At 73.7% G+C, this 57,105-nt stretch carries 37 protein-coding genes and 2 pseudogenes (1 of these 39 running past the window's edge); 26 read left to right on the forward strand and 13 right to left on the reverse strand.

Going from position 1 to position 57,105, the window contains the following annotated elements; translation table 11 throughout:
* Positions 1-212 carry the 3' portion of a winged helix-turn-helix transcriptional regulator gene (locus tag ACZ3IL_RS15745; RefSeq protein WP_467390634.1) on the forward strand. Its footprint begins 160 nt before the window's first position, so the window shows 212 of its 372 coding nt (coding positions 161-372); the start codon falls outside the window, past its left edge; the stop codon is at positions 210-212.
* Positions 213-261: 49 nt separating this feature from the next.
* On the opposite strand, the gene ACZ3IL_RS15750 is transcribed toward ACZ3IL_RS15745, so the two are convergent.
* Positions 262-930, reverse strand: coding sequence for a class I SAM-dependent methyltransferase (locus ACZ3IL_RS15750; RefSeq protein ID WP_467390636.1), 669 nt, complete (start codon positions 928-930; stop codon positions 262-264).
* Between the two features lie 231 nt (positions 931-1,161).
* Here ACZ3IL_RS15750 and ACZ3IL_RS15755 point away from each other — a divergent pair, with 231 nt between their 5' ends.
* The 3 genes from ACZ3IL_RS15755 to ACZ3IL_RS15765 all read left to right on the forward strand — a co-directional run bounded on the left by ACZ3IL_RS15755 (position 1,162) and on the right by ACZ3IL_RS15765 (position 6,465).
* Positions 1,162-1,842 (forward strand): HEAT repeat domain-containing protein, encoded by a 681-nt coding sequence (locus tag ACZ3IL_RS15755; protein WP_467390638.1) that lies wholly within the window; start codon positions 1,162-1,164, stop codon positions 1,840-1,842.
* A 6-nt stretch (positions 1,843-1,848) separates the two neighbouring features.
* Positions 1,849-2,853: a HEAT repeat domain-containing protein gene (locus ACZ3IL_RS15760; protein WP_467390641.1), complete on the forward strand. Its 1,005-nt coding sequence runs from the start codon at positions 1,849-1,851 to the stop codon at positions 2,851-2,853.
* 525 nt (positions 2,854-3,378) lie between these two features.
* Positions 3,379-6,465, forward strand: coding sequence for a glycoside hydrolase family 3 protein (locus ACZ3IL_RS15765; RefSeq protein WP_467390643.1), 3,087 nt, complete (start codon positions 3,379-3,381; stop codon positions 6,463-6,465).
* A gap of 327 nt (positions 6,466-6,792) precedes the next feature.
* Here the strand turns inward: ACZ3IL_RS15765 and ACZ3IL_RS15770 are convergent, their stop codons facing one another.
* Positions 6,793-6,996, reverse strand: a complete 204-nt coding sequence (locus tag ACZ3IL_RS15770) for a cold-shock protein (protein WP_467390645.1) — start codon at positions 6,994-6,996, stop codon at positions 6,793-6,795.
* Between the two features lie 236 nt (positions 6,997-7,232).
* Entirely contained in the window at positions 7,233-7,577 is a 345-nt protein-coding gene (locus tag ACZ3IL_RS15775) for a helix-turn-helix domain-containing protein (protein ID WP_467390647.1), read from the reverse strand.
* Positions 7,578-8,371: 794 nt separating this feature from the next.
* On the opposite strand from ACZ3IL_RS15775, the gene ACZ3IL_RS15780 reads away from it, so the two are divergent.
* Together ACZ3IL_RS15780 and ACZ3IL_RS15785 are read left to right on the forward strand one after the other, a co-directional pair.
* Positions 8,372-9,568 (forward strand): PP2C family protein-serine/threonine phosphatase, encoded by a 1,197-nt coding sequence (locus ACZ3IL_RS15780; protein WP_467390649.1) that lies wholly within the window; start codon positions 8,372-8,374, stop codon positions 9,566-9,568.
* A 244-nt stretch (positions 9,569-9,812) separates the two neighbouring features.
* Positions 9,813-11,123 (forward strand): phytase, encoded by a 1,311-nt coding sequence (locus tag ACZ3IL_RS15785; protein ID WP_467390651.1) that lies wholly within the window; start codon positions 9,813-9,815, stop codon positions 11,121-11,123.
* Positions 11,124-11,177: 54 nt separating this feature from the next.
* On the opposite strand, the gene ACZ3IL_RS15790 is transcribed toward ACZ3IL_RS15785, so the two are convergent.
* Positions 11,178-11,867, reverse strand: coding sequence for a CatB-related O-acetyltransferase (locus tag ACZ3IL_RS15790; protein ID WP_467390653.1), 690 nt, complete (start codon positions 11,865-11,867; stop codon positions 11,178-11,180).
* 245 nt (positions 11,868-12,112) lie between these two features.
* Between ACZ3IL_RS15790 and ACZ3IL_RS15795 the strand changes: the two genes are divergently transcribed.
* The 4 genes from ACZ3IL_RS15795 (at position 12,113) to ACZ3IL_RS15810 (ending at position 17,799) form a co-directional block, all read left to right on the forward strand.
* Complete coding sequence (locus ACZ3IL_RS15795) at positions 12,113-14,173, forward strand: carbohydrate-binding module family 20 domain-containing protein (protein ID WP_467390655.1); 2,061 nt, start codon at positions 12,113-12,115, stop codon at positions 14,171-14,173.
* A gap of 203 nt (positions 14,174-14,376) precedes the next feature.
* Positions 14,377-15,303, forward strand: coding sequence for an adenosine kinase (locus ACZ3IL_RS15800; RefSeq protein ID WP_467390658.1), 927 nt, complete (start codon positions 14,377-14,379; stop codon positions 15,301-15,303).
* Positions 15,300-16,799: a GMC family oxidoreductase gene (locus tag ACZ3IL_RS15805; protein WP_467390660.1), complete on the forward strand. Its 1,500-nt coding sequence runs from the start codon at positions 15,300-15,302 to the stop codon at positions 16,797-16,799. Before ACZ3IL_RS15800 ends, ACZ3IL_RS15805 begins: the two co-directional genes overlap by 4 nt.
* Before the next feature lie 55 nt (positions 16,800-16,854).
* Complete coding sequence (locus tag ACZ3IL_RS15810) at positions 16,855-17,799, forward strand: aldo/keto reductase (protein ID WP_467390662.1); 945 nt, start codon at positions 16,855-16,857, stop codon at positions 17,797-17,799.
* Positions 17,800-17,893: 94 nt separating this feature from the next.
* Here ACZ3IL_RS15810 and ACZ3IL_RS15815 read toward each other — a convergent pair.
* The 4 genes and pseudogenes from ACZ3IL_RS15815 to ACZ3IL_RS15830 form a co-directional block, all read right to left on the reverse strand.
* Positions 17,894-21,034: pseudogene (locus ACZ3IL_RS15815) on the reverse strand (alpha-amylase family glycosyl hydrolase); the annotation flags it as partial.
* A 43-nt stretch (positions 21,035-21,077) separates the two neighbouring features.
* Positions 21,078-24,131: pseudogene (locus tag ACZ3IL_RS15820) on the reverse strand (alpha-amylase family glycosyl hydrolase); the annotation flags it as partial.
* A gap of 158 nt (positions 24,132-24,289) precedes the next feature.
* Positions 24,290-25,264: a dTDP-glucose 4,6-dehydratase gene (gene rfbB / locus ACZ3IL_RS15825; protein WP_467390664.1), complete on the reverse strand. Its 975-nt coding sequence runs from the start codon at positions 25,262-25,264 to the stop codon at positions 24,290-24,292.
* Complete coding sequence (locus ACZ3IL_RS15830; protein WP_467390667.1) at positions 25,261-26,325, reverse strand: glucose-1-phosphate thymidylyltransferase; 1,065 nt, start codon at positions 26,323-26,325, stop codon at positions 25,261-25,263. Before ACZ3IL_RS15830 ends, rfbB begins: the two co-directional genes overlap by 4 nt.
* A 237-nt stretch (positions 26,326-26,562) precedes the next feature.
* On the opposite strand from ACZ3IL_RS15830, the gene ACZ3IL_RS15835 reads away from it, so the two are divergent.
* From ACZ3IL_RS15835 to ACZ3IL_RS15895, 13 genes are read left to right on the forward strand one after another with little or no spacing between them, the layout of a single operon-like run.
* On the forward strand, positions 26,563-27,864 hold the full coding sequence (locus tag ACZ3IL_RS15835; RefSeq protein WP_467390669.1) for an aspartate aminotransferase family protein: 1,302 nt from the start codon (positions 26,563-26,565) through the stop codon (positions 27,862-27,864).
* The gene (locus ACZ3IL_RS15840) at positions 27,861-28,883 is read left to right on the forward strand and encodes an ABC transporter ATP-binding protein (RefSeq protein ID WP_467390671.1); all 1,023 of its coding nucleotides are present in this window, start codon (positions 27,861-27,863) and stop codon (positions 28,881-28,883) included. The genes ACZ3IL_RS15835 and ACZ3IL_RS15840 overlap by 4 nt, the downstream gene beginning before the upstream one ends.
* Positions 28,880-29,695, forward strand: coding sequence for an ABC transporter permease (locus tag ACZ3IL_RS15845; protein WP_467390673.1), 816 nt, complete (start codon positions 28,880-28,882; stop codon positions 29,693-29,695). The genes ACZ3IL_RS15840 and ACZ3IL_RS15845 overlap by 4 nt, the downstream gene beginning before the upstream one ends.
* Positions 29,692-30,492 carry an ABC transporter permease gene (locus ACZ3IL_RS15850; RefSeq protein WP_467390675.1) on the forward strand — a complete coding sequence of 267 codons (801 nt, stop codon included), beginning with the start codon at positions 29,692-29,694 and terminating at the stop codon, positions 30,490-30,492. Before ACZ3IL_RS15845 ends, ACZ3IL_RS15850 begins: the two co-directional genes overlap by 4 nt.
* Positions 30,489-32,039, forward strand: coding sequence for a hypothetical protein (locus ACZ3IL_RS15855; protein WP_467390677.1), 1,551 nt, complete (start codon positions 30,489-30,491; stop codon positions 32,037-32,039). Before ACZ3IL_RS15850 ends, ACZ3IL_RS15855 begins: the two co-directional genes overlap by 4 nt.
* A gap of 1 nt (position 32,040) precedes the next feature.
* Positions 32,041-34,164, forward strand: coding sequence for a glycosyltransferase (locus tag ACZ3IL_RS15860; RefSeq protein WP_467390679.1), 2,124 nt, complete (start codon positions 32,041-32,043; stop codon positions 34,162-34,164).
* Positions 34,157-35,275 (forward strand): sugar phosphate nucleotidyltransferase, encoded by a 1,119-nt coding sequence (locus ACZ3IL_RS15865; RefSeq protein ID WP_467390680.1) that lies wholly within the window; start codon positions 34,157-34,159, stop codon positions 35,273-35,275. Before ACZ3IL_RS15860 ends, ACZ3IL_RS15865 begins: the two co-directional genes overlap by 8 nt.
* Before the next feature lie 12 nt (positions 35,276-35,287).
* Positions 35,288-38,383, forward strand: a complete 3,096-nt coding sequence (locus ACZ3IL_RS15870) for an HAD hydrolase family protein (RefSeq protein ID WP_467390682.1) — start codon at positions 35,288-35,290, stop codon at positions 38,381-38,383.
* The gene (gene malQ / locus ACZ3IL_RS15875; protein WP_467390684.1) at positions 38,380-40,455 is read left to right on the forward strand and encodes a 4-alpha-glucanotransferase; all 2,076 of its coding nucleotides are present in this window, start codon (positions 38,380-38,382) and stop codon (positions 40,453-40,455) included. Before ACZ3IL_RS15870 ends, malQ begins: the two co-directional genes overlap by 4 nt.
* On the forward strand, positions 40,433-41,635 hold the full coding sequence (locus tag ACZ3IL_RS15880; protein WP_467390686.1) for a sedoheptulose 7-phosphate cyclase: 1,203 nt from the start codon (positions 40,433-40,435) through the stop codon (positions 41,633-41,635). The genes malQ and ACZ3IL_RS15880 overlap by 23 nt, the downstream gene beginning before the upstream one ends.
* Positions 41,632-42,021, forward strand: coding sequence for a cupin domain-containing protein (locus tag ACZ3IL_RS15885; RefSeq protein WP_467390688.1), 390 nt, complete (start codon positions 41,632-41,634; stop codon positions 42,019-42,021). Before ACZ3IL_RS15880 ends, ACZ3IL_RS15885 begins: the two co-directional genes overlap by 4 nt.
* Positions 42,002-43,162, forward strand: coding sequence for an ROK family protein (locus tag ACZ3IL_RS15890; RefSeq protein ID WP_467390690.1), 1,161 nt, complete (start codon positions 42,002-42,004; stop codon positions 43,160-43,162). The genes ACZ3IL_RS15885 and ACZ3IL_RS15890 overlap by 20 nt, the downstream gene beginning before the upstream one ends.
* Entirely contained in the window at positions 43,159-44,112 is a 954-nt protein-coding gene (locus ACZ3IL_RS15895) for an SDR family oxidoreductase (RefSeq protein WP_467390692.1), read from the forward strand. The genes ACZ3IL_RS15890 and ACZ3IL_RS15895 overlap by 4 nt, the downstream gene beginning before the upstream one ends.
* Before the next feature lie 121 nt (positions 44,113-44,233).
* Here ACZ3IL_RS15895 and ACZ3IL_RS15900 read toward each other — a convergent pair whose 3' ends face one another.
* The 5 genes from ACZ3IL_RS15900 to ACZ3IL_RS15920 form a co-directional block, all read right to left on the reverse strand.
* Positions 44,234-46,786: an alpha-L-arabinofuranosidase C-terminal domain-containing protein gene (locus ACZ3IL_RS15900; RefSeq protein ID WP_467390694.1), complete on the reverse strand. Its 2,553-nt coding sequence runs from the start codon at positions 46,784-46,786 to the stop codon at positions 44,234-44,236.
* 175 nt (positions 46,787-46,961) lie between these two features.
* Entirely contained in the window at positions 46,962-47,675 is a 714-nt protein-coding gene (gene araD, locus ACZ3IL_RS15905) for an L-ribulose-5-phosphate 4-epimerase AraD (protein WP_467390696.1), read from the reverse strand.
* Positions 47,676-47,748: 73 nt separating this feature from the next.
* Entirely contained in the window at positions 47,749-49,257 is a 1,509-nt protein-coding gene (gene araA / locus ACZ3IL_RS15910; protein ID WP_467390698.1) for an L-arabinose isomerase, read from the reverse strand.
* A gap of 69 nt (positions 49,258-49,326) precedes the next feature.
* Positions 49,327-51,033 (reverse strand): ribulokinase, encoded by a 1,707-nt coding sequence (gene araB, locus ACZ3IL_RS15915; protein ID WP_467390700.1) that lies wholly within the window; start codon positions 51,031-51,033, stop codon positions 49,327-49,329.
* 676 nt (positions 51,034-51,709) lie between these two features.
* Positions 51,710-52,756 (reverse strand): LacI family DNA-binding transcriptional regulator, encoded by a 1,047-nt coding sequence (locus ACZ3IL_RS15920; protein ID WP_467390702.1) that lies wholly within the window; start codon positions 52,754-52,756, stop codon positions 51,710-51,712.
* A 222-nt stretch (positions 52,757-52,978) separates the two neighbouring features.
* On the opposite strand from ACZ3IL_RS15920, the gene chvE reads away from it, so the two are divergent.
* The 3 genes from chvE to mmsB are packed head-to-tail and all read left to right on the forward strand — an operon-like array spanning position 52,979 to position 56,954.
* Positions 52,979-54,088 (forward strand): multiple monosaccharide ABC transporter substrate-binding protein, encoded by a 1,110-nt coding sequence (chvE, locus tag ACZ3IL_RS15925; protein WP_467390704.1) that lies wholly within the window; start codon positions 52,979-52,981, stop codon positions 54,086-54,088.
* A 56-nt stretch (positions 54,089-54,144) separates the two neighbouring features.
* Complete coding sequence (gene mmsA, locus ACZ3IL_RS15930) at positions 54,145-55,716, forward strand: multiple monosaccharide ABC transporter ATP-binding protein (protein ID WP_467391334.1); 1,572 nt, start codon at positions 54,145-54,147, stop codon at positions 55,714-55,716.
* Positions 55,713-56,954, forward strand: coding sequence for a multiple monosaccharide ABC transporter permease (mmsB, locus tag ACZ3IL_RS15935; protein ID WP_467390706.1), 1,242 nt, complete (start codon positions 55,713-55,715; stop codon positions 56,952-56,954). Before mmsA ends, mmsB begins: the two co-directional genes overlap by 4 nt.
* The last annotated feature ends 151 nt before the right edge of the window (positions 56,955-57,105 follow it).

The following is a 57,105-nucleotide window of genomic DNA, read 5'->3' on the forward strand; positions in this document are numbered from 1 at the left end:
TCACCCAGAAGTCGCTGACCGCCACCCTGCGCAGACTGGAGCGCAACGGCATCGTCGAGCGCGAGGTCGTGAACGACCGTCCCGTCGCGGTGGAGTACCGGATCACCCCCCTGGGGAAGACCATGCGACCGCCCGTCGACGTCCTCCTGGAGTGGGCGCGAACGCACATGCCCCGGATCGAACGGGCCCGGGAGGCCTTCGACGCGAGGTGAGGTGCCGTGCCCGCCTCCGCACGTCGCGGTGAAGGGTGCCTTCCGCGCCTCAGGCGGGGCGCTCGGCCATGACGACCACGCCCGGCCCGGTGTGCTCGTCCGCGGGGAGCCGGAGTTCGGCGACCGGGCGCAGTCCGGCCCGCTCGATCAGGTCCACGAGCTGCTCCGGCCGCCATTTATGCGTCGTCCAGCGGACGGGCACGCCCCCGTACGCCTCGGTGCGCACCACGTCCTCGTCGCCGACGTGGGTCGCGGTGATGAAGTGCCCGCCCGGCTTCAGGGCGCGCGCGAACACCGCGAGGACCTGGGGAAGGACGTCACGGGGAAGGTTGAACAGGGACCACCACCCGAGCACGCCCCCGAGGGACGCCTCGTCGAGATCCAGGTCGGTGGCCGAGGCGACGTCGAAACGGCATCCCGGGTGGAGACGGCGCGCGTTCTCGATCATGCGGGGGGAGAGATCGACCCCGGACACGTCGAGTCCGCGTCCGGCGAGGTAGGCGGTCACCGTTCCGGGGCCGCAGCCGACGTCGAGGACGGGACCGAGGCCGTCCACGGTGTCGGCGAAGGCGTCGATCGACGCCTTGAGCCACGGGTGGCGACGGATGTCGCCGATCCCCGTGGACAGCACCATGTGGACGTAGTTGTCGGCCACCCGGTCGTAGGAGTCACGGACCACGTCGAGATCGGCGGGGCGGTCGGTACGGTGTGCGCGCATCGGGCAACGATAGGGCGGTGGTCGCGGCGGCGGTAGTACGGCTGCCGGACCGGTGGAGGCCCGCCGCCCCGCGCGACACGACCGGGCCCCCTCCTCCGGCCCCACGCGACGCGGCCGGACCGCGCCTCCTCCGGCCCCGCTCGGCGCCGGGGCCCGTCCGGCGGCCGGTACGGCTCCGCTTGACCTTGACACGGTGACAAGGTCTTCACTGCGGTCCAGGAGGTGGTCCCGATGACCAGGGCGGAAGAGATGGCGGAAGAGGACGCGAACACGGCGCGCGGCCCCCGGGGGCTGGAGAGCACCAGCGCGTCGGTCCGGCTGCGGGCGGCGCTGGCGGCCGGCGCGGCCCCGGACCCGGAACACGTCGGCGGGCTCGTCGAGCGGTGCGCGACCGAACCCGACTTCCACGTGCGGGAGACGCTGACGTGGGCGCTCACGCGCCACGCGGCGTCGGTGACGGTTCCGGTGCTCCTCGGCGAGGTCCGCTCGGGAAACGCGCGGGCGCGGAGCCAGGCGCTGCACACGCTGTCCAAGATCGGGGACCGGCGTGCGTGGGCGGCGATCACACCGGCCCTGCTGTCCGACGCCGACGACGAGGTGGCCCGGAGCGCCTGGCGGGCGGCGGTCGTCCTGGTACCCGAGGGCGAGGAGCACGCGCTGGCCGTAGTGTTGGCGACGCGACTCGGGCGCGGCGGGCTCGAGACGCGGCTGAGTCTCAGCCGGGCGCTGATCGCGCTCGGCGCGGCGGCCTCGCCGGTGCTGGACGCCGCCGCCGGGGACCCCGACCCCCGCGTACGCACGCACGCGATCGCCACGGAACGGCTGCGGCAGGACCCGGACGCCGGGTTCGCGTACGCGGTCGAGGAGGCGAAACGCGTCGTGGCCCTCGGCGGGTCCGGCCGGGAGGAGTGACGGAACGTGCTGATCGGCGAGGTCGCGCGACGGTCCGGGGTGAGCGCCCGCATGCTCCGGCACTACGAGTCGCTCGGCCTGCTGAGGCCGACGGGCCGCACCGGCTCCGGCTACCGGGAGTACTCCGACGAGGACATCCGGCGCGTCTTCCACATCGAGAGCCTGCGGTCACTGGGGCTGTCGCTGCGGGACGCCGGGCGGGCGCTCGACGATCCCGGCTTCGCGCCCTCGGAACTCGTCGACGACCTCGTCCGCCGGACGCGGGACCGCATCGCCGCGGAGACGGAACTGCTCACGCGGCTCCGCCGGATCGGCGCGGCGGAACCCGCCGGCTGGGAGGACGTCCTCCAGACCGTCGCGCTCCTCCGGTCCCTCGGCTCCGAGGACGCGGGGACACGGCAGCGCGCGGCCCTGGCGGCGGTCGAAGAGGTTCCCACGCCGGTGGAGGCCCTGGTCGAGGCCGTGCTGAACGAGCCGGACCCGAACGTCGCCGGGGCCCTCCGCTGGGCGCTGGCGCGGTCGGGCGGGGACGGGCCGGCACTCCTGGCGGAGGGTCTCCGCTCCCCCTCGGCCGGGGTGCGGGAACGCGCCGTCCGGTCCCTCGCCGAGCTTCCGGGCGCCGGGGCGGCCGCGCTGCTGCGGGAGGCCCTCGCGCACTCCGACGCGGTGGTGCGCGGATGCGCGGCCCTGTCGCTCGGGGCGCGGGGCGTGGCCGACGCGGTCCCGACGCTCCTCGACATGGTCGTCGAGGGGAGGAACGACGTCGACGCCGCCGACGCGCTGGGCACGGCGGCGGCCGATCCCGCGTCGGCGGACCGGGTCGTCACCGGGCTCCTCGACCGCCTCGCCCGCCGGTCCCTCGGACCGTCCGCGCGCCGGCGGCTGACCCAGGCGCTCGCGGACGTCCCGGGGGAACGGGCCTCGCGCGCCCTCGTGGAGCTGTCCCACGACGAGGACCGCGCCGTGGCGCTCACCGCGGCGTACCTCCTCGGACTGCGCGGCGAACGGTGACGCGGGGCGGGGCCGGACCCGGGGGCGGGCGGACCGCGAGGACGGCGCGGCACCCGGAGCCCGTCGCGGCCTCTCGTTCAGAGGGTGAACGCGGGGAGGGCGGCGGATCGGCCGGGCGGCAGGAGCGGTACGGGTTTTGGCCGTTGTCGGTGTGAACTCTTGACGGCATGCCGGCCTGGCGGTTGACTCGCCGCACCGCGCCGGAAGCCGTCCCGACAACGTTGTTCCGCCCCTCGCCGCCGAGGCTCCCCGATGCGTGTCGCGACCGTCGGCACCGCACGGGGAACGAGAGCGGCCGGGTCCGTCCCGACCGGGGCCGGGTCCGGGGCGGGGTGCCGGGTCCGGGCGGGTTCCACCGCCGCCCGTGTTCACGAAGTGATCGGTCGCGGGACGCGTGTCCGGCCGGGGCGGCCGCCCCGGTGTACACCGTTCGCACCGCCCGTACCATCCGCACCGCCCGTGCCGCCCCGGGTCTCCCGGAACCCCCGAATCCGTGTCGCGCGACAGCAGGCAGAAGGAGCCGCCATGCCCTCCGCAGAACACCGAACCGCCGGACGCCGGAGCAGAACCGTGGCGGCGCTGGTCGCCGCCACCGCCGTGCTCGGCGGGCTGCTCGCCGGAGCCCTGCCGAGCGCCGCCGCCGACGACCCGGTGCCGGTGGCCGTCGACCGTTTCGAGGGGGAGGTCCCCTTCGCCGCTCCCCCGGCGGAGGGCATCTTCACCTGGGGCGGCGACGCCGACGACCATCCGGCGCTGCGGATCGCCGAACGCGCCGACGCCCCCGAGGGGAGCCGGGTCCTGGAGGGCTCGTACGACATCAGCGGCTGGGGCGGGTTCACCCACGACTTCGCCTTCGACCGGCCGGCCCACGACTGGACCGCGTTCAGGGGCGTCCGTTTCTGGTGGTACGGCCAGAACACCGCTCCCCTGCCGCCCGGTTCGGGCAGGAGGATCAACTTCGAGCTCAAGGACGGCGGCGCGAACGGCGAGGCGTCCGAGCTGTGGACCACGTCCTTCACCGACGACTGGGAGGGCTGGCACCTCGTCGAGATCCCGTTCTCCGAGTTCCGGTACCGGGCCGACTACCAGCCCGTCGGCGGCATCGACCAGGTCCTCGGCCTCGACGAGGTGTGGGGCTACGCCCTGACCCTGCCGCCCGGCTCCCCCGGCACGTTCGCCCTCGACGGCGTGGAGCTGTACGGCAGGGCGGAGCCCGCCCTGAAGGCCGCGGTCGTCACCGACGCCGCCGTGTATCCGGTGGCCGAGGGCGGCAGCGCGCGGGTGAGGGTGACGGTGGCCACCACCGGTTCGGCTCCCGTCGGCGAGCCCGTCACCGTCGCGTACACGACCGGGAGGGGGACCGCCGAGCCCGGCCAGGACTACACCCCGGTCAGTGGGGTCCTCACCTTCCCGGCCGGCACGCCGTCCGGTACCTCGCGCACCGTCACCGTGGTGACGGGGAAGGACGGTTCCGCCGAGGAGGCGGAAACGATTCCGCTCACCCTTGAGGTGACCGGCGCCAGGGCCCCCGCCGAGACGCCCCAGGTCGTCGTGGACGCGCACGGGTTCCCGTACCTGAACGAGCGGCTGCCGGTGAAGAAGCGCGTCGCGGACCTCCTCGGGCGGATGTCCCTGGAGGAGAAGGTCGGGCAGATGACGCAGGCCGAGCGCAACGCGCTGCGGTCGCAGGGCGACATCGCCGCCTACCGGATCGGCTCGCTGCTCTCCGGCGGCGGCTCGGTGCCGACGCCCAACACGCCCGGGGCGTGGGCGAGGATGGTCGACGCCTACCAGCTCCGGACGCGGGCCACCCGCTTGCAGATCCCGCTGATCTACGGCGTGGACGCGGTGCACGGGCACAACAACGTGATCGGCGCGACGATCATGCCGCACAACATCGGCATCGGTGCCGGGCGCGACCCGGAACTCGCGGAACGGACCGGGGCGGTGACCGCCAGGGAGGTCCGGGCCACCGGCGTCCCGTGGGACTTCGCCCCCTGTCTGTGCGTCACACGGGACGAGCGCTGGGGCCGTTCGTACGAGGCGTTCGGCGAGGACCCGGCCCTGGTGAAGGCGATGGAGACGGTCATCACCGGCATGCAGGGCGCGAGCAGCGGCGCGGATCTGCACCGCGACGACAAGGTGCTCACCAGCGCCAAGCACTTCGTGGGCGACGGCGGTACGGCGTTCGGGTCGTCCACGACCGGTTCGTACACGATCGACCAGGGCGTCACCGAGGTGACCCGGCAGGAGCTGGAGGCGGTGCACCTGGCGCCGTTCGCCGAGGCGGTGAGGCGCGGGGCGGGCACGGTCATGCCGTCGTACTCCTCGCTCGACGTCCTCGGGGACGGCAAGGGCCCGGTGAAGATGCACGCCAACGCCGAGATGATCAACGGCGTCCTCAAGGGCCGCATGGGCTTCGAGGGGTTCGTGATCAGCGACTGGCAGGCGATCGACCAGATTCCCGGTGACTACGCGAGCGACGTGCGGACCTCGGTCAACGCCGGTCTCGACATGATCATGGTGCCGACCGACTACCAGGGCTTCACCCGTGTCCTGACGGAGGAGGTCTCGGCCGGACGGGTCGGCCGGGCGCGGGTGGACGACGCGGTCGCACGCGTCCTGACCCAGAAGTTCCGGCTCGGCCTGTTCGAGAAGCCGTACGCCGACACCACCCACCTCGACGAGGTCGGCTCGGCCGCGCACCGCGCGGTGGCGCGGGAGGCGGTCGCCAGGTCGCAGGTGCTGCTGAAGAACGACGGCGGCGTACTGCCGCTGAAGAGGACCCAGAAGGTGTACGTCGCCGGCTCCAACGCCGACGACCTGGGCAACCAGGCGGGCGGCTGGACCGTCAGCTGGCAGGGCTCGTCCGGCCGGAACACGACCGGCACGACGATCCTCGAAGGCATGCGCAGGGCGGCCCCGGACGCGAGGATCGACTACTCGAAGGACGCCTCGGCCGCGACCGGGGGGTACGACGTCGGGGTCGTGGTGGTCGGCGAGACGCCGTACGCCGAGGGCGTCGGCGACGTGGGCAACGGCCACGACCTGGAGCTGACGCCGGCCGACAAGGCGGCGGTGGACACGGTGTGCGCGGCGATGCCGTGCGCGGTCCTCGTCGTCTCGGGGCGGCCGCAGCTGATCGGGGACCGGCTCGGGGCGATCGACGCCCTGGTGGCGTCCTGGCTGCCCGGTACCGAGGGCGACGGCGTGGCGGACGTCCTGTACGGGACCCGGCCGTTCACCGGCCAGCTCCCGGTCACCTGGCCCAGGTCCGAGGCGCAGCTGCCGATCAACGTCGGTGACGCCTCGTACGATCCGCAGTTCCCGTTCGGCTGGGGGCTGACGACGCGGCCGGTCCCCCGGGCCGGGGGCGAACTGACGCTGAAGGCGATCGGGGTCGCGGCCGAGGTGCTGCGGGCGACCGGTCGCGGGACGTCGCCGGAGGGCCGGGAGCTGCTGTCCCGGGCGAGGGACGTCGTCCAGAAGAGGATCGGCCGGAACATCACCCCGGCGACGGCCAAGCCGTTCGCGGAGGCGGACCGGCTGCTGCTGTCGGGGGACCTGCCGGGCGCGGTCGCGCGGCTGACGGCGGCGTACCGGGCGGCCTGAGCCGCCCGCGGAGAGGGGACGGCGGGCGGGGCGGGGAGGCCGGGAGGGCTCTTTCCGCCCCGTTCCCGTGCCGTTCCCCGGTGCGGAGTTCCTTCGTCCGGTGGATCGACGGCGGCGACGTCGTCACCTCCGCCGGGACCGGCGCGGGGCCGCACACCGTGGGCCGGTTCTCCGGCGGGGAGCCCGCCCGTCGCACCACCCTCCCGGGGGAGTGCGCGGGGCGGATGGAGTACGGGACCCCACTCGTCCCGCGGCGGCCGGCGGGTCCGGCAGGGCCGACGGCCCCGGCCGATGGGATGGCCGGGGCCGTCGGGACCCTTCGCGGGGTCAGGCGACGCTGATGTTCTCCGCCTGCGGGCCCTTCTGGCCCTGGGTGACGTCGAACGTCACGGTCTGGCCCTCCTGGAGCTCACGGAAGCCCGAGGAGTTGATCGCGGAGTAGTGCGCGAAGACGTCCGGACCGCCGCCGTCCTGGGCGATGAAGCCGAAGCCCTTCTCCGCGTTGAACCACTTCACAGTTCCCGTAGCCATGTCACATGCCTTCCAGTCGATGAACGTCTTCCGCACCATGCGGAAAACGGAGGTGATCGCCCTGGTCCCTGCGGCACAGCACAGCAAAACACCCACACCGGAGGCATGGGCAGAGGGAACTTCCGAACCACGACAGCTAACGGGAACGCTACACGCCCGCACACTCCGTGACCACAGGAAACGACCCGCGCGTTCTCCGGATGTGCGCGCGGGGCCCGCCGGCCCCGGCGTCGTCCTCAGTCCGCGAGGGGCGGATTCACCGTTTCGGCGGCACGGCGGTACTCGGCATTGATGCGCTGGGCCTCCTCCAGTTGGTCCTCCAGGATGACGATGCGGCAGGCGGCTTCGATGGGGGTGCCCTGGTCGACGAGTTCGCGGGCGCGGGCCGCGATGCGCAGCTGGTAGCGGGAGTAGCGGCGGTGGCCGCCCTCGGAGCGCAGGGGGGTGATCAGCCGGTGTTCGCCCAGGGCGCGCAGGAACGCGGGGGTGGTGCCGAGCATGTCGGCGGCCCGGCCCATGGTGTAGGCCGGGTAGTCGTTGTCGTCGAGTATGTCGACGGGACGGGTACCGCGAGGGGGCATAGACCTCTTCTTCCGGGACTTTTCGGGGACTTTTTCGGGGCTTCTTCCGGGCTCGGCCGGGGTGGGGGTCGGGGGCGCGTCGAGGGGCCCGGACGCCGTCACCGGCGCCCGGGCCCCGAGCCTTCACCATCATCTGCCGGCCGAACCGCACCGGCCTTCTTCTTCCACTCCCCTGAGCCCACCGGGGCCGGAAAGCGGGGATCGCGGCTGTGTGACCGGGGACCACCCTCCCATCCGGGGTCTGCGGTACCCGGGCGTTCCCGCCCGGGCGATCCTGATGGCGTCCGCTCCTTACCCTGCTCTTCTTTCCTGCCTTCACCTACCGGTACTGCTGCGCGGCCCCTGGGACCGCCCGGCCCGGCGGCCGACGGAGGAACCCACCACTTCCGGCTCCACCGCCCCGCCGCCGTTCCGCACCCGCTGGACTTGCTGAACCTGCTCGCGCGGCAACACGTCCCTGCCGCGCCCTTCGGACTTCCTTGGCTACGAACAAAACACTAACCCCACCACCCGCCAATGTCTACCTTCGCCACAACAGATTTTCTGCACCGAAGTGAGGCGGGAAAGCAGCCCACCAGAGGAACGGGCCCGTCGCGCACGCCGGCGGGAGCGGTGTTTCCAGGGCGGCTCCCCCCTCCCCCCACCGAACGGCTCCCGGCACGGCGCCCGCCCCCGCCGCTCCGGACGGCGGCCGGCGTACGGGGCGGGTCGATGCCGCCCGGGGCGCGTTCGCTCGGGCATGATGCTCGCCACGGGCTTCGCACCGGGAGCCGAGCGGGAAGGAAGTGGCAGGCGTGGGCACGGGACGGTCCGCTCTGGAGCACCGGCGGCAGGCCGAGGAACACCCGTGGCCGCCCCGGTGGATACGCTGGCTGCCGCCCGCCCTGATCGTGGCGTCGATCGCGCTCGACCAGATGACACCGCCGTCCTACTTCTTCGGCTCGCTGCTCACGGCGTCGGTGGCGCTGGCCATCTTCGCCTACTCGCCGCTCGGCGTCGCCGTCACCGGTGCGGCCGGATGCGGCTTGCTGGCCGTCACCGAGCAGGTCGAGGACGACATCGGTCCGCAGACCGTCACGACGTTGATCGTGCTGGGCACGGTCACCGTGCTCTCCATCGCGCTGTGTGCGGTGCGCTTCCGCACCGAGAAACGTTTCCGCCATGTGCAGGCGGTCGCCGAAGCGGTGCAACTGGCCCTGCTGCGGCCGCTTCCCGCCCGGGTGGACGAGGTGCGACTGGCCGGTTTCTACCGGGCCGCCGACGACGAGGCGCTCATCGGCGGGGACTTCTACAGCGTCCGCCGGACCCCCTTCGGGGTCCGGGTGATCGTCGGGGACGTCAAGGGCAAGGGCATGGACACCACCCAGACCGTGGCCACGGTCCTCTCGTCCTTCCGGGAGGCGGCCCTGCTCCAGCCGACGCTCCCCCAGCTCGCCGACCGGATCGACACGGCGCTGCAGCTCGACCGCGCCGGTGCCGAACCGCTCCCGGACGTCATCGGCACGCTGCCCGGGTCCGCGCCGCCGGAGGGTCCCGAAGAGCCGGTGGCGCTGGCGGACGAACTCTTCGCCACGGCGGTCCTGCTCGAGTTCTCCCCGGACACGAACGAGGTGCGGACCCTGGACCGCGGCCACCAGCCCCTGCTGCTCGTCAGCTCCCGCGACACGAGCGTCATGAGGACCGAACACAGCCTGCCCCTCGGCATGGGGGACCTTCTGGTCGAGCAACCGCGCACCGCCACCCGCCGGCTGGAACCCGGCGACATCCTGCTCGCCTACTCCGACGGCGTCACCGAGGCACGCGACCGCTCCGGCGCCTTCTACCCCCTCGCCGAACGGCTGCGCGCCCACTGCGGCAGCAGTGCCCGGCAGCCCTCCCCCGACGACGTCATCGACTTCCTCAAGCGCGATCTCGCCCTGTGGGCCCCCGCACTCACCGATGACGTCGTCGCCATCGCCCTCCAGCCCGTCCCGCCGGTCCGGGAGGGATGACCGCCACCGGCCCGCCGGACCCCGGGCCCGTCACGGCCCCTCCCCCAACGCGCGCCCCGCCGGAGGAGGTTGCCGGGCGGGCCCGGCGAACGGCGCGGGAGCCGGGGGGCCGTTCGGCACGCCGCGCGATCGTTCACCTTCTGTACACCCGGGCCCGGGGTTACCGGTCGCCCGGCGGCCGCCGTGCCGACACGCGGGAGAACGATGCTCGCGCAGCACCGCCCCCGTCACAGAGGAGACCCTCGTGCCACGCTCCACGACCATCCGTCCGGCGATACTCGCCCTGACCACGGCCCTCGCGACAGCGGCGCTGGCCGTGCCGGCGCACGCCGGCCACCGCGTCTCCGGCAGCAGCCTGCCGACCGTCACCCCGCGCGCCGAGACCCCGGCGCTGCACGACGACGACGCGGGCGGCAACGCCGACGCGGACGACCCGGCCATCTGGCGCAACGACGCCGCCCCCGGCCGGAGCCTGGTCATCGCGACCGCCAAGGAGGGTGGTCTGCGCGTCTACGACCTGGACGCGAAGCCCGTGCAGTCGATCGCCGCGCCCCCCGCCGCGGGTGAGGACGACGCCCCGGGCCGCTTCAACAACGTGGACCTCGTCCACGGCCTGCGCCTCTCCTCGGGGAAGGCCGATCTGGCCGTCACCAGTGACCGCGGCCACGACCGGCTGCGTTTCTACCGCGTGGACCGCGACCGCGTCGGCGGCCCGCTGACCGACGTCACCGACCCCGCCGCGCCGCCCGTGTTCTCCAGGGACCAGGCCGAGATCAACGACCAGCAGACCGCCTACGGCCTGGCGACCTGGACCGACCCCGCGACCGGGAAGGCCTACGCCCTGGTCAGCCGCCGCGAGCGCACCAGCATCGCCCTCCTGGAGCTGCTGCCGGCCGCGGACGGCAAGGTCACCTACCGCAAGGTCCGCACCCTGGACCTGCCCTCCTCCTTCCGCCTCCCCAACGGCACGTCGTGGTCGCCCTGCGGCGAGCCCGGCGAACTGCCCCAGGTCGAGGGCATGGTGGTCGACCCCGCGAACGGCACCCTGTACGCCGGTCAGGAGGACGTCGGCATCTGGCGCCTGAACGCCGACCTCACCGGCACCCCGAAGCTGATCGACAAGGTCCGCGAGTACGGCGTCCCCGGCGTCTACGACGAGGAGACGGAGGAGTGCGCGCCGGGCGCCGACCCCGGCTACGGCGGCACCCGGATCACGGCCGACGTGGAGGGCCTGACCCTGGTCGAGGAGGAGGACGGCGACGGCTACCTCCTCGCCTCCAGCCAGGGCGACAACACCTTCGCCGCCTACGACCGGGAGCTGGAGGACGACAACGAGTACGAGGGCGGTTTCCGGGTCGCCCCCGCGAGCGGCACCCTGGACGGGTCGGAGGAGTGCGACGGCGCCGCCGCCCTCAACGCCCCCCTCGGCTCCAAGTACCCCCACGGCCTCCTCGTCGTCCAGGACGGCCACGACGCCCCCGGTGACGGCGACCGCCCGTCGACCAACTTCAAGTTCGTCGACCTCGGCACCGTGATGGACGCCCTCGACGACTGACACCGACGAGGTGCGCGGTGACGCCGGCCGGCGGGTTCTTCCCGCCGGCCGGCGTCATGTCCGCGGAAGGTCGGGGGCGGCGGCCTCGAGTGCGGTGACGGTGCCCGACATGATCGTCCGCACGTGCGCGGTGATGTGCTCCGCGGGCCAGTCCCACCAGGCCACCGCCAGCAGCCGGGCGACGTCCCGGTCGTCGTAGCGGGTGCGGACGAGGCGGGCCGGGTTGCCGCCGACGACGCCGTAGTCGGGTACGTCGCGGGTGACCACCGCGCCGGCGGCGACGATCGCGCCGTGGCCGATCCGTACGCCCGGCATCACCGTGGCGCCGTACCCGAACCAGACGTCGTTGCCGACGACGGTGTCGCCCCGGCCCGGCAGGTCCGTGAGCAGGTCGAAGTGCCCGGCCCAGGAACCGCCCATGGTGGGGAAGGGGAACGTGGACGGGCCGTCCATCCGGTGGTTGGCGCCGTTCATGAGGAACCGCGTCCCCGTGCCCAGCGCGCAGAACCTGCCGATGACGAGCTTCTCCGGCCCGTAGTGGTACAGCACGTTGCGCGTCTCGAACGCGGTCGCGTGGTCCGGATCGTCGTAGTACGAGTACTCCCCCACCTCGATCAGCGGGGACGTCACCAGGGGTTTGAGCAGCACGACCCGGGGCTGTCCGGGCATCGGGTGGAGGACCGTCGGATCGGCGGGCACGGGCACGGGGCGCTCCTCGCGGGTGGGGGCCGGGGCGCGGCCCATGATCGCAGCACGGTGCCGCCGGGAGCACCCGCGCGTCCGGCGCGTCACCCGGCGAGGACGCGGAACGGTCGTGTCCGATGTCTTGACCCCCCCGGGGACCGGCCCCTACCTTGCTCAAGGCCTTGCGGAAAATTTCCGAAAAACTTTGCAACCCCCCGCGCCCACCGGCCCGTTCCACCGGTGCCGTGTGCCCGCGCACACCCGCCGCAGGTTCCTTCCCCACCCACCCCCACGAGGAGATCCCCATGAGGTTCCGCCTCAGAAAAGCCTCCCTCCGGGCCGGCGCCGCGCTCGCCGCCACCGGCCTGACGCTCGGACTCACCACGTCCCTCGCCCTGCCCGCGCAGCAGGCGGCGGCCGTGCCGACCGTCAACGGGGCAAAGAAGGTCACCGCCGTCCTGTTCGAGTGGAACTTCGACTCGATCGCCCGCGAGTGCACCCGGACGCTCGGCCCCAAGGGCTACGGATACGTCCAGGTCTCGCCCCCGCAGGAACGCATCCAGGGCAGCGCCTGGTGGACCGCCTACCAGCCCGTCAGCTACCGGATACAGGGCCCGCTCGGCGACCGCGCGGCCTTCAAGAACATGGTCGACACCTGCCACGGCGCCGGGGTCAAGGTCATCACCGACACGGTCCTCAACCACATGACGTCCGGGTCGGGCACCGGCACCGCGGGGACGCGGTACACCAAGTACGACTACCCGGGCACCTACTCCGACGCCGACTTCCACGGCTGCCGCCGCCCGATCGGGAGCAACTACTCCGACCGCCGCAACATCCAGGAGTGCGAACTCGGGGACACGGGCCAGCCCTCGCTGTCCGACCTGGACACCGGCAGCACCTACGTGCGGGACCGGATCGCGGGATACCTCAATGACCTCCTGTCCCTGGGCGCCGACGGCTTCCGCGTGGACGCCGTCAAGCACATACCCGCGAGCGACCTCACCGCCGTCCGCGCCAGGCTCAGCAACCCGGACGCCTACTGGATACAGGAGGCCATCTTCGGCGGCGGAGAGGCGGTCTCGCCCTCCGAGTACCTCGGCAGCGGCGACGTCCAGGAGTTCCGCTACACGACCGACCTCAAGCGGATCTTCACCAACGAGAAGCTCTCCTACCTCAAGAACTTCGGCGAGGCGTGGGGCTACATGCCGTCCGGCCTGAGCGGCAGCATGGTGGCCAACCACGACACCGAGCGCAACGGCAACAGCCTGAACTACCGCGACGGCGCGCGCTACACCCTCGCCCACGTCTTCATGCTCGCCCACCCGTACGGCAGCCCGTCGGTCCACTCCGGTTACGAGTTCGCCGGCCGGGACGACGGCGCGCCGGGCGGCCACGACGTGCGCGCCTGTTACAGCGACGGCTGGTCCTGTCAGCACGCCTGGCGCCAGATAGCCAACATGGTCGCCTTCCGCAACGCCGCCGAGGGCACCGCCATCACCGACTGGTGGGACAACGGCGGCAACGCCATCGCCTTCGGCCGGGGCGACAAGGGCTTCGTCGTCGTCAACCGCGAGAGCGGCCCGGTCACCCGGACCTTCCAGACCTCCCTGCCGGCCGGCACCTACTGCGACGTCCAGCACGGCGACCCGGTCACCGGGGGCGGCTGCACCGGGACCTCGTACACCGTCGGCTCCGACGGCAGGTTCACCGCCACCGTGGCCGGTGACGACGCGGTCGCCCTGCACGTCGGCGCCCGGGGCGGGGAGGCCCGCGACCACACGGCCACCGTGTACTACGGCACCGACGGGAACTGGCCCGCCTACAACCTCCACTACGCCCCGGGCGGCGGCGCCTGGACCGCGGTCCCCGGCGTCGCCATGGAACCGGCCTGCGCCGGCTGGGTGCGGAAGACCGTCGCCCTGGGCTCCGCCACGACCTTCAGGGCCGCCTTCAACAACGGCGCCGGCACCTGGGACAACAACGGCTCCGCCAACTACTCGCTCGGCACGGGCGACGTCACCGTCAGGGGCGGGACCGTGGGCACGGGCAACCCCTGCGAGGGGCAGAAGGAGACCGGCGCCTCGTTCGCCGTCACCGCCACCACCGTGCCGGGCCAGAGCATCCACGTCGTCGGCGACATCGCCGCCCTGGGCTCCTGGTCGCCCGCGGCCGCCCTCCGGCTGGACCCCGCCGGCTACCCGGTCTGGAAGCTGGACCTGAAGCTGCCCCCCGGCACCTCCTTCGCGTACAAGTACGTCCGCAAGGACACCTCCGGCGCCGTGACCTGGGAGAGCGGCGCCAACCGCACCGCGACGGTCCCGGCCTCCGGCACCGTCACCCTCACGGGCACCTGGCGCGACTGACGCCGCACGCCCGGACCGCGGGCGGGCCGGCCCCGCGCCGGCCCGTCCGCTCCGCGTGCCCGGCCCGCTCCCCCGGGCCGGGCACGCCCCCGTCCGCAAGGAGTTGCTGAAAAGATCGGCAAAACCTTGCAGACCCGATCGGCCGACTGCTTGACTCACCGGTGGCCGACGGTCGTTGCGGCCCCTTCGCGAGAGGAACAGCAATGAGCAGCGAGTACGACGTCCTCGTCCTGGGAGGGGCGGGCGTCGACACGATCGTGTACGTTCCCGAGCTTCCGCTCCCCTACGCCGACAGCTACATGATCCGGCCCGGCATCGAGACCCGCGCGGGCCAGACCGGGGACTTCGTGGCGCTGGGCCTGCACTCCCTGGGGCTGCGCACGCACCACGTCGACATGATCGGCGACGACCCGTCCGGGGACCTCGTCCGCGCCTTCCACCGCGACCGGGGCATCGACTTCACCGAGGTGCCCCTGCCCGGCGGGACGAAGCGGGCCGTCAACCTGGTCGACCCCGGGGGGCGCCGTCTCTCCCTCTACGACGACAGCCGCTCGCGGGAGTCCGACCGGCTCCCCGAGGACCTGGTGCGGCGGCTGGCCTCGGTCAGCCGCCACGCGCACGTCTCCCTCACCTACCCGTGCGCCTTCACCCTGCCCCTGCTGCGCGAGGCCGGCCTCACCGTCTCCACGGACCTCCACAACTGGGACGGCGAGAACCCCTACCACGAGGAGTTCGCCCACGGCGCGGACGTGGTCTTCGTCTCCACCACCGCCCTGGCCGACCACGAACGGACCATGCGGCGCGTCCTGGAGCGGGGCCGGGCCGAGGTGGTCGTCGCCACCGCCGGCGCCGAGGGTTCCTACCTGCTGACGTCCGACGGCACGCTCGACCACGTCCCGGCGGTCGCCCCCCGCGCGCCGGTCGTCGACTCCAACGGCGCGGGCGACGCCTACGCCGCCGCCTTCCTCTACGGCCGCCTCAACGGCGAACCCCCCGCGCGGTGCGCCCTGTACGGCGCCGTCGCCGGGGCGTACGCCTGCACCGTACCCGCCACCGGGAGCGACGCCATCGGCCGCGCGGCCCTCCTCGACGAGGTCGCCGCGCTCACCGGCGCGGGAGCCGGGGCGTGAGCGCCGGCTCCTACGACGTCGTCGTCCTCGGCGGAGGCGTCGCGGGCTGCGTCCTGGCCGCCCGTCTCAGCGAGGACGCCGGGCGGACGGTGTGCCTGGTCGAGGCGGGACCCGACTACGGGCCGGAGCCCGGCGGCTGGCCCGCCCCGCTGCTCGACGCCCGCGCCCTCCCCCGCGACGACGTGTGGGAGCGCCGGGTGGCCGCCCACCGCTTCCGCGCCCGCGTGATCGGCGGCTCCTCCTGCGTCAACGGCTGCTGGAACACCTGGGGTTCGGACGCCGACCACGACGAATGGGTACGGGCGGGAGGGGCGCGCTGGGGAGCGGAGGCCATGGCGCCGTACCGTTCCGCGGCCGTGCGCGCCATGGGCCTGCGCACGGTGCCCGACCGCGAACTGTCCCCCTGGAGCCGGGCCTCCCTCGCCGCCGCCCGCGAACTGGGCCACGAGGAGGTCGACATGGCGCGGCCCGGCCCGCCCGGGTACGGCCGCCCCCTGCTCAACGCCCACGACGGCCTGCGCCGGAACGCCGCGCTCGCCTATCTCGGCCCCGGGGTCCGGGCGCGCCCGAACCTCACGGTCCTGGCCGGCGCCGTCGCCGACCGGCTGCTCCTGCGCGGCGGCCGGGTGGACGGGGTGACCGTGCTCGTCGACGGCGCGCCCCGGACGCTCCGCGCCGGCCTGTACGTGGCGGCGAGCGGCGCCTTCGGCTCCCCCGCCCTGCTGATGCGCAGCGGCATCGGCCCCGCGGACCCGCTGCGGAGGGCGGGCGTCGTGCCCGTCGTGGACCTTCCGGGGGTGGGGGCGAACCTCAGCGACCAGCCCGGCGTGTTCCTCCCCCTCGTACCGACGCCGGAGCTGAACGCCGCCCTGGCGGAGAAGGAGCGCGAGGGCGAACTGTACGTGAGCCGGGTCCTCGTCCGGGTCGCGAGCGAGTACGCCCCGGAGGGCGGCTGGGACCTGCACGTCCTGCCCGCCGCCGGACCGCCGCTCTTCGGTTCGCTGCCGCCGGGGACGTACGAGGCGGGGGTGTCCGCGTTCCTGGTGAAGCCCCTCTCCCGGGGCACCGTACGGCTCCGCTCGGCCGATCCGCTCGCCGCCCCGGACATCGATCCCGGTTTCCTGTCCGATCCGGGGGGACGCGACCTGGCCGTGCTCCGGTCGGGTCTGGAGACGGCCCTGCGTTTCGCCGGGTCCGCCGCGCTGAAGGGGCTCGCGTCCCTGCCGGAGGGGACGGCCGCCCCGCACGAGCTGCCGGAGGAGGAGCTGCGCGCGCGGCTCGGCACCTACTGGCATCCGGTGGGAACCTGTGCGATGGGCCCCGAGGACGATCCGTCGGCGGTGGTGGACGGCGAGGGACGGGTGCGCGGCGTGGAGAACCTCCGGGTGGCGGACGCCTCGGTCCTGCCGACGGTTCCGGCCGCCAACACCCAGCTGCCCGTCCTCGCCGCCGCCGAGTCGCTGGCGGCCGCCGTCACCGGCGCGCCCGTCCCGTGACCGGCCGCGCCGGGCCCGCGCCCCACGACCACGTCCCGGACAAGGAGCGACGGACATGACGGAACCACCCGCCACCGGCGGAGGACGCCTGGTGTACGGATGCATGGGCCTCGGCGGTGGCTGGGACACCCTCCCCCACACGGCCGCCGACGTCGCCCGCGCCGAGGCGGCCGTCGAGGCGGCCCTCGACATCGGCGTCACGGTGTTCGACCACGCGGACATCTACCGGTACGGCAAGTCGGAGGCCGTCTTCGGCGAGGTGCTGTCCCGGGCGCCGGGGCTGCGCGAACGGATCACCCTCCAGACCAAGTGCGGCATCCGGCTCCCCGAGGGGGACCGGCCCGGCCTGTACGACCTGCGCGGTCCGAGCGTGCTGCGCCGGGTGGAGGAGAGCCTCGCCCGGCTGCGGACGGACCACGTCGACGTCCTGCTGCTGCACCGGCCCGACCCGCTGGCCGATCCGGAGGAGCTGGCCGCCGCGCTCGCCTCCCTGCACCGGCAGGGCATGGTCCGCCGTTTCGGCGTGTCCAACATGCACGCGGCCCAGATCGCCCGGCTGCGGTCCTTCCTGGACCTGCCGCTGACCGTCAACCAGCTGGAGATGAGCCTGCACCGCCGGGACTGGGTCGAGGAGGGCGTGCTCGTCAACACCCCGGCGGGCGCCGGCGTCGGCTTCCCCGCGGGCACCGTGGAGTACTGCCTGGAACAGGGCATGGAGCTCCAGGCCTGGGGGGCGCTCGCCGGCGGCCGCTTCTCCGACCCGCAGGCCGGCCCGGCCGCCGCGCTCGTGGCCCGGCTCGCGCGGGCCGCGGACACCACCCCGGAGGCCGTCGTGCTGTGGTGGCTCCAGCGCCATCCCGCCGGGATCGTGCCGGTGATCGGCACCTCGCGTCCCGAGCGCGTCCGCGCCTGCCGCGACGCCGTCTCCCGGCCACCCGCCCTCGGGCACGAGGAGTGGTACGCGCTGTGGACGGCGGCGCGCGGCGCGCCGCTCCCCTGAGGGCGCGCCGCCGCCCCGGTCGCCCGAACGGGCCGTGCCCCCCGCCACTCGGCGGGGGGCACGGCCCGTTCGGGTCCGCGGGTCAGCGCGTGGGCGCCCCGCTCACGCCCGTCGCCGCGAGCAGGGCGCCCGCGGTGTTCCGCTGGGTCGCGACGAGCTGGCCGCGCAGGGCCTCCGGTATGCGGTCGCGGTCGCGCGGGTCGACGACGAAGGCCTGCCGTCCCGCCAGACCGGGGTGGGCGGCCAGCTGTTCGCCGGTGAGGGCGGCGGGCAGCAGCCGCAGCCAGCGGCCCTCGTCGGTGAGGGCGCCGTCCTCGACGGCGATGCCACCCGGGCCGTAGACGAGCTGCTGGCTGGTGGAGTCGGTCGCCCTGACGTCCCACACGAGGGTGGTGCCGTCGACCCAGGCCGCCTTGGAGCGGGAGAGGTCCAGGTCGGGGACGGTGCGGTTGCCGGGCAGGAGGTAGCCGGTGTCGCCGCCGACGAGCCAGACCTCCTTGCCGTGGGAGCCGAACTCCAGCGAGCGGTCGCTGGGGAGGTCCTTCTCGTCGCCCCGGTGGACGATGTAGCTGAGCGAGGTGGCCCCCTCGGCGAGCGGCACCTCGAAGACGGCGCCGAAGGCGTCGGTGCGGACCGGGGTGAGCGGCCATGTCCAGTCGGTGGGGGCGGCGGCGCCGGTCCAGGTGTGCAGTCCCCAGCCGGTGTGGTCGCCGTCCGGCCGGCGGTAGTGGATGACGGCCTTGCGTTCGTCCTGCGGCGGGTAGACCCCGGCCGGTACGGTCTCGGACTGGTCGTCCCGGCCCTGGGTGATCCACACCTCTCCGGTGCGGCGCAGGGCGACGGCGCGCGCGGGGCCGTCGGCGACGCCGTCCTTCTCGACGGTGTAGGAGACGCTGTCGGTGCCGGGGGCGACCTTGACCCAGGCGAAGGCGCCGAAGGCGTCGCGGCCGGTGAACTCCGCGGTCGCGCCGTCCGCGGAGAGCTTCCAGCCCGTGTAGTCGCCGCCGGGGCGCCGGTAGTGGACGACGGCGTAGTCGCGTTCGAAGGCGCTGGGGCGGCCGGGGGCGGCGGGGCGGCCCGCGGTGGTCGCGGCGAGGCCGCTCGCGGTGCGTCCCCGTTCGTCGACGACGACGGCCTTGTACCGCAGCGGGGTGCCCTCGGCCAGGTCGGCCGGCAGGTTCTGGGTGACCTTGTACGGGGCGTGGTCGGCGGAGCCGAGGACCTGCCAGGGGCCGTCGCCGGTCTGGGCGGCGAAGACGACGCGGCTGAGTTCGCCGCCGGTGACGGCGGCGGAGAGCTCGACGGTGCCGGTGGCCCCGGCGGCCGGGGCGGTGAGGGTCACGGCGGGTGCGGCGCGCGGGGCGTCGAGGGGGCGGACGGCCCTGAGGACGACGGAGGAGAGGGCGGGGACGGTGAGGGTGACCTCGCGGTCGCCGTCGCTGCGGACCGCCCGGACGCTTCCGTGGAGCGGGACGAACAGGGCGCGTGAGGTGCCCGTGCGGAAGGTGACGGTCCGCGGGGCGGTGGCGTTGTTGACCGCGACCAGGTACTCGGTGCGGCTCCTCGGGTCGATCCGGGAGGCGGCGTGGACACCGGGGCCGCGGGCGTCCGCGTACCGCTGGATCTGGACGCCGTCGCGCAGGGCGGGGTGGCGCTTCGTCAGGCGGGAGAGGGCGGCGACGGAGCGGTAGAGCGGGTGGCCGGTGTCGTAGGCGTCGGTGGCGTGGGTGCGGTCGGTGCCGATGAGGTCGTCGTCGAGGTAGTCGGGGACCCGGGAGGCGAACAGGGTCTGGCGGGCGTCCTTGTCGCCGCCGGCGCCGGTGAAGCCCTGCTCGTCGCCGGCGTAGACCACCGGGTTGCCGCGGGAGAGGAAGAGGATCTCCTGGGCGAGCCGGGACCGGAGGAGGAGTTCCCGGTCGGAGGCGCCCGGGTTGTCCTGGGCGAGGAAGGCGCCGATGCGGCCCATGTCGTGGTTGCCGAGGAAGGTGACCTGCTCGTAGGCGTTGGCCCTGTCGGTGGTGTAGCGGTAGTCCTGGGCGAAGACCTCCGCGAGGGAGGAGGGCGGGCGGCCGAGGGACGTGACGTCGCGGACGGCCTGCTGGAGGGGGAAGTCGAGGGTGGAGTCGAGGCGGCCCCGGGTGACGTAGGGGGCGGTGACGGCGGGGTCGGAGGAGAGGACCTCGCCGAAGATGAGGAAGTCCTTCCGCCCGTGCGCGGCGGCGTAGGCGTCGAGGGCGGTGGCCCACTGGGTCCAGAACGCCATGTCGACGTTCTTGACGGTGTCGACGCGGAAGCCGTCGATGCCGAAGTCGTGGACCCAGCGCTGGTAGATCTCGGCGAGTCCGCGGACGACCTCGGGGCGTTCGGTCCACAGGTCGTCGAGCCCGGTGTGGTCGCCGTAGAGGCCGCTCTCGCCGACGAAGGTGGAGTCGCCCCGGTTGTGGTACATCGTGGGGTCGTTGAGCCAGGCCGGCTTCTTGGCGTCCTTCTCCGCCGGGTCGGTGACGGGGGTGTACGGGAGGCCGTCGGGGTCCACCCGCGCGGAGGTCCTCGTGTCGTCGAAGGGGCGACCGGTGCTGTCCAGGTAGGGGTGGGCGCCCTTGCTGCGGTAGGCGTTCCGGTTCTCGGCCGGCCTGATGACGTCGGCGGTGTGGTTGGTGATGACGTCGAAGAAGACCTTCATGCCCTTGGCGTGGGCGGCGGCGATCAGCTTCCGCAGGTCGTCGTTGGTCCCGAAGTGGGGGTCGACGCGGGTGAAGTCGGTGATCCAGTAGCCGTGGTAGCCGGCGGAGACGTCCTTGCCGACGCCCTGCACCGGCTTGTTCCGGAAGATCGGCGCCATCCAGATGGCGGTGGTGCCGAGGCCCTTGATGTAGTCGAGCCGCTGGGTGAGGCCCTTGAGGTCGCCGCCCTGGTAGAAGCCCTTGTCCGTGGGGTCGAAACCGGTCTCGGTGCGGCTGCCGGTGAGACCGCCCCGGTCGTTGGAGGGGTCGCCGTTGGCGAACCGGTCGGGCAGCACGAAGTAGAACTGCTCGCGGGTCAGGTCGTGACGGGCCGGCTGGGCCGCGAGCGCGCGGTCCGACGGGGGCGGGGGCGGCGGCCGGTGGCCGGCCGCCGCCGGGGCGTGGGCGGTGAGCGCGGTCGCCACGAGGGCGACCGCGGTGGCGACCGCGACGCGTGCCGCGCGGCGGGCGGGGCGGTACGCGGCCCGGGCGGGGGCGGGGGTGTCGTGCACGTCTGGGTCCCTTCCGGATGGGCTGTCTTCAGTGCGGGGGCAGCTGGACGCCGGTCGCGCCGAGCAGGGCTCCGTCGGCGGCTCGCTGGGTGGCGATGAGCTGTCCCCGCCGTGCCTCGGCGGCTCGGTCGAGGTCACGGGGGTCGATGGCGAAGGCCGACCAGCCTTCGTACGCGGGGTGCGCGGCGCGCTGTGCGGCGGTGAGGGCCGTGGGGGTGAGGCGCAGCCACCGGCCCTCGTCGGAGAGCCTTCCGCCGGTGAGCGTGATGCCGCCGGGGGCGTAGACGAGCTGCTGGCTGGCGACTCCGGTCCCGGTGCCGCGCCAGACGACGGTGGTGTCGTCGAGCCAGACCGCGTCGTCGCGGTCCAGGTCGAGCGGGAAGGCCCCGCCGAGCGAGGGGGACAGATAGGCGGCCTCCCCGGCGAGGCGCCAGACCTCCCGGCCGTGGAGGCGGAGGTCGAGGACTTCGTCGCCGGAGACGTCCTTCTCCTCCTTCTTGTGGAGGATGTAGCTCAGGGAGCCGGCGCCCTTGCGGAGGGGGACCTCGAAGACCAGCCCGAAGGCGTCCCGGCGCACGGGGCGGATCGGGTCGTTCCACTCGGGCGGGTGGGCGGCCCCGGTCCAGGCGTGCATTCCCCAGCCGTCGTAGTCCCCGTCGGGCCGGTGGTAGTGGATCACCGCCGTGGCCGGGTCCTGGGGTTCCGGGGTCCCGGCGGGACGCGTGGCGTCGACGAGGGTGGTGCCCTCGCGGGTCCAGACCTCTCCGGCGGCCGTGACGTCGAGGACGCGTGCGGGGGCGTCGGGGACGCCGTCCTTCTCCACGGTGAAGGAGAGCCGCGTGCCGTTCTCGGGCGGGGTCACCCAGGCGAAGGCGCCGTACGCGTCACGGCCCGCGAAGTCGGCGGTGACGGAGCCGGCGCGCAGCCGCAGTCCCTCGTAGTCGCCGTCCTGCCGCTGGTGGTGCACGACGACGTGCCGGCGTTCGGCCTTCGGCGGGACCGGGGGCGGGACCTCGCCGGTCGTGGTGGTGCCCAGGGCGGAGGCGGTGCGGCCGGTGCCGTCCACGGCGACGGCCTTGTAGCGGACCGCGGTGCCCGCGGGCAGGGTCGTGGGCAGGTTCTGGGTGACCTTGTACGGGGCGTGGTCGGCGGAGCCGAGGACCTGCCAGGGGCCGTCGCCGGCCTGGGCGGCGAAGACCACCCGGCTCAGGGGGTCTCCGGAGACGGCCGCGGAGATCTCCACGGTGCCGAGGGCTCCCGGGGGCGGGACGGTGAGGGTGAGGGACGGCGCCCCGGGGGTGCGGGGCAGCGGGGTGCGCGCCTTGAGGACGACGGCCGACAGGGCCGGGACGGTGAGGGTCACGGTGCCGTCGGGGCCGCTGCGCAGGGCGCGGCGGGTGCCGTACAGCGGCAGCAGGTCCTGGTGGGGGGCGCCGGTGGGCACCTCGGCGGTGCGGGGTTCCTCGGCGTTGTTGACGGCGACGAGGTACTCGGTGCGGTGACGGGCGTCGAAGCGGGAGAAGGCGTAGACGCCCTGTCCCCCGGCGGTGTACCGCTCGGTCTGGACGCCGTCGCGCAGGGCGGGGTGGCGTTTCGTCAGGCGGGAGAGGGCGGCGATGGAGCGGTAGAGCGGGTGGCCGGTGTCGTACGCGTCGGTGGCGTGGGTGCGGTCGGTGCCGAGCTGGTCGTCGTCCAGGTAGTCGGGGACCCGGGAGGCGAAGAGGGTCTGCCGGCTGTCGGAGTCGCCGCCGGCGCCGGTGAAGCCCTGCTCGTCGCCCTCGTAGACGACGGGGTTGCCGCGGGTGAGGAGGAGCAGTTCGTGGGCGAGCCGGTCGCGGCGGAGCAGTTCGGCGTCGTCGGCGCCCGGGTTGTCCTGGGCCAGGAAGGTCCCGATCCGGCCCATGTCGTGGCTGCCGAGGAAGGTGACCTGTTCGTAGGCGTTGGCCCTGTCGGTGGTGTAGCGGTGGTCCTGGGCGAGGACGTGCGCGAGGTCTCCGGCCGGTCCGCCGCGCGAGACGTAGTTGCGCAGGGCGGCCTGGAGGGGGAAGTCGAGGGTGGCGTCGAGGCGGCCCCGGGTGACGTAGGGGGCGGTGACGGCCGCGTCGGCGGAGAACGCCTCGGCGAACATGAAGAAGTCCTCGCGTCCCTGCCGGGCCGCGTAGGCGTCGAGGGCGGTGGCCCACTGGGTCCAGAACGCCATGTCGACGTTCTTGGCGGTGTCGACGCGGAAGCCGTCGATGCCGAAGTCGTGGACCCAGGTCTCGTAGATCCTCTTCATGCCCTCGACGACCTCGGGGCGTTCGGTCCACAGGTCGTCGTGGCCGAAGAAGTCGCCGTAGAGGCCGCTCTCGCCGACGAAGGTGGAGTCGCCCCGGTTGTGGTACATCGTGGGGTCGTTGAGCCAGGCGGGGACCTTGGTGCGGCCCGTCGGGACGGGGGTGTAGGGGAAGGAGTCGGCGTCGACCCGGGGCACCCCGGCGGTGTCGTCGAAGGGGCGCCCGGTGGTGTCGAGGTACGGGTGGGCGCCCTTGGGGCGGTAGCCGTACTCCTTCTCCGCGTAGTCGACGGTGTCGGCGGTGTGGTTGGTGATGACGTCGAAGAAGACCTTCATGCCCTTGGCGTGGGCGGCGTCGACCAGCTTCCGCAGGTCGTCGTTGGTCCCGAAGTGGGGGTCGACCCGGGTGAAGTCGGTGATCCAGTAGCCGTGGTAGCCGGCGCTCGCCCCCGTGGCGCCGCCCCGGTCCTGGACGGGGATGTTGGTGAAGACGGGCGCCATCCACAGGGCGGTGGTGCCGAGGCCCTTGATGTAGTCGAGCCGCTGCGTGAGGCCCTTGAGGTCGCCGCCCTGGAAGAACCTCTTGTCGGTGGGGTCGAAACCGGTCTCCATGCGGGTGCCGGCGAGGCCGCCCCGGTCGTTGGAGGGGTCGCCGTTGGCGAACCGGTCGGGCAGGGCCAGGTAGAACTGCTCGCGGGTGAGGTCGTGGCGGGCGGGCTGGGCCGCGAGCGCCCGGTCCGACGGGGGCGGGGGCGGGGTCGCGGTCGTGGACGCGGTCGACGGCGTGCCGACGAGGGCCGTCGCCAGCAGGGCGGTCGCCAGGGGCACGGCGGAGCGCCGGATGAGTCCGGTCACGGGAGTGCTGCTCCTCGGGAGCGTGGGCGGGAGGGAAGGGCGGGGAGAAGGAAGGCCGGGGAGAGGAAGGCCGGAGAAGGAGGGCCGGCAAGAGGAAGGCCGGAGAAGGAGGGCCGGAAGCCGGTTCAGGGCCGGGCGGGTCCGGCAGGGGTGGCGTGCCGGTCCGCGTACCAGCGGACGGTGTCGGCGAGCGCCCGCGCGAAGTCGGCGCGGGGCCGGTAGCCCAGTTCGCGCCGGATGCGGGTGTCGTCGACCGCGTAGCGCTGGTCGTGGCCCTTGCGGTCCGCCGCCCGGGCGATCCGGTCCGGTCCGGCACCGCACAGGGCGAGGAGACGGTGGGTCAGGTCCAGGTTGGTGAGGGACGTGCCGCCCCCGATGTTGTAGACGCGGCCCGGGCGCCCGCCGGTCCTGACCAGTTCGACGGCGGTGACGTGGTCCTCCACGTGGAGCCAGTCGCGGATCTGGAGGCCGTCGCCGTACAGGGGCACGTCGCCGCCGGCCAGGAGGGTGGTGACGAAGCGCGGGATGAGCTTCTCGGGGTGCTGGCGCGGCCCGAAGTTGTTGGAGCAGCGGGTGACGCGGACGTCCAGGCCGTGGGTCGTGTGGTGGGCGAGCGCCATGAGGTCGCCGGCGGCCTTGGAGGCCGCGTAGGGCGAGCTGGGGCGGAGCGGGGCGTCCTCCGCGGCGGCGCCCGCGGCGATCGATCCGTACACCTCGTCGGTGGAGATCTGGACGTACGTCCGCACGCCGTGCCGGACGGCGGCGTCGAGGAGCGTCTGCGTGCCGAGGACGTTGGTGCGGACGAACGGCGAGCCGTCGCGGATCGACCGGTCCACGTGGGACTCGGCCGCGAAGTGCACGAGGTCGTGGTGGCCGGGCACGATCCGGTCGACGAGGCCTGCGTCGGTGACGCTGCCCCGTACGAAGCGGAAGCGCGGGTGGTCGCGCACCGGGTCGAGGTGGGCCGTGTCGCCCGCGTAGGTGAGGTCGTCGAGGACGGTCACGGCGGTGTCGGGCGGCCCGCCGGGGCCGAGGAGGCGCAGGACGTGGGCGGAGCCGATGAAGCCGGCGCCGCCGGTGACGAGGACGTGTCGGGTCATGAGTGGAGGTGCACCTTGCTGTGGTCGCCGAGCACGAGGCGGTGGGCGTACGGGTATCGGGGGGCCGCCACGACGGCGTCGCGGCCGATGAAGGAGCGCTCGATGCGGCCGGCCCGTTCGACGTCGGCCCCGTCGAGCAGGACCGACGCCTCGATGGAGCTGTCGTGCACCCGGCAGTTGGCGCCGATCGAGGTGTAGGGGCCGATGACGGCGTCGCTGATGACGCTGCCGGGGCCGATCACCACGGGTCCGGTGATCCGCGAGCCGCGGACCACGGCCCCCTCGCCGAGGAGGACGCGGCCCACCACGGCGCTGTCGGGGTCGACCTTGCCGTCGAGGCGTCCGGTCAGGCCGTCCAGGACGTGCCGGTTCGCCTCCAGCATGTCGTCCACGCTTCCGGTGTCGCGCCAGACGGAGGTGGTCGCCTCGGCCCGTACGGGGTGTCCTCCGTCGACGAGCCACTGGATCGCGTGGGTGAGTTCGAGTTCACCCCGGGCGGAGGGCCGGATCGCGGCCACCGCCTCGTGCAGCGCGGGCGTGAAGGCGTAGACCCCGATGAGGGCGAGGTCGCTGCGCGGGTGGGCGGGTTTCTCCTCCACCCGGGTCACCCGGCCTCCCCCGTCGACCTCCACCACGCCGAAGGCGCTGGGGTCGGGGACGGGGGTGACGAGGAGCCGGGCCGCCGCGGGCTCGGCCGCGGCGTGGGCGACGAAGTCCGCCACGCCGTCCTGGAGGTAGTTGTCCCCGAGGTAGAGGAGGAAGTCGTCGTCGGCCAGGAAGCCGCGGGCCGTGGCGACGGCGTGGGCCAGGCCCAGGGGGCGGTCCTGGTGGATGTAGGTGAGGTCGAGTCCGAAGGAGCTTCCGTCTCCGGCCGCCTCCCGGACGTCGTGCGCGTAGTTCCCCACGATGAGGCCCACGTCGCGGATTCCTGCGGCCGCGATGGACTCGAGGCCGTAGAAGAGCACCGGTTTGTTGGCGATCGGCAGCAGTTGTTTGGTCCCGGAGTGGGTGAACGGGCGCAGGCGGCTGCCGGTTCCTCCGGCCAGGACCAGGGCCTTCACATCGGCTGCCTTCGGTCGGGTGCGGTACGGGGGCGTCTGTGCACGGTCCCTCCTCGCGATCGGTACCTCTGTCGGCGTTCGCACCGGCGACTCAAGCAGAGCCGCCACATGATCCGCAACCTCTTTCTGAAAGTTTCTGCAACCCCTTGCTAGGAGTCGACCGAAGATGTTTGACTCGCCTCTCGAAACGATCAACTGGCCGAAAATTCGAATCAGTTCGACCGATCAGGGGGAACGGTGGCAGGTCACCAGCGGGAACTGCTGGCCAGGGAGGCGCGGCACCTGGCGCCCGGCGCCTCCGAGGAGGCCGCGCTCGCGGGACGCGTCTTCGCCGAGGGGCGCGGCGCCGTCCTCACGGACCTGGACGGCAACCAGTACCTGGACTTCGCCGCCGGCACCCTGACGCAGTCGCTGGGCCACGGCCACCCCGAGGTCGTCGCGGCGCTGACCCGGCAGGCCGGGCGGCTGTGGAACGTCCACGACAGCGCGACGCCCGAACGGGCCGGCTTCTTCGAGCTGCTGGCGCGCCTCCTGCCCGAACACCTCGACACCTACGCGCTGTTCTCCACCGGGGCGGAGGTGGTGGAGGCCGCGCTCCGCGTCGTCCAGTCCACCGCCGAACCGGGACGCAACCGCGTCGGGGCCCTGCGGCACGGCTTCCACGGCAAGACCATGGGCGCCCGCATGCTGGTCCACTGGGACGTCGGCCACCAGGCCTTCTCCGGCAACAGCGTGCTGGGGTACGCCCCTTACTGCTACCGCTGCCCGCTGGAGCTGACGTACCCCTCCTGCGAGGTGCGGTGCGCCGGACTCGTCACCCGCCACATCGCCACCAAGCCGAACGTCTCCGCCCTGTTCTTCGAGCCCGTGCTCGGCGCCGCCGGGGTGATCGTGCCGCCCCCGGGCTACTGGGAACGGATCTCCGCGGCCTGCCGCGAGAACGGGGTCCTCCTCGTCGCGGACGAGGTGGCGACCGGCGGCGGCCGGACCGGAGCCTTCCTGGCCTCCGAACTCATCGGGGTGGAACCGGACCTGGTGACGCTGTCGAAGGGGATGGCGAACGGCTTCCCCTTCGCCGTCCTCGCGGGCCGGCGCGACCTGCTCCACCGCCCCGCCGCCGCGCCGGCCGGCGCCTACGCCTCCACCTACGCCGGCAACCCCCTGGGGATCGCCGCCGCCCGCGCGACGCTGGAGGTGGTCGAGCGCGACCGGCTCATCGACCGGGTCCGGGTGCTCGGCGACCGGCTGGCCGGCCAACTCGCGGAGCTGAGCGACCGGTTCGAGGTGCTCGGCGAGGTCCGGGGCATCGGGCTCCTGTACGGCCTGGAGTTCGTCCGGGACCGCGCGACGCGCGTCCCCGCCCCCGAGATCGCCCGCGCCGTGTACACCGCCGCCCTCGACCTGGGGCTCCGCACCTCCGTCGGCGGCCACATCATCCGCCTCGCGCCCCCCTTCACCCTGGACGAGGACCTCCTCGACGAGGGCGTGCGCATCCTCGGACGGGCCGTCGAACGGGCCGTCGGGCAGGTGACCGCGTGATCGTCGCCGAACGGCTCACCAAGGACTTCAGGATCGCCGAGCGGCGGCCGGGCCTCCTCGGCAGCCTCTCCACCCTCCTGACCCGCGAATACCGGACCGTGCGCGCCGTGGACGGCATCTCCTTCCACCTGCGCGCCGGTTCCAAGACCGCCTACATCGGCGCCAACGGCGCCGGCAAGTCCACCACGATCAAGATGCTCACCGGCATCATGACGCCCACCTCCGGCCGGTGCCTGGTGAACGGCATCGAGCCGTACCGGAACCGCAGGGACAACGCCCGCTCGATCGGCGTCGTCTTCGGGCAGCGCAGCCAGCTGTGGTGGGATCTGTCCGTCCCCGACTCCTTCCAGATCCTGCGCAGGATCTACGGGATACCCGACGCGGTGTACGAGCGGAACCTGGCGCTCTACCGGGAGCTCCTCGACATCGACGCCCTCGGCACCACGCCCGTGCGCCAGCTGAGCCTCGGCCAGCGGATGCGGGCCGAGATCGCGGCGAGCCTGCTGCACGACCCGGCGGTCGTCTTCTGGGACGAGCCCACGATCGGCCTGGACATGGTCCTCAAGGAGGCCGTCCGGACCCTGGTGAACCGCGCCAACGCGGAGCTGGGCACGACCGTGCTGCTCACCAGTCACGACCTCTCCGACATCTCCGCCATCTGCGACGACGCGCTCGTCGTCGACGGCGGCCGGGTCGTGCACGAGGGAACGCTCCACGAACTGCTGCGCCGTGCCGACCGCCGTTCGGTCGTCTTCGACCACCGCGGCGGCCCCGGCCCCGGGGACACCGCGCTCCGGATCGAGACGGGGCTGCCGGGCGCGACGGCCGTCCCGACCCCGGAGGGACGCGTACGGGTCGACTACCCGGCGGACGCCTTCACCTCCCGGCAGGTCCTCGGCTTCCTCCTCGACCACTTCGACCTCGCGGACTGCTACGCCCCCGAGCCCGACCTGGAGACCGTGCTCCGCCAGACCTACCGGAGCGGCGTCCCCGCCGCGCGGGAGGGTGGTGCGGCGTGAGGCGCCCGGGGCGCGCCGGCGCCTACGTCCCCTTCGCCACCAGCGGGCTGCAGTCCCTGCTCCAGTACCGCGCGACCTTCCTCGTCACCGGCTTCACCGCGGCGGCCGGCGCCGCCGTCACCGTCTTCCTGTGGCGGGCCGTCTACCCGGACCCGGCGGGTACCGGCCCCGGCGGCTTCACCACGGCGGGCATCACCACCTATCTCGTGGTCGCCCAGGTGCTGGGCGTGGTGCACGCGAACAGGGTGGACGACGAGGTCGCGGCCGAGGTCTACCGGGGGGACATCGCGGTGATGCTCGTGCGCCCCGTGAGCTACCCGCTGGTCCGTTTCGCCGCCTGCCTGCCGGTGGTCGCGGCCAACGCGCTCCTGGTGGGCGTCCCGCTGCTCCTGCTCTTCGCCGCCTTCGTGCCGCTGACCGTCCCCGGGCCGGCCGACGCGGCGCTCTTCCTCCTGTCCGCCGTGTTCTCGGCGGTCATCGCCTTCTGCGTGAACCTGCTGACCGGGATGGCCGGCTTCGTCACCACGAACACCTGGGGCGTCCGCATGGTGAAGCAGGGGGTCGTCGCGTTCTTCGCGGGCCAGACGGTCCCGCTGGCCCTGCTGCCGGGCCCCCTGCACGCCCTCGCCATGGCCCTGCCCTTCCGCGCCATGGCGGACGGGCCGCTCACCCTGCTCCTCGGCCGGTACGAGGGGGTCGGCGGCGCGTGCGCCGTCCTCGCCCACCAGCTCGCCTGGACGATCGGGCTGGTGCTGCTGTGCGCCGTGCTGTGGCGCGCCGCGGCCGCCCGCCTGGAGGTGCTGGGCGGATGAACCGGTCCCCCGGCGGCCACCTGCGGCTCGCCCTCTTCCTCGGCGGGGTGGGGCTCCACCGCCTCACCGCCTACCGGCTCGACTTCCTGCTCGGCTCGGGGGCGTTCCTCGTCCGGGTCGGTCTCCAGACCCTGGCCGTCGGCGTGGTCTTCACCCACGTGCCGGCCGTCGCGGGCTGGTCCTACCACCAGGTGCTCTTCCTCCTCGGCTGCTCCCTGCTGCCGCGCGGACTGGACCACCTCTTCACCGACCAGCTGTGGGAGCTGAGCCGCAAGCTGATCCAGCGGGGCGAGTTCTACCGCTACCTGGTCCGCCCGGTGAACCCCCTCTTCGCCCTCCTGTCGGAGCGCTTCTTCCACCCCGACGGCCTCGGCGAACTGGCGGTGGGCGCGGCCCTGGTGCTCTGGTCCGGCGCCGCGCTGGGCCTCGACCCCACGCCCCTGCAGTGGGCGCTCGTCCCGGTGCTGGTCGTCGCCGGGGCCCTGATCCACTTCGCCGTGAAGCTCTTCTTCGCCTCCCTGTCCTTCTGGACGGTGACGAGCATGCCGGCGATGCAGACGGTCACCCAGATGTCCGAGTTCGCGGGCTATCCGCTGGACCTCTACCACCCGTCGCTGCGGACGCTCCTCACCTGGGTGCTGCCCTTCGCCTTCACGTCGTACGCGCCCGCCGTCTACCTGCTGCACGACGACACCGCGCTGGTGCGGTGGCTGCCGCTCGTGACCGGCCTTTCCCTGCTCGCCGCACTGGCGCTCTGGCGCCGCGGCCTTTCCAGATACGAGATGACCGGGAGTTGACGAACTGCGTGACCAGCGACATCCAGCTCCACGAACTGCTGCGCGACGCCGTGTGGATGCCGGAGGACGGGCGCCGGGCCGATCGCCACGAGGTGGTCGACGAGGCTTCGCTCGGCGACGGCCTCACCCTCCTCGTCGTGTCCCCCGCCGCCGGCCCGGCCCGCGGCCGGCTCTTCTCCGTGCCCGTCCGCGAGGACGCCGGAGGCCGGTGGGAGGAGGCGCCCGGCTCGGAGGCGTTCGACCGCGCCTGCGTACGGCTGGCCGCCGCGGGCGGGCGGACACGGACCGCGCGGGGCGGGCACGTCGAGTTCCGGGGCCGCGGCGCGGTGCCCCGCTCGGTCTCGGCACGGCCCTTCACCCGGGGCTGGTCCTCGAACGCGCTCTCGCTCCTCGACATCGACGGCCTGCCCCACCTGCACAAGACGTACCGCGCGCTCGGTCCCGGGGTGCGGGAGCCCGAACTGCTGCGCCTGATGGACGGGAGCGGCCACACGCCCCGCTGGTTCGGCGACTACGCCTACGTACCGCCCGGCGGGGGCGAGCGGCTCCCGCTCGGGGTGGTCTACGCCTACACGCCGGGCACGGGCATCGACACCCCCCTGCGGGCGAACCTCCGGTCGCTCTGGCCGAAGCTGACGGTGCGCCGGGACGTCCCGGCGCACCGGGGAGCGGCGGACGGACGGGGCGGCGCGGACCACCCGGTGCCGGGGGCCGCGCCGGACCCGGACGGGCTCGTCCGGGACCACCTCGCCCCGCTCGCGGCGCCCCTGGGCGCCACGCGGGACTTCCTGTCCTCCTTCCACGACGAGCTGCGCGTACGGCTCGCCGGCGACGCCCCGGCGCCCGAGTACCCGGTCGCCCGCGCGCTGCGGGCCGCCGAGGAGCGGGCCGCCGCCCTCCGCGCGCGGGGCCGGGACGAGACGGCCCTCCCGGCGTCCGCCCTCGCCTCCGCCTTCGAGGCGGTCGCCGCCGAGACGGGTCTGCTGCGGACCGCGTTCGGGGCCGGGGAGGCACGCCGCCCCTCCGGCCCCTGCCACGGCGACCTCCACCTGTCCCACCTGCTGTGGGACCCGCCGGGGCTGATCGACATCTCCACCCCCGCCACGGGACCCCACGAGCCCGGCTGGGAGGAGCAGTCCCCGCTGCAGGACCTCGTGGCGCTCGAACGGGCCCTGGAGTACTTCGCCTCCGACGAGGCGGCGTACGAGAGCGCGCGCCTCCTGGGCACCGACTCCACGCGGACCATGCTCGCCTCCCTCGACGGCGGCGCCGGCCTGCCGCCGCGCGAACGGGCCGTGCTGCTGCGCGTCTTCGGGGCGGCGGACGCCTGGCGGCGGCGGGTCGTCTCCCTCCTCCTCGCTCCGGACGGTCCGGCGGACGCGGCCGGCGCGCCGCTGCGCCGGCTGCTCCACCTGCGCCGGCTGCTCCACGAACTGGACTACAACTTCGCGCACGCCCGGCCCTACCACGCCGCGATCGACCTGCGTCACGCCATGGCGCTCGGCCGGCCCTCTCCCCTCGCCCGCACTCTCACCACGAGGATCTGACGTGAGTGACGCCACCGACGAACCGCTGCACATCATCGAGACGTACTTCGAGTGCTGCGGGTTCGACCACACCTTCCTCCAGGGCGGTACCTCCGTGTACCTCTGGAACCTCTCCCGCGCCTTCGCCCGCAAGGGGCACCGGGTGTCCGTGGTGACGCCGGCGCACGGCCGCCTCGACGACCTGCGCGCCCGCCACACCGTCGAGGACCTCGACTACGAGGACCGCTACACGCTCCCCCTCGTCCTGGACCCCGAGCTCTGGCGCGGCTTCCCGGCGGAGGTCCCCGTGGAGCTGCGCACCACGGCCCACCGCATCCGCCTGGAGGGGGTCGACCTCTACTTCCTGTCGAACGACTACCTCGACCTGCTGCCCGACACCTTCTACCCGCCGTACTCGATGAAGGGCCGGGACCTCACCTTCTTCAAACCGCTCGCCTTCCAGGTCGACAGCGTGCGCTTCCTGCGCGGCTGGTTCGCCGACGAGCGGGCGGTCGTCCACGCCCACGAGCCGTACTACCACTACCTGCTGCCGCCCGCGCTCGCCGGCGATCCGCTGAAGAGCGTGGTGACGACGGTGCAGAGCAACATGCCGATCACCAAGAAGGTGTACGGCCCCGAGGTGCGGCGGCTGCTGGAACTGCTCGGCGCCCCCGCGCCGAGGGACGAGGAGCCCCCGCTTCCGGCGGGCGAGCGCGAGGCCCAGCGGCAGTACCAGACCCGGACCCACCTGCACTACGAGTACCGGCCCGACCACCTCACCGTCTACGGCCTGGTGGCCGACCACGCCGACCGCGTCGACTTCCTCTGCCCCGGGCAGCGGGACTTCTACAACGGATTCCGGGACACCCCGTTCGAGGACCTGTTCGCCGCGCTGCCGGTCGCCGGTACGGTCCGCCGCAACGCGCACAAGCAGTTCGTCGGCGGCTGCGCGATATCCGACGGCTGGCTCGCGGCGGACCCCGGCGCGGTGGACCGCAACGCCGTCCTGGGCGGCCTCGGCCTGGACCCGGAGCTGCCGACCTTCTTCCACAACGCCCGGTACGCGGTGCACCACAAGGGGCAGGTCGAGCTGGTCCGGGCGATCGACCGGGTCCTCACGGAGGGCGTCGGGGCCAACTTCGTCCTGCGCTGCATCTCCGGCACGGGCATCGACGACCCGTACTTCCACGAGGTCGCCGAGCGGCACAAGGGCCGGGTGCACCTGGAGTGGGAGCGGGTCGACGAGAGCCGGGTCTTCGCCTACGCGGCCTCCGCCGACTTCTGCGTCTTCCCGTCCAAGTTCGAGATGGACACCTTCCTGATCGCCCAGGGCGAGGCGATGGCCTGCGGCGCGGTGCCGGTGGCCACCGCGCAGTGGGGCACGGCCCACTTCCGGCACGCCGACGAGGGCGGGACCCGGACCGGCTTCTCGGTGAACCGGTCCTTCGCCGAGGACGACGCCCTCCTCGTCGACGCGCTCGCCGACCGCTTCCGCCGCGCGGTGCGGCTCTTCCACGACCGGCCCGAGGAGTACCGGGCCCTGTCGGCCCGCGCGCGGGAGGTCGCCCGCGGCTTCACCTGGGACCACTGCGCCGACCTGCACCTGGAGGTCTTCCGGGAGCTGTGGCGGGGGACGGAGCCGGGCCCCGCGACCGACGCCGCCCTGCGGCACGGCTGGTTCGACCTGCTGCCGGACGAGGTCTGGGAGGAGCGGGCCGGGGAGGTCCTCGACGCGGCCGTGGCGGCCGGCGACCTCGCCGCCGTCGAGCGGCTCGGGCCCCTCACCGGCGCACTGGCGCTGCGGCTCTTCGGGGCGGCCTGGGAACGGGCCGACTTCGCCCTCTGCGAGGAGGTGGCGGCGCGGCGGCCGGAGGCGGTGCCCCCGGAGCGGCTGGCCCTCCTGCGCGACCGGTGCGCGCCCGCGGGCGAGGGGCTGGTCTACCGGCTGGCCCACGCGGAACGCGTCGAGCTGGTCGTGCCGGCCCCCCGGAGCCCGGAGGGACGGGCGGAGGCCGAGGTGACCGAGTGGACCCGCACGGGCCCCGGCGAGTTCAGGGGCGCCGCCCCGCCGGCCGGCGCGGACGCGCGGCTGCTCCTGACCCTGTCGAACGGCCGGGTCGCCTGGGACGAGGTGCGGCATGGCTGAGCACGACTCCGTCCGCGCCGTCCTCCTCGCCGGCGGCAGGGGCGAGCGCATGGGCCGCCTCGGGGCCGGCCGGCTGAAGCCCCTGGTGCCGTACGGCGGTTCCTGCCGGCTCGTCGACTTCAGCCTCGCCAACGCGCGCGACTCGGGGATCGGGGAGGTGCTCCTGCTGTCGCAGTACGAGGAGCGGTTCCTCATGGACGACCTGCACTCCACGTGGAACGCCGTCTCCCCCGGTTTCCGGGTGCACTTCGGCCCGTACGACGCGGCCTACCGCGCCGCGGGGGACGGGCTGCCCGCGCGGCTCCCGGAGCCCGCCCGGCCCCTGGAGAGGGGCACCGCCGACGCCCTGATCCGCAAGGGCGGGCACATCTTCGGGCCGGGCACGGAGCACGTCCTGGTGCTGCACGCCGACCACGTCTACCGCTTCGACTACGGGCCCCTGATCCGGGGCCACATCGAGAGCCGGGCCGCGCTGACCCTCGCCTACCAGCGGATCGACCCGCGCTGGGTGCACCTCTTCGGCATGGTCGAGTTCGACCGGGACGGCCTGCTCACCTCCTTCGTGGAGAAGCCCGAACACCCCACGTCCGACCTCGTGTTCGCCGCCTTCTGCGTCTTCGACGCCCGTGTGCTGCGCCGGTACCTGGAGGAGCTGGAGGGGACGGACTGGCAGCACGACATCAGCCGGGACGTCATCCCGGCGATGCTCGCGGCCGGGGAACGCGTCCGCGGCCACCGCGTCGGGGGCCACTGGGAGGACATCGGCACGGTGGAGCGCTACCACCGCGCGCACCTCGCGATGACCCGCCGCGACGCCTCCCTGGGCGTGGACGAGCTGCCCCGGACCCTCTCGCCGCACCTGTCCCGCGCCCTGGTCGGGGAGGCCCCGGGCGTCCGCCGCTCGGTGGTCCCCCTCGACCTGGCGAACCGGGGCCTGGTCGAGGACAGCGTGCTCTTCCCCGGGGTGCGGATCGGCACGGGGGCACGGGTGCGGCACAGCGTGGTGCTGCCCGGCGCCGTCGTGCCCGACGGGGCCGACATCGACTCCGCGGTCGTCCTGGAGGACGGCTTCGTCCAGCACGTCGAACCGACGCCGAACGCGGCTCGCTGAGAGGGCGCACCCATGCACATCATCAACTTCGCCTACGAGTGCGGCGGTTTCGACAGCCGCCTGATGCGGGGCGGGCTCTCGCCACTGGTGTGGAACCTGTCCCGGGAGTACGCGGCGCAGGGGCACCGGGTCTCCGTCGTGACCCCGGCCCACGGCCACCTGGAACGGCTGCGGGCCTCGTACCCGGTCGAGGAGCTGGACTTCCGGCACGACCACACGGTGCCGCTGGTGCTCGACCCCAAGACCTGGCCGGGGCGGCCCGCCGAGGCGGAACTGCCGCTGACGACGCGGGCGCACCTGCTGCGGCTGGACGGCGTCGACGTGTACTTCCTCTCCGACTCCCACCTCGACCTGCTGCCGGACCGGCTGTACCCGCCGCCGGACTCGGAGGGCCGGGAGCTGTCGTTCTTCAAGCCGCTGGTCTTCCAGGTCTCCGGACTGCACTTCCTGCGCGCGTGGTTCGGCGAGGAGGCCGGGGACGGGGAGCCGGCGATCGTCCACGGCTTCGAGCCGTCGTACCACTACCTGGTGCCGCTGGTGCTGCGGAACGATCCGCGGTGGCGCTGCGTCAGCACGGTGGCGGCCAACGCGCCGATCACGCACAAGGCCTACCGGCCCCAGGTGGAGGCGCTGCTGCGGCTCTTCGGGGAGGACCCCGGACGGCCCGGCACGGGTTCCGGGGACGGCGTCGTCCTCGACGCCTGGGAGGAGGAGCCGCCGCCGGAGGACTCCCCGGCCGCCGCCATGGTCCGGGCGCTGGCGGCGACCCGTCTGCACAGCGAGTCCGGACCGGACCACGTGGGGCTCTTCCCGCAGATCCTCGCCCACGCCGATCTGGTGGACTTCGTCTCCCCCGGGCAGCGCGACCACCACAGCACCTTCGCCGACACCCCGATGGAGCGGTACGTCTCCTCCCTGCCGGTCGCCCGGCTGCTGCGGGAGCACGCGGGCAAGCTGTTCGACGGCGGGTGCGGCGTCTCCGACTCCTGGCTGGCCGGGGACCCCGCCGCGGTGGACCGCGACGCGGTGCTGCGGGGCATGGGGCTCGACCCGGCCCGGCCGGTCTTCTACCACGCGGCGCGGTACGCCGTGCACCACAAGGGACAGCTCGAACTGGTCCGGGCGATGGAGGAGGTGCTGGCCGGCGGCGCCGACGTGAGCTTCGTGCTGCGCTGCGCGACGGGCGCGGGAGGAGCGGCCGGGGCGGCTCCGGCCAACGCGTACTTCCAGCGGGTCGCCGACTCCTACCCGGACCGGGTGCGCCTCGACTGGCGGCTCGTCGACGAGGAGACGCTCTTCACCGAGGCCGCCTGCGCCGACTTCTGCGTCTACCCGTCCAAGTTCGAGCTGGACGGTTTCCTCATCGCCCAGGCGGAGGCGATGGCCTGCGGCGCGGTGCCGATCGCGACCGCGCAGCGGACCACCGCCCACTTCGGCCACGCGCTGCCCCGGGAGGACCCGGGGGCGACGGGCTTCGCGGTGCGCGGCTCCTTCCGGGACGACGACCGGGAGCTCGCGGCCCTGCTCGCCGACCGGTTCCGGGAGGCGGAGCGGATGTTCCGCGAGGCTCCCGGGGAGTACCGGCGCCTCTCCGCCGCGTCCGTCCGCACCGCCCGGTCCTTCACCTGGAGCGAGAGCGCGCGCCGCAGGCTCACCGCGTTCGGCGAGCTCCTCGCGGGCGTCCCGCGCCGGCTGCCGGCGCGGGACGCCGTCCGCTACGGCTGGTTCGACCTGCTCGAAGGGGCGGAGTGGGACGAGCACCGCGAGGCGATCGTCCGCCGCTCCGCCGAACTGGGCGACGCCGACGCGTACGGGCGGTGCGCCGAACTCGACGGGGCCGCCTACGAGGCGCTGTTCTCCGCCGCGTTCGGGCGGGCGGACTTCCCCCGCTGCGCCGGACTGGCCGGGGCAGCGGGACGTCCGGAGCTGATGGCCCCGGTCCTGCAGCGCTGCCGCGTGGCACCCGCCGGCGCGGACGGGACGCACCGGATCGAGTACCGGCACCCCCGGGTGGTCGCGGCCGAGGTGGTGGTGGAGGGGGCCGCGCCCCCGGCCGGGGGGGACGCCGCGTCCGGCGACGGCCCCCTCGAATCGGCGGCCGAGGCCGCCCGGTCGGACGAGCCGGTGCCCCGGGCCGGGACGACCCGGCTCGTGGCGCTGCGCCGGGACGCCGACGGCGTCCTGCGGGGCGCGGTCCGCGCCGGTGCCGCGCGCGGCGGCCTCGTGCTGCGGCTCACGCTCGCCGACGGCCGGGTGACCTGGGACAACGTGCCGCTGCCCGAGGCGCCTCCGTACCGCGTCGTGGCCACCGACCTGGACGGCACGCTGCTGCGCACCGATCTGACGGTCTCGCGGCGGACCCGGGACGCCCTGGAGCTGGCGGCCTTCTCGGGGGCCCTGCACCTGGTGGTGACCGGGCGCCCGGCGTCGGCCTGCCGCCGGCTGCTGGACTCGCTGGGCTGCACCGGGCTCGCGGTGTGCGGGCAGGGCGCGCAGCTGTACGACGCGGGCGCGGACCGGCTGTTGTCCGCGGAACGGCTCGACACCGCCCTGGCCCGCTCGGTCGTCGCCCGCGTCGAGGAGCTGCTCGGCCCGCTGGAGCTGGGGGTGGTGACCTCTCCCCCGGAGAGCCGGTTCAAGGTCACCCCCGGTTTCGGCGAACGGGTGCGGCACGGCTGGGACGTGACCGCCGACCGGTCGCTGCTGTGGGACGCGCCGATCGACAAGCTGGTGCTGCACCACCGCGCGGTCGGGGACGACGAGCTGACCGAGGCGGCGCTGCGGCTGTGCGGCGACGAGGTGACGGTCGTGCACTCCGTCCGGGGCATGGTCGAGGTCCTCCCCCGCGGCGTCACCAAGGGGACGGGCGTGGCGCGGGCCCTCGACCTGCTCGGTCGCACGGGCGCGGAGACCGTGGCGTTCGGCGACATGCCCAACGACATCCCGATGCTCGCGCTGGCCGGGCACGGCGTGGCCGTCGCCGGCGCGCACCCGTCGCTGCGGGCCGTGGCGGACGAGATCGCGCCCGGTCACGACGAGGACGGCGTGGCGGCCGTCCTGGAGCGGATCTTCGGCGCGCCGGTGACACCGATGGGAGGCGGGGCGTGAACGACCCGCTCCTCGAACTCGCCGAGGCCCACGGCGTCGCCACGTCGTACCGGACCGACCGCGGCCTGAACGTCGGGGTCCCCCGGGACACCGTCGTCGCGGTGCTCGCCGCCTGCGGTGTCGACGCCTCCACACCGGCCGCCGCCGGGGCCGCGCTCGCCGCCCACCGGGCCGGACGGGCCCGCCGGCTCGTGCCCCCGTGCGTGGTGGTGCGCGGACCGGACGGGCCCCTCCCGCCGCTGCCGGCGGGCGCCCGGGCACGGGTGCTGTGCGCCGACGGCGGCACGCGCGACCCGGACGGACCGCTGCCCGTCGGGCGCCACACGCTGACGGTGGAGGCCCGCGGCCGGCGGGACACCGCGGTGCTGCTCGTCGCGCCGGACCGGCCGGACCCCGCGCCGTACTCCTGGGGGTTCCTCGTACAGCTCCACTTCCTGCTCTCGCGCCGGTCCTGGGGCATGGGCGACCTGGGCGACCTCACCGGTCTGGTCTCCTGGGCCGGCCGGGACCTGGGGGCGGACTTCGTCCAGCTGGGCCCGCTGCACGCGATGGAGCCGGGTCCCCTGCCGGACCCGTCGCCCTACCGCCCCAGCAGCCGGCGCTTCCCGGACCCGATGCACGTGCGGGTGGAGGACGTGCCCGAGTTCGCGTTCCTGGCGGACGGGCCGCGAGCCCGGGTACGGCGGCTCGCCGCCCGGGCCGCGGTGCTCAACTCCGCCGTTCTCGGCGGGGACGCGCTCATCCGCCGCGAGGAGGTGCGGGAGCTGAAGCACCTGGCCCTGCGCGAGGTGTACGAGGTGCCCCGCCCGCCGGAACGCGAGGCGGCGTTCGCCGCGTTCGTCGCGCGGGAGGGCGGGGACCTCACCGACTTCGCCACCTGGTGCGCCCTGGCCGAGGTCCACGGGCCGGCGTGGCGTTCCTGGCCCGCCGGGCTGCGCGACCCCCGCTCGGCCGAGGTGGCCGGGGCCCGGCGGGTCCTGTCGGCCTCCGTCGACTTCCACCGCTGGCTCGCCTGGATCACCGACGAGCAGCTCGCCGGCGCCCAGCGGGCCGCCCGGGAGGCCGGGATGCGGGTGGGGCTCGTCCACGACCTGGCGGTGGGCGTGGCCCCCGAGGGGGCGGACGCCTGGGCCCTGAGGCACTGTCTCGCCGAGGGCATGTCGGTGGGGGCGCCGCCGGACGACTTCAATCCGTCCGGCCAGGACTGGGGGCAGCCGCCGTGGCGTCCGGACGCGCTGGCCGCGGAGGGCTACCGGCCCTTCGCCGAACTGCTGCGCGCCGGGCTGCGGCACTCCGGCGCCCTGCGGGTCGACCACGTCATGGGGCTCTTCCGGCTCTGGTGGGTGCCCGAGGGACGCCCGCCGTCCGAGGGGACGTACGTCCGGTACGACGGCGCGGCGATGCTGGCCGTGCTGACCGCGGAGGCGGAGGCCGCCGGGGCGCTCGTCATCGGGGAGGACCTGGGCACGGTCGAGCCGGGGGTGCGCGAGGCGCTGGCGGACCACGGCGTGGTGGGCACGGCCGTCCAGCGCTTCGAGTACGAGGGCGGTTCGGAGGGCCGTCTCGGCCCGCTCCCGCCGGAGAAGTGGCGCGAGAACTGTCTGGCCACCCTGACGACGCACGACCTGCCCAGCACCGCGGCCTGGCTCAACGGCGAGCACGTGGCGCTGCGGGCCTCGCTGGGACTGCTCACCCGTCCGGAGGCCGAGGAGGCCGCCGGGGCGGCGGCCGAACGGGACGGCTGGCTGGCCGAGCTGGAACGGCTCGGCCTGCTGCCCGATCCGGCCGGGGAGGTCGCGGCGCTCCACAGGTACCTGTGCCTGACGCCGGCCCGGATGATCGGGGTCTGGCTCCCGGACGTGACGGGTGACCGGCGGCCCCAGAACCTGCCGGGCACGGCACGGATACACCCCAACTGGTGCCTGCCGATCGCCGACGGGCGAGGCCGGCCGGTGGCTCTGGAGGAGCTGTCCGGTTTTCCCCTCGTCCACCACCTGGCCCGGGCGTTCGCCCGCCGGCCCGAAGCACACCGAGACATCGAGGAGAGGCATGTCAAGCCGGGTTCTTGCTGACGACGAACGGCTGTCGGGCGTGTGGGAGGACGCCGACGGCTTCAGCCTGCTCGCGCCGGACGGCACCGGGTACCGGGCGGACCTCGTCCCCGGGGTGCTCTCCCCGGGGAACCCCGCGCTCGCGCGCGCGGTGGGCGGACGCCGGGTCGTGGCCTTCACCGGGCCGACCGTGGGCCGCCTGTACGGGGAGGCCCTGCGCCGCTACCTGGAGGCGAACCTCGCCCCCGGGACGTGGACGCTGCACACCGTTCCCACCGGGGAGAGGAACAAGACGCTGGCCTCGGCGGAGCGGGTCTGCTCGCTCGCCAAGGCCGACGGACTCGACCGGCACGGGGTGATGCTGGCGCTGGGCGGCGGCATCGTCGCGGACGTGGTCGGGTTCGCCGCGTCGATGTACGCGCGGGGCGTCCGCCACGTCCGGATCAACACGACGCTGGTCGGGCAGGTGGACGTGGGCGTGGGGGTGAAGACGGGGGTCAACGCCCTCCGCACCAAGAACATGTTCGGCGCCTACCACCCGCCGCACGCGTCGCTGAGCGACCCCGCGTTCCTCTCCACCCTCCCGGTCCGGGAGATCCGGTGCGGCCTCGCGGAGATCGTGAAGATGGCCGTGATCCTGGACGAGGAGCTGTTCGGGACCCTGGAGCGGTATCCGGACGCCTTCCGCCGGACCGGGAGGCCGACGCCGCCGGAGGCCGAGACGTACATCCTGCGCACCTCCATGCGGCTGATGATGGAGGAGCTCTGCCCCAACCTGCGGGAGCACCAGCTGGCACGGCTGGTGGACTTCGGCCACACCTTCAGCCCCGTGATCGAGACGGCCGGCGACCACCGGCTGGAGCACGGCGAGGCCGTCTCCGTCGACATGGCGCTCTCGGCCTGCCTGGCGCTGCGGCTCGGCCTGGTCGACGAGGAGGCGTGCGACCGGATCACCGGTCTCCTGACCCGCATCGGGCTGCCCGTCTTCGACGCGGCGACGTGCACGCCGGAACTGATGACGCGGGCGCTCCGGGAGTCGTGGGAGCGGCGCGGCCGCCGGCTGCACCTCGTGGTCCCCACCGCGGTGGGCAAGGCGGTGTTCGTCGACGAGCTCGGGGACGTACCGCCCCGGGTGCTCGCCGACGCGCTGGACGACCTCGCCCGGCGGGCGGACCGCGCGGACGAGGGGAGCCGGACGTGAACCGGGAGGCGCGGGCCGCCGGGCCCGTGGTGAACCTGCGGGAGCTGCTGTCCCCGAAGCCGCACGACCACGGCGGGGCGGGGACGATCCTCGCCCACCGTCTCTTCGCCCGGGGCGCGGGGGCCGGCGCGGCCTTCATCGACCTGGCCGTCCTGCCGCCGGGCACGTCCGTGGGACGGCACCGGCACGGCCGCGACCGCGAGACGTACGTCGTGCTCAGCGGTGACGGCGTGATGTACCGCGACGGCGAGGAGTTCCGGGTGCGGGCCGGGGACGTCGTCGTCAACGCGCCCTTCGGCGAGCACGGTCTGAGCAACGACTCGGACGCGGACCTCGCGCTGCTCGTCTTCGAGGAGGAGGCCGGCGATGACGAACCCGTCCGGTGATCCGGGGACGGCGGACGCCGGGGAGAAGCTCACCGTGACGGACGCCGGGGAGAAGCTCACCGTGACGGACGCCGGGGAGAAGCTCACCGTGACGGACGCCGGGGAGAAGCTCACCGTGATGGACGTCGGGGGGACGACGCTGCGCGTCGCCACCTTCGACGCCCGGGACGGGGGGCGTCTGTCGGGGGTGCGCAGGATGCGGGTGGACGGCATGGCCCGGTTCCCGGGGACCCCGGTGCCCGTGCTCCAGCGGCGGGTCGTCGACCAGATCGTGCGCGAGGCCGAGCGGCAGGCGCACGGCGGCGGCCCCGGGGCGGCGGCCCCGCTGGCCGTGGCCTTCGCCGGGCCGGTGGGGCGGGACGGGACGGTCCTCGGGGCGCCCACCGTGTGGGGGGAGGGCGGGGCGCCGCTCCCGCTCCGGGAGGTCCTGGGCGCCCGGCTCTCCGTTCCGGTGCTCGTCGTCAACGACCTGACGGCGGCGGCCTGGCGGTACGGGACGGAGACGTCGGTCCCGTTCTGTCTGCTGACCGTCAGCTCGGGCATCGGGAACAAGGTGTTCCGCGGCGGCGACGTGCTCCTCGACGACGAGGGGCACGGCGGGGAGCTGGGGCACTGGACCTGCGACCGGGCGCCGGACGCGCCGCTGTGCGACTGCGGCGGGCGCGGGCACCTGGGGGCGATCGCCTCCGGGCGGGGCGTCCTCGCCGCGGTGCGCCGGGCGGCGGCCGCCGATCCCGCCGGATACGCCCGGTCGGAGCCGGCCCGGTCCGGGGCGGCCGATCCGCGGGCCCTCGGCAATCCGCAGATCGCCTCGGCGGTGCGGAACGGCGACCCGTTCACCACGGCCGTCCTGCGCTCCACCCTGGTCCACCTGGCGTCCGCGGTGGGCGCGGTGTTCGCGTCGATCGGTGTCCGGCGCTACGTCCTGATGGGCGGTTTCGCCCTCGCCGTCGGCGAACGCTACCGGGAGCTGCTCGTGGAGGAGCTGGTGCGCCAGGGCTGCTTCGGGCTGGCGGCCGCGCAGGTCGACGCCATGGTGGTGCTCGGCGAGGACGACGACGACCACGGGCTCCTCGGAGCGGGCCGGCTCATGGCCCGCGTGCTCGGAGCCGGAGCACGGGAGCGGGTGACGGCCGGATGACGGCGGGGATCACGGCGGGGATCACGGACGCCGGCGGGAGCGTCCTCGTCGTCGGCAGCGGGTTCGTCGGTTCGGAGATCGCCCGGCGGCTCGTCGCGGAGGGCCGCGAGGTGACGCTGGCCTCCCGGGGGCGGCCCGCGAACCGTCCGGAGGCCTACGGGGCCCGGTGGACGCCGCTGGACGCCACGGACGCGGTGGCGTGCGCCCGGGTGGTGGAGGCCGTCGCGCCGCGCGCGGTGGTGCTGGTCCACGGCCCGTCCGACGTCACCTGGTGCGAGGCCCATCCCCGGCGGGCGGCGGAGGCGCACGGGGCGGCCACCGCCTCCTTCGCCGCGCTGCCGGGTCTGGACCGCGTGGTCATGATCTCGACGGACAACGTGTTCGACGGCACCGCGCCGGTGAACGTGGAGTCGAGTCCGGTCGCGCCCGCGAACGCGTACGGGGCGGCGAAGCGGCGGGCGGAGGAACTCCTCCTGTCCCGGGCGGTCTCCCCGGCGACGGTGCTGCGCGTCAGCCTCGTCTACGGTCACGAACCGGCCGGGAGCGAGAAGTGGCTGAACTTCTTCTCGTCCTGCGCGCACCGGCTCGTCCGGGGCCTGCCGGTGGAGGCGCCGGCCGACCAGTGGACGACACCGGTGCTCGTCGACGACGTGGCCGCGGTGACCTCCCTGCTGCTCCGGCCGGGCGGGGCGGTGCCGTCCCTGCTGCACCTCGGCGGGCCGGAGCGGATCTCGCGGGCGGACTGGGCGCGGGTGATCGCCGGGGCGCTGGGGGTCACGGCGGAGCTGGTGCGGCCGGTTCCCCGCGCCGCGGGACGCTACGCCTCCCGTCCGGAGAACACCTGTCTGGCCAGTGCGCTGCTCGGTTCGCTGCCGGGCATGGAGGGGGCGGCCCCGCGGGGGGTGGCCGCCGCGGCCGCGCTGCTGGCGCCGGCCTTCCTCGGGCGGTAGTCCCCGGCCGGCGGTCCCGTGCCGCCGGCGGTGGCCGCCCGCCCGCGGGGAGGCACGCCCTCGCCCCGCACCGTGTCCGTCACGGTGCGGGGCGAGGTCCGGAAACCGGTTCAGGGCACGGTCAGAGGGTCCTGACCCGCAGGAAGGTGACCGAGTGGGCGGGGAAGGTGTGCGTGAAGGTCCGCCCGATGCCGTCCAGCGTCGACTCACGCGGCCGGATCGGCTGGGCGTCGGCGCTGTTCACCGCGTCCGGCGCGCCCTCCAGGGTGGTCAGGCGGCCCGTCGGGGCGACCTTGTCGGTGCCGAGGTCGACGCGCGTGCGGGCCGGGGTGGCCTGGGCGTTGACGACCTTGACGACCAGGTCCTTCCCGTCCCTGGTCACCACCTGGCGGAACGGTTCGGCGCCCTTGTCGTCGGTGAAGGAACCCCACTTCTGGCCGTCGAGGTAGAGGGTGACCTGCCGGCCCCGCACCTGGACGCGGATGTCGTAGGCGCGGCCCGTCTCGATGGTGGTGGGGTTCTCCAGCAGGGTCTGCTTGCCCCCGTCGGCGCTCTTCTCCACGGCGGAGCGGGTGTTGCCCCAGCCGCCCAGGTTCCACCAGTAGTGGTTGCCGGTGTCGCGCACGCCGAAGGCGACGAGGAAGCCCTCCTTGCCGGACTTCTTCGTGGCCCTGACCTTCAGGTCGTAGTCCTGCCAGCCCGCGTCGCCCGCGGTGACCAGGGTGTCCTCGGCGGCCTCGTCGGTCTGGACGTACGCTCCGTCCCGGACGGTCCAGGTGCCGCGTCCGGTCGCCGGCTTCCACCCGGTGGCCCCGGCGGAGAAGTCGTCCTTCAGCAGGGTGGTGCCGTTCGCCGCGGTGACCTCGACGTCGTCGTAGGCGGCGCTGGTGGCCCAGGTGGACAGGCCCACCGCGCCCGTGATCGGTCCGGAGACGGCGGGGGTGCCGGACGCGCGGCTCGGCACGACCCGGTCGCCGGTGTTGTTCATGAACAGCTTCTGGACCTCGTAGCTGGTCGAGCCCCAGGAGCGGTTGTTGTCGAACCAGATCATGTCCGGCCGCCACTGGTTCTTGTCCACGTCGGCCAGCAGCGGGGCGTACGAGGCGAGCTTGACGACGTCGGCGTTGCGCTCCAGGCCGGTCATGAACGCGGCCTCGGAGAGGGCGTTGGAGAACTTGTTGTCGCGGGAGGCGTACTCGCCGAGGAAGACCTTGGGTCCCTTGCGGTCGTACGAGTCGTAGCGGTTGTTGTTCTCCAGGAACCACTGCGGCGAGTTGTAGTAGTGCTCGTCGACCAGGCCGACGCCCGCCTGCCGGTTGAGGTCCCACAGCCGGTCGAAGGTGGCGCCGCCGGACGCGGGGCCGGAGTTGGACACGATCGTGATCTGCGGGTACCTGGCCGCGATGGCCTTGCGGAACTCGGTGAAGCGGGCGAAGAAGGCGTCGGGCAGGTTCTCCTCGTTGCCCACGCCCAGGTGGGTCAGGTGGAAGGGCTTGGGGTGGCCCATCTCGGCCCGCTTGCGGCCCCAGGTGGAGGTGACGGGGCCGTTGGCGAACTCGATCAGGTCCAGGGTGTCCTGGATGTGCCGCTTCAGCAGGGCCGGGTCGTCGGTCGCGCGGTTCTGTCCGCAGCCGGTGACCAGGGCGGGCACGACGGGCAGCGGCATCGCGCCGATGTCCTCGGCGAACTGGAAGTACTCGTAGTACCCGAGGCCGTAACTCTGGTGGTAGCCCCAGAAGTTGGCGTTGACGGCCCGCTGCTCGACCGGGCCGATCGTGTCCTTCCACTGGTAGGAGCGGCGGCGCTCCCAGTTCGGGGCCTCGTAGGCGTAGTGGCTGCCGGTGTTGACCAGGCAGCCGCCCGGGAAGCGGAGGAAACCGGGGTCGAGGGCGGCGATCTTCTCGGCGAGGTCCTTGCGCAGGCCGTTCGCGCGGCCCTTGTAGGTGTCGCGGGGGAAGAGCGAGACCATGTCGAGGCGCAGGGTTCCGGCGCCCTCGGCCGTCACCGCGAGCCGTCCGGTGGTGGTGGTCACCTTGGGGACGAGCGTGCCGGTGTACTTGGTCCACCGGTCGCCCCGCACGGTGACGGCCAGCGGCGCGCTCAGGACGGTCCCGTCGCCGGTGCGCAGTTCGGTGGCGAGGCGCGTGCCGGCCGCGTTGTCCGTGCGGGCCCAGACGGAGAAGTCGTACCGCTTGCCCGCCTTGAGGGCCATGCCCGCGCCGTAGCCGCTGTTGACGATGCCGAAGCGGCCGGTGGCGCCGCCCGTGCCGGCGAGGTCGACGCGCAGGTGGTTGCGGTTGCGTTCGTTCAGCCGCTCGGCGTCGTCGACGACCGTCAGGGTGCCGGTGGCGCCGCCGGACGCGGTCTGCTGCCAGGCGGTCAGCGGGGTGTAGGACCGGTTGTCGACGGGGCTGTACTCGAAGGAGCGGTTCTGTACGAGTTCGGCGTAGAGGCCGCCGTCGGCGGCGTTGTTGATGTCCTCGAAGAAGACGCCGTACATGGTGGGGTCGATCGCCGGTCCCTTGCCGCCGGCGTCGACGGAGAGGGTGTAGTCCGTCACGGCGGGGTCGGCCGCCGCCGGGGACTGCGTGAGGAGTCCGGCTGCCAGTGAGGTGGTCAGCAGGCCGCTGACGACGACTCCGGTTCTTCTCGTGGTGCGGTTGCGTGTGCGCAAGGCGGCTCTCCTTGAGGGGGACGGTTCGGGGCGTCGTGCTCTCGGCGCGCGGTGCGGTGCGGGCGGGGAACCGGCGTTCCCCGCCGTCCGGGCTCCCGTCGCCCGGGTGCGGGTCCGTTCCGGCGCGCCGTCACGGCGCGGCGCCCCGGTGGAGCGCCGCGCCGTGAGGACGGGGTCACACGGCCGGGGGGTTGCCGTAGTAGGCGTCCGGTCCGTGCTTGCGCGTGAAGTGGCGGTCCAGCAGGTGCCGCGGGGGCTCGACCGCTCCCAGGGCGATGGTGTGGAGGGCCATCTCGGCCACCGCCTCGCAGACGATGGCGTGCTCCAGGGACTTGGTGGCGCCGGCGCCCCAGGTGAAGGGCCCGTGGTGGGCGACCAGGGCGCCGGGGACCTCGGCGGCCCGGGTGTCGTCGCCTTCCAGCAGGTCCACGATGACCTGGCCGGTGTTGTACTCGTAGTCCTCGGCGCACTGCTCCGGGGTGAGGACCCCGGTGACGGGGACGGGGCCGTTGAAGGTGTCGGCGTGGGTCGTGCCGAGCACCGGTATGGGGCGCCGGGCCTGGGCGAAGGCGACGGCGTGGGTGGAGTGCGTGTGGGTCACTCCCCCGATGGAGGGGAAGGCCAGGTAGAGGCTCCGGTGCGTCTCCGTGTCGGTGGACGGGCGCAGCCGGCCGTCCACGACCTTCCCGTCGGCCAGCGAGACGACGACGAGGTCCTCCTCGCTCAGGGTGTCGTAGTCCACCCCCGAGGGCTTGATGACGAAGACGCCGGCCTGCCGGTCCACCCCGCTCACGTTTCCCCAGGTGAGGGTGGCGAGCCCGGCCCGGGGGATGCGGAGGTTGGCCTCCAGCACCTCCCGGCGCAGCTCCTTGGAGACGGTCGTGGTCACGGGGGGCTCCGTTCTGGCGGGGGTGGCGGTCACGGGCGCCCCTGCGGGGCGGCGGGGGTGCGGGCGGGGGCGGTCACAGGCTCTGGGCCAGACGGTGGTAGGCCTGGTTCCAGCGCAGTTCGCGCGTGAAGCGGCGGACGGTGGTGTCCTCGTCGATGACGGCGAGTTCGGTCCGCAGCATCTCGGCCAGGTCTTCGAGTTCCTCGCCTCCGAGGGCGGTGGTCAGGACGGTGTGGTGCGGCGCGCCGGCCGTCAGCCACGCCTCGGTGGAGGTGCGCAGGTCGGGGCGGGGGCGCCAGACGGCCCGGGCGACGGGGAGCCGGGGCAGCGGCTCGGGCGGGGTGACGACGTCGATGTGGTTGGCGACGAGGCGGAACCGGTCGCCCATGTCGGCGAGGCCGACGACGACGGCCGGGCCGGGGGCCGCGTCGAAGACGAGGCGGACCGGGTCCTCGCGCCCGCCGATGCCGAGCGGGTGGATCTCGCAGCTGGGCGTCGCCGTCGTGAGGGTGGGGCAGACCTCGAGCATGTGGGCGCCGAGGATGAGCTCCCGGCCGGGTGTGAGGTCGTAGGTGTAGTCCTCCATGAAGGAGGTGCCGCCGGGCAGACCGTGTGCCATCGTCTTGAGCGTGCGCAGCAGGACGGAGGTCTTCCAGTCCCCCTCGCCGCCGAAGCCGTAGCCGTCCGCCATCAGGCGCTGCACGGCGAGGCCGGGCAGCTGGCGCAGGCCGCCGAGGTCCTCGAAGTTGGTGGTGAAGGCGCGGAAGCCGCCTTCGGTGAGGAAGGCGCGCAGACCGGCCTCGACGCGGGCGGCGTAGCGCAGGGACTCGTGGCGTTCGCCGCCGGGCCGCAGTTCGGGCGCGAGGGCGTAGAGCTCCTGGTACTCCTTGACGAGCGCGGTGACGGCGTCCTCGTCGGCGGCGTCGACCGAGGCGACGAGGTCGTTGACGCCGTAGGTGTTGACCGAGACCCCGAAGCGGAGCTGCGCCTCGACCTTGTCGCCCTCGGTGACGGCGACGTCGCGCATGTTGTCGCCGAACCGGGCGAGCCTGAGGGTGCTCAGTTCGGCGCGGCCGACGGCCGCGCGGGCCCATCCGGCGATGCGGTCGACGACGTCGGGGGTGGTGACGTGGCCGGCCACGGTCTTGCGGGGGACGCCGAGGCGGGTCTGGACGAAGCCGAACTCGCGGTCGCCGTGGGCGGCCTGGTTCAGGTTCATGAAGTCCATGTCGATGGTGGACCAGGGCAGCCGGCGGTTGGCCTGGGTGTGCAGGTGCAGGAGGGGCTTGCTCAGCGCGTCGAGGCCGGCGATCCACATCTTGGCCGGGGAGAAGGTGTGCATCCAGGCGATCAGGCCGATGCAGCGGTCGTCGGCGTTGGCCTCCAGGCACACCCTGCGGATGGCGGCCGCGTCGGTGAGGACCGGCTTCCAGACGACGCGGACCGTCATCTGCGGCTGGCCGGCAAGGGTCTCGCAGATGGTGCGGGACTGTTCGGCGACCTGGGCCAGGGTCTCGTCGCCGTAGAGGGCCTGGCTGCCGGTGAGGAACCAGATCTCGCGGTCGGGCTGGGCGGACGTCATGTCGGGTGTGCTCCTCGGAGGTGCGGGAGTGGAGAGGTCGGGCCGGTGGAGGCCGGGGAGGCGGCCCGGTCAGCCGGTGGTCGCGGTGCGGGCGGCGTTGCGGATGCGCCGCAGGCGGTGCAGGAGGAGGTCCGTGCCGGTGCCGAAGTGGTCGTGCAGGGCGCGGTACTCGCCGAACAGCGCGTCGTAGGCGTCCGCCCGCGCGGGGTCGGGCACGTACGCGTGCCGGCGGACGCTCCCCATGACGGCGGCGGCGGTCCGGACGTCCGGGTGGGCGCCGGCGGCGACGGCGGCGTGGATGGCCGAGCCGAGCGCCGGTCCCTGCTCGGAGGTGCCGAGGGAGACGGGGCGGCGGAGCACGTCGGCGTAGATCTGCATGAGCAGGGCGTTCTTCTTCAGGCCCCCGGTCACGATGAACTCCTCGACGGGGACGCCGCCTTCCTCGAACGCCTCGACGATCATGCGGGTGCCGTAGGCGGTGGATTCGAGGAGGGCCAGGTAGACGTCCTCGGGGCGGGTGTCGAGGGTGAGTCCGGCGACGACTCCGGAGAGGTGGTGGTCGACCAGGGTGGAGCGGTTGCCGTTCATCCAGTCCAGGGCGACCAGGCCGTGCGCGCCGACCGGGCGGCCGGTGGCCTTGCGGGTCAGGAGCTGGTGCAGGTCCTCGCCCGAGGCCTCGGCCTCGGCGCGGTAGTCGTCCGGGACGCCCTGGCGGAGCCACCAGGCGAAGATGTCGCCGACCGCGCTCTGGCCGGCCTCGTAGCCGTAGGCGCCCTCGACGATGCCGCCGTCGACGACTCCGCAGATGCCGGGGACCTCGGCGAGGGCGGCGCCGTTGAGGACGTGGCACGTGGAGGTGCCCATGATGGCGAGCATCCGGCCGTTCTCCACGGCGCCCGCGGCGGGCGCGGCCACGTGGGCGTCGACGTTGCCGGCGGCGACGGCGATGCCCTCGGGGAGGCCGGTCCACCGGGCGGCGCGGCCGCTCAGGGTGCCGACGCGGGAGCCCAGCGGCGACAGCGGGTGCTCCAGGCGCGTGGCGGGGAAGTCGGCGAAGTCCGGGTGGAGTTCGGCGAGGAAGGCGGGCGAGGGGTAGGCGCCGTCCTGGTGGATGCCCTTGTAGCCGGCGGTGCAGGTGTTGCGCGACTCGGTGCCGGTGAGCTGCCAGACGATCCAGTCGGCCGCCTCGATCCAGCGGGCGCAGGCGGCGTAGACGGCGGGGTCCTCCTCGAGGACCTGGAGGGCCTTGGCGTACTGCCATTCGGAGGAGATCTTGCCGCCGTAGCGCGCGATCCACTTCTCGCCCCGGGCGTGCGCGAGGGCGTTGATGCGGTCGGCCTGGTCCTGGGCCGCGTGGTGCTTCCACAGCTTGGGCCAGGCGTGCGGGCGGTCGGCCCACTCGGGCGTCAGGGCGAGGGGGGTGCCGTCCGGCGTGGTGGGCAGGACCGTGCAGGCGGTGAAGTCGGTGGCGATGCCGATGACGTCGGCGGGGCGGACCCCGGCGTCGGCGATCGCCGCCGGGACGGCGGTGCGCAGGACGTCGCGCCAGTCCTCGGGGTGCTGGAGGGCCCAGTCGGGGCGCAGGGGGGTGCCGCCGAGAGGGAGACGGTCCTCGATGACGGCGTGGCGGTACTCGTGGACGGCCGAACCCAGTTCGGCGCCGTCCCGGACCCTGACCACGACGGCGCGCCCGGAAAGGGTGCCGAAGTCGACTCCGATCGTGCAGGCCTCGGGGTCGTGGCGGTCTGCGGGGCCGGAAAGGGCAGGTGTGGTCACGATGCGGTCTCTCTCGTCATGGGCGGGGGGCCGGGAGCGCCCTCGCTGATTGTTAACGCTCACATTTGGGTTCGACAAGAGCTGGGTGCACTTCTGTCGAACATTCGGCAGGAGGACGGGCTCGGGAAGTGAGCGCTCACCCGTACGGCGGAGAGGGTCCGCCCGTCCCGTCCGCCCCCGTCAGTCGCGGTCGCCCCCGTCCGTCGCGGCCGTCGCGGCCCGTCGCGGCCGGCGCGGAGCGGGCCGGCGGCCCGAAGGACGCACGGGGCGGCACGAGGGACGCACGGGGCGGCACGAGGGGGGGCGAAGGGCGGCGCGAACGGGGGCGAGACGCGGACGGGACGGCGCGCGGACGGACACCGACGGACACGGAACGGACGGAACGCGGACGGGACGGCGCGCAGACGGACACCGACGGGCACGGAACGGGCGACAGGCGGACCGGGCGGCAGGCGGACGAGCACCGACGAACACCGACGGACACGCAGGTCACGGGCACGGCGCCGCTCGGACGCACCCGCCCGGCACCACCGGGAACACGCGTGACACCGGGAGAACGCCCGGAGCACTCGGGACGGCCGGGAGGCGAGCGGCCGGGAGAGGGAGGACCGGGAGCGGCCGGGAGAGGGGCGACCGGCAGCCGAGTGGCCAGGAGGGACGCGCGGGTGCCGTCGCGTCAGACCTCGTCCGCCGGGCGCGTGCTGGCGCGCATGATGAGCTGCGGTTCCACCAGGAGGTGCTCGGCCTTCCGGGCGCGCCCCTCGATGTGGTCCACCAGGAGCCCGATGCTGCGGCGCCCGATGGCGGTGAAGTCCTGGCGGACCGTGGTCAGCGGCGGGGGGAAGTACTCGGCCTCCGGGATGTCGTCGAAGCCGGCGACGGCCACCTGCGCGGGGGTGCGGATGCCGGCCTCGCGCAGCGCCCGCAGGACGCCCAGCGCCATCTGGTCGTTGGCCACGAAGACGGCGGTGACCGGTGCCGTTCCGCGGCGGGCCAGGGCGAGGCCCGCGAGCTCCTGTCCCGCCCGGTAGCCGGACAGCGGGCTCCAGTCGCCCGTCAGGACGCGCGGGGGCCGGATGCCGCTCTCCTCCAGGACGGCGCGCCATCCCGCGGTGCGGGCCTCGCTCTCCAGCCAGTCCTCGGGTCCCGCCACGTGCCAGACGGTGGTGTGCCCGGCGGCGAGCAGGTGTTCCGTGACCATGCGGGAGCCGAGCTCCTGGTCGAGGGAGACGCCGGGCAGGTCGAGCTGGTGCCCGCCCTCCACGGTGACCACGGGGAAGGGCGCGTCGAGTTCGGCGAGCGCCTGTACGTGCGAGCGCTGGGGGGTGATGGCGACGACGCCCTCGACGCCCCAGGACGCGAGGTGGTCGATGGCGTCCTTGAGCCCCTCGCCCTCCCCGGTGCGCAGATTGACGGTCGAGACGAGATAGCCCTCGTCCCGGGCGGCCTCCTGCAGTCCGGTCATGGTGCTGGCCGGACCGTAGAGGGTGGTGTTGACGGCGATGACGCCCAGCGTGCGCGTGCGGCGCGTCACCAGCGCGCGGGCGGCGGAGTTGCGCCGGTAGCCCAGCCTCTCGATGGCCAGGGTGACCTGCTCGCGGGTGGCCGCGCGCACGTTGGGGTGATGACTCAGCACCCGGGAGACGGTCTGGTGGGACACGCCCGCCTCTCGCGCGACATCGGCCATCGTCGGCGGGCGGACGTCTTCCGCGGGATGCGCCACGTTTGCCTCCCTTCTTTCCGCTTACGGCTGCGTATCGATGTGAGAAAAAGCCTAGCGCCTCTTGTATCACGTCGTTGTGAGCGCTAACAATCTAGCTGGCCGGGTCCGCGGACTCCGGCCGTCAAGCCGGGACGACGTCGCCCGGCGGCGCGGGGAGACGCGCTGCCGCCGGGGCCGCCCCGGCCGGAGCCACCTCGACGACGGGATTGCCGGGTACCACCCATGAAGAAGTTCCGAGCCGCATCCGCCCTCCTGGCCATGACCACCGGTTGTGCCCTGCTCCTGACCGCCTGCGGGCAGAACAGCGAAGGGGGGAGCCGGGAGTCGAAGGACAAGAAGGACCTGACCATCGGCATCGCCATGCCCACCAAGTCCTCCGAGAGGTGGATCGCCGACGGCCGGAACATGACCGAGAGCCTGAAGCGGGCCGGCTTCTCCACCACCCTGCAGTACGGGGAGGACGACCCCGACCAGCAGGTCGCCCAGATCGAGAACATGATCACCCAGGGGGTCGACGCCCTGGTCGTGGCCGCCATCAACGGCGAGGCGCTGACCAACGTCCTGCAGCAGGCGGCGGACGCCCACATCCCGGTGATCTCCTACGACCGGCTCATCCTGGGCTCCCCGCACGTCGACTACTACGCCTCCTTCGACAACGAGAAGGTCGGCGAACTCCAGGCGACGTACATCGTCGAGAAGCTGGGACTGAAGAACGGCTCCAGGAAGGGGCCCTTCAACATCGAGCTGTTCGCCGGTTCCAACGACGACAACAACACCAAGTACTTCTTCAACGGCGCCATGAAGGTGCTCAAGCCCTACTTCGACAAGAAGCAGCTGGTCGTGCGTTCCCAGCAGACCCGGCTCAACCAGGTCACCACGCTGCGCTGGGACGGGGGAACGGCCCAGAAGCGCATGGACGACCTGCTGACCTCCTCCTACTCCACCGCCCGGGTCGACGCCGTGCTCTCGCCCTACGACGGCATCTCCATCGGCATCCTGTCCGCCCTGAAGTCGGACGACTACGGAAGCGCCGCCAAGCCGCTGCCGGTCGTCACCGGACAGGACGCGGAGATCGCCTCCGTGAAGTCGATCATCGCCGGCCAGCAGACCCAGACCGTCTACAAGGACACCCGCGCGCTCGCCAAGGTCGCCGCGGACATGGTGACCGCCGTCCTCGACGGCAAGAAGCCCCGGGTCAACGACGAGACCACCTACGACAACGGCAAGAAGGTGGTCCCGGCCCTCCTGCTCGACCCGGTCAGCGTCGACAAGTCGAACTACCGGAAGGTCCTGGTCGACTCCGGCTACATCAACGCCGAGGAGCTCCGGTGACCTCCGCCGCGACCGGTTCCCCCGCGGCCTCCGCCCCGGCCGGCCCCGTCCTCGAGATGCGGTCCATCGTCAAGACCTTCCCCGGCGTCAGGGCACTGTCCGAGGTGACCCTGTCCGTGGAACGCGGCGAGGTGCACGCCCTGTGCGGGGAGAACGGCGCCGGCAAGTCGACGCTCATGAAGGTCCTGTCCGGCGTCCACCCGCACGGAACCTACGAGGGCGAGATCCTCTTCGACGGCGAACCGTGCCGGTTCAAGGACATCCGGGCCAGTGAGCGGCGCGGCATCGTCATCATCCACCAGGAGCTCGCGCTCGTCCCCCACCTGTCGATCGCCGAGAACATCTTCCTCGGCAACGAGCCCGCCCGGCGGGGGGTCATCGACTGGCGCGAGGCCCTGCGCCGCGCCTCCGCACTGCTCGGGCGGGTCGGGCTGGACGAACACCCCGAGACCCGGGTCGCCGACATCGGCGTCGGCAAGCAGCAGCTCGTGGAGATCGCGAAGGCCCTGGCGAAGGACGTCCGGCTGCTGATCCTCGACGAACCCACCGCCGCGCTGAACGACGAGGACAGCGCGAAACTGCTGCGGCTGATGCAGGAGCTGAAGGACCAGGGCATCACCTCGATCATCATCTCGCACAAGCTGAACGAGATCGCCCGGGTCGCCGACTCCGTCACCATCCTGCGCGACGGGCGCTCCATCGAGACCCTGGACGTCAGGGACCCGGCCACCACCGAGGAGCGCATCATCCGCGGCATGGTGGGCCGGGACCTCGACAGCCGCTTCCCCGACCGCACGCCCTACACGGGCGGGGCCGGCGCCGTCCCCGCCCTGGAGATCCGGGACTGGACCGTGCGCCACCCCCTCGACCGCGGCCGCAAGGTCGTGGACGGGGTCTCGCTCCGGGTCCACCGCGGGGAGGTCGTCGGCGTCGCCGGGCTCATGGGCGCCGGCAGGACCGAACTCGCCATGAGCGTCTTCGGCCGCTCCTACGGCCGCTACGAGCGGGGTTCGGTCCTCAGGGACGGCCGCGAGGTGCGGACCCGCACGGTCCCGGAGGCGGTCGCCAACGGCATCGCGTACGTCACCGAGGACCGCAAGCACTACGGTCTCGACCTCGGGGACTCCGTGAGCCGGAACATCTCGCTCGCCTCCCTCGGCGGCCTCGCCCGCCGCGGCGTCGTCGACGTCCACGAGGAGCGCAAGGTCGCCGAGCGGTACCGGCGGACCATGAACATCAAGACCCCGAACGTCCTCGAACCGGTCGGCCGCCTCTCCGGCGGCAACCAGCAGAAGGTCGTCCTCAGCAAGTGGATCCTCGCGGGTCCGGACGTCCTGATCCTCGACGAGCCCACGCGCGGGGTCGACGTGGGAGCCAAGTTCGAGATCTACACCGTGATCAACCGGCTCGCCGCCGAGGGCAAGGCGATCCTCCTCATCTCCTCCGAGCTGCCCGAACTCCTCGGCATGTGCGACCGCGTCTACACCATGGCCGCCGGACGGCTGACCGGTGAGATCACCCGCGAGGACGCCACCCAGGAAGTCCTGATGCGGCACATGACGCAGGACCCCTCCGCACCGCCGGCGGCCACCGCAAGCGCCACCCCCAGTGAAGGACACCAGGAATGAGCACCGACGTCAGCACGAAAACGACCACCCCGGCACCCCCGGGCGGCACCCGGCCGGCCGGGACGCCGGTGGGGCGGGTGCTCCTGGACGGCGTCCGGCGCAACATGCGCCAGTACGGCATGCTCTTCGCGCTCGGCCTGATCGTGCTCCTGTTCCAGATCTGGACGGGCGGCGACCTCCTGCTGCCGCGCAACGTCTCCAACCTGGTGCTGCAGAACAGCTACATCCTCATCCTGGCCATCGGCATGATGATCGTCATCATCTCCGGGCACATCGACCTGTCGGTGGGCTCCCTGATGGCCCTGGTCGGCGGCGTCGGGGCGGTGCTCATGGTCGAGCACCACGTCTCCTGGCCCGTCGCGGCGCTCCTCACGCTCCTGCTGGGAGCCGTCGCGGGCGCGCTCCAGGGGTTCTTCATCGCGTACGTCGGCATCCCGTCGTTCATCGTGACCCTCGCCGGCATGCTGCTGTTCCGCGGGCTCACGGAGATCTTCCTCAAGGGGCAGACCCTCGGGCCGTTCCCGGACGGGCTGCAGAAGATCGCCAACGGCTTCCTCTCGGAGGTGGGGCCGCAGACCAACTACCACAACGTGACCCTGCTCCTCGGCCTCGGGCTGGCCGCCTACGTGGTGTTCCAGGAGGTCCGGGACCGCCGCCGCCAGCGCGAGTTCACCCTGGAGACGCTCCCCGCCGGCCTGTTCGCGCTGAAGGTCACGGCACTGGTGGCCGCCGTCCTGGTCACCACCCTGCTGCTCGCGAGCTACAAGGGCGCCCCCGTGGTGCTCCTGGTCCTGGCCGTGCTGCTGGTCGGCTTCGGCTACGTGATGCGCAACGCGGTGATCGGCCGTCACGTGTACGCGATCGGCGGGAACCTGCCCGCCGCGAAGCTGTCCGGCGTCAAGGACAGGAAGGTGACCTTCGCGGTCTTCCTCAACATGGGGATGCTCGCGGCGCTCGCCGGCCTCGTCTTCGCGGCCCGCTTCAACGCGGCCTCGCCGAAGGCGGGCGTGAACTTCGAACTGGAGGCCATCGCCGCCGCGTTCATCGGCGGGGCGTCGATGAGCGGCGGCGTCGGGACCGTCCTGGGGGCCATCATCGGCGGCCTGGTCCTCGGCGTGCTCAACAACGGCATGAACCTGGTCGGGGTGGGGACCGACTGGCAGCAGGTCATCAAGGGGCTCGTGCTGCTCGCGGCGGTCGGCTTCGACGTGTGGAACAAGAGGAGGGCGGGCGCCTGACCGCGCCGCCACCACCGACACGGCCGTGGGGGGCCGGGGCGGCCCCCCCCCCCCCCGCCCGGGGGGGGGGGGCCCCCCCCCGCGGCGGCGGGGGGGGGGGGCCCCCCGGGCCGCCCGGGGCCCCCCCCCCCGCACGGCCCCACGCGGCCTC

The organism is Streptomyces sp. NPDC014907, assembly GCF_055562975.1.

Excerpts from the sequence above, each read along its gene's own strand:
- ACZ3IL_RS15775 (WP_467390647.1), bottom strand. The coding sequence starts at position 7,577 with ATGCCCCCTCGCGGTACCCGTCCCGTCGACATACTCGACGACAACGAC.
- ACZ3IL_RS15790 (WP_467390653.1), bottom strand. The coding sequence starts at position 11,867 with ATGGGCCGCGCCCCGGCCCCCACCCGCGAGGAGCGCCCCGTGCCCGTG.
- rfbB (WP_467390664.1), bottom strand. The coding sequence starts at position 25,264 with ATGACCCGACACGTCCTCGTCACCGGCGGCGCCGGCTTCATCGGCTCC.
- mmsB (WP_467390706.1), top strand. The coding sequence starts at position 55,713 with ATGAGCACCGACGTCAGCACGAAAACGACCACCCCGGCACCCCCGGGC.
- mmsA (WP_467391334.1), top strand. The coding sequence starts at position 54,145 with ATGCGGTCCATCGTCAAGACCTTCCCCGGCGTCAGGGCACTGTCCGAG.
- ACZ3IL_RS15755 (WP_467390638.1), top strand. The coding sequence starts at position 1,162 with ATGACCAGGGCGGAAGAGATGGCGGAAGAGGACGCGAACACGGCGCGC.
- ACZ3IL_RS15810 (WP_467390662.1), top strand. The coding sequence starts at position 16,855 with ATGACGGAACCACCCGCCACCGGCGGAGGACGCCTGGTGTACGGATGC.
- ACZ3IL_RS15800 (WP_467390658.1), top strand. The coding sequence starts at position 14,377 with ATGAGCAGCGAGTACGACGTCCTCGTCCTGGGAGGGGCGGGCGTCGAC.
- chvE (WP_467390704.1), top strand. The coding sequence starts at position 52,979 with ATGAAGAAGTTCCGAGCCGCATCCGCCCTCCTGGCCATGACCACCGGT.
- ACZ3IL_RS15750 (WP_467390636.1), bottom strand. The coding sequence starts at position 930 with ATGCGCGCACACCGTACCGACCGCCCCGCCGATCTCGACGTGGTCCGT.
- ACZ3IL_RS15850 (WP_467390675.1), top strand. The coding sequence starts at position 29,692 with ATGAACCGGTCCCCCGGCGGCCACCTGCGGCTCGCCCTCTTCCTCGGC.
- ACZ3IL_RS15770 (WP_467390645.1), bottom strand. The coding sequence starts at position 6,996 with ATGGCTACGGGAACTGTGAAGTGGTTCAACGCGGAGAAGGGCTTCGGC.
- ACZ3IL_RS15890 (WP_467390690.1), top strand. The coding sequence starts at position 42,002 with ATGACGAACCCGTCCGGTGATCCGGGGACGGCGGACGCCGGGGAGAAG.
- ACZ3IL_RS15795 (WP_467390655.1), top strand. The coding sequence starts at position 12,113 with ATGAGGTTCCGCCTCAGAAAAGCCTCCCTCCGGGCCGGCGCCGCGCTC.
- ACZ3IL_RS15765 (WP_467390643.1), top strand. The coding sequence starts at position 3,379 with ATGCCCTCCGCAGAACACCGAACCGCCGGACGCCGGAGCAGAACCGTG.
- ACZ3IL_RS15880 (WP_467390686.1), top strand. The coding sequence starts at position 40,433 with ATGTCAAGCCGGGTTCTTGCTGACGACGAACGGCTGTCGGGCGTGTGG.
- ACZ3IL_RS15865 (WP_467390680.1), top strand. The coding sequence starts at position 34,157 with ATGGCTGAGCACGACTCCGTCCGCGCCGTCCTCCTCGCCGGCGGCAGG.
- ACZ3IL_RS15895 (WP_467390692.1), top strand. The coding sequence starts at position 43,159 with ATGACGGCGGGGATCACGGCGGGGATCACGGACGCCGGCGGGAGCGTC.
- ACZ3IL_RS15870 (WP_467390682.1), top strand. The coding sequence starts at position 35,288 with ATGCACATCATCAACTTCGCCTACGAGTGCGGCGGTTTCGACAGCCGC.
- araA (WP_467390698.1), bottom strand. The coding sequence starts at position 49,257 with ATGACGTCCGCCCAGCCCGACCGCGAGATCTGGTTCCTCACCGGCAGC.